The following is a 57,671-nucleotide window of genomic DNA, read 5'->3' as shown; positions in this document are numbered from 1 at the left end:
GCGCCGTGCCGATCGCCATGCCGAGGATCTCGCCGATGGCGCATCCGGTGAGGCAGTGCAGCGTGGCCTGCGCGGCCATGGACCAGCTCGCCCCGCCGTGGTGGCCGCCGTGGCCCTCGTGCCCCAGGTGCTCATCGTGCCCGTGGTGCCCGTGCTGGTCCTGCTGGGCCCCGTGGTGCTCGTGCCGTGTGTGCGTGTTGTGCTCCATGTATGCCCCCATGCTGGATGCCGGTCCCTGCGCGCAGTAGGAACCGTATACCCCCATGGGGTATTCCTCAACGAGTCACGAGTCCCGGAGTTTCTTCAGCCGCTCCACGTCCGCCGCATGCCCTTCCTTACCGCCGGGCGTCTCGATGATCAGAGGTACGCCCGCGGTGGCGGGATGGGTCATCAGGGCGCGGAAGGGGTCCTCGCCGATGTGCCCGGAGCCGATGTTCTCGTGGCGGTCCTTGTGCGCGCCGACCACGTCCTTGGAGTCGTTGGCGTGGATCAGCTTCAGCCGTCCCTCGCCGACCGTGTCGACCAGCAGGTCGAGCGTCTGGTGCATGCCGCTCGGCCCGGTCAGATCGTGGCCGGCCGCGAAGATGTGACAGGTGTCGAGACATACGCCCAGCCTGGGGTGGGCGTCGAGCGCCTCGAAGTACGGGCCGAAGTCCCAGGTGCGGGAGCAGAGCGAGGCGCCCTGCCCGGCCGTCGACTCCAGGAGGAGGAACGGGGCGTCGTCGTGGGTCAGCTCGTCCAGCAGGGGCAGCATGTGCTCACGGACCTGCGCGAGGGCGACGGAACGCTCCCGGCCGCCCGTGGCGCTGCCGGTGTGCACCACCACACCGAGAGCGCCTATCTCCCGGGCCCTGCGCAGCGAGTGCCGCAGGGACAGCACCGACTTCTCCACCGTCGCCTCGGTGTGCGAACCGAAGTTGATCAGATACGGGGCGTGGACGTACGCGGGGATCGACTCGGCGGCGCACGCGGCGCGGAAGGCCTCGTCCTGCCGGGGGTTTCCGGCGGGCGTGGCCCAGCCGCGCGGGTTGGCGACGAAGACCTGGACGGTCTCGGCCGCGAGGTCGCGTGCGTAGGACAGGCCGACGGAGTGGAGACCGCCGGCCACAGGGACATGGCCGCCGACGGGGTTGCGGAGCTGCTTGCTGGTCACACCCGTCAGGGTGTCATGGGCCGCTGAGGGCTCCGCCGGCGGATCTCGACGGGGGGTGGCGGGCGCCGGCCCGCGGCAGAGCCGCGGGCCTCGCGCTCAGCGGATCTCGACGGTGATCGTCGATCCCTTGGGTGCGGTCTCCCCGCCCTCGACCGACTGGCTCTTGACCTTGTCGCCGAACAGCCCGAGCAGTCCGCGGTCCTCGTCGACCTTGAACCCGGCGCCCTCGAGCTTCTGGTGGGCGTCGTCGACGCTGTCGCCCACCACGTCCGGGACCTCGACCATCTCGGGGCCCTTGGAGATCGTCAGCGTCACCGTGTCGCCCGCGGCGGCCTCGCGGCCCGCGGCCGGCGACTGCTCGGCCACCTGGCCCTTGTCGAACTCCGAGGTGACGCGCTTGGTGGCGATCTTCACCTTCAGACCGGAGTCCTCCAGCTCGGCGGTGGCGTCCTCGACGGACGAGCCCGTGACCTCGGGCACCTCCACCGGGCTGCCCTTGCTGACGGTGATCGCGATGGCCGAACCCGCGTGCCGCTCGGTGCCCGCCTGCGGGTCCGTACGGATCACGAAGCCCTTGACGACGTCCTCGCTGAACTCGCGGTTGACCATGCCGGCGGCGAGACCCTTGTCCTTCAGCACGTCCTTCGCCTTGAACAGGGCGAAGCCCCTCAGGTCGGGCACCTTCACGGTCTCGGGCCCGTCGGAGACGGTCAGCGTCACGGAGTCGTTCGCGCGGATCCGGGCGCCGACCGCCGGGTCTGTGCCGATGACGCTGCCGCGTTTCACGGTGTCGCTGAACGCGTGCTTGACCGACTTCACGTCGAGCCCGGCCTTCTCCAGCTGAGCCCTGGCGTCCTGCTCGCTCTTCGAGAGGACCGGCGGCACCTTGGTGAACTGGCCCGAGTTGATGTACCAGATGCCGGTGCCGAGGCCCAGCACCAGCACGACGGCGGCGACGATCGCCAGCATCCCGCGCCGGGGCCGCGCAGGTCCGCGCCGGGGCAGCGGCGGCTCGGAGGCGAACTGGGTGGTCCGCTCGAACCGGCTGGTGTGCGAGGCCACGCCGTCCGTGTCGGGTTCGTTCACCGGCAGCGGCCGGGGCACGGACAGCGAGCGCGGGATCACGCTCGTACGGTCCTCGGCGATGTCGCGGCCCACCGCGAGGGCGCCCGGCGGCACGGCGTCGAGCTGCTCGGCGGTGAGCCCCGCCCGTGCTTCGAGGACCTGGCCGAGCAGCGCCACCGCGTCGTACGGGCGCACCTCGGGGTTGCGGGCGGTCGCCGTGACGACCAGGTCGTCCAGCGCGTACGCCATGCCGGGGACCAGGCCCGACGGGGGCGGCACGTCCGCGTGCAGGTGCTGGTAGAGCACCTGGGCGGGAGAATCCCCGGAGTGCGGCTTGGCGCCGGTGAGCATCTCGTACAGGACGACGCCGCAGGCGTAGACGTCGACGCGGGTGTCGGCCGTGCCGTGCTCGATCTGCTCGGGGGCGAGGTACGACACGGTGCCGAGGACCGTGCCCGTCGTGTTCGTCACCGTGTCCACGGCCCGGACGAGGCCGAAGTCCGCCACCTTGACCCGGCCGTCGTCCCCTATGAGGACGTTCTCCGGCTTCATGTCCCGGTGCACGAATCCGGCCCGGTGCGCGGCGCCGAGCGCGGCGAGCACCGGCTCCAGGATGTCCAGCGCCGCCCGCGGCTGGAGCGCGCCCCGGTCGCGCAGCACGTCGCGCAGGGTGCAGCCGGCGACGTACTCCATCGCCAGGTAGACGTACGACCCGTCCGCTCCCTGGTCGAAGACCTGCACCACATTGGGGTGCGCGAGCCGCGCCACCGACTTGGCCTCGCGGATGAACCGTTCGACGAACGAGCCGTCGGCGGCCAGCGTCGGGTGCATCACCTTGAGCGCGAGCACGCGGTCGAGGCGGGTGTCCAGGGCCCGGTAGACCGTGGCCATCCCGCCGACCGCGATCCGCGCCTCGACGCGGTAGCGGCCGTCGAGCACCTGCCCGACAAGCGGGTCGTGAAGGGTCGTATCCACGCAGGTGAGTGTACGAGCCGCCACTGTCACGACGACCCGTTCGGCCGATACCGGGGCGGGACTGCAGCCGAGCTGTGACGCGCGGCGTACGCACGCGCGCGCCGCTCTCGCACAGGCGTCCGGTACGGGGTGGGGGTATCCGCGCGAGGGGCCGTTCCGTCAGAAGGCCGGACGCTCGGGATCCAGTCGTGCCATGCCCTCCGTGGGGGACGACGCCTCGGCGAAGTGACGGCGCGGGATGCGGCCGGCGCGGAAGGCGAGGCGTCCCGCCTCCACCGCGTGCCGCATCCCCTCCGCCATCAGCACGGGCTCCTGCGCCCGCGTCACGGCCGAGGCGAGCATCACACCCGAGCACCCCAGCTCCATGGCGAGCGCCGCGTCGGAGGCGGTCCCGGCGCCCGCGTCCAGGATGACCGGCACGCGCGCGTGCTCGGTGATCAACTGGAAGTTGTGCGGGTTGCGGATGCCGAGCCCGGAGCCGATGGGCGAGCCGAGCGGCATGATCGCGGCGCAGCCGACGTCCTCCAGCTTCCGCGCGAGCACGGGGTCGTCGTTCGTGTACGGGAGCACGGTGAACCCGTCGTCGACCAGGGTCTCCGCGGCGTCCAGCAGCTCGATCGGGTCGGGCAGCAGCGTGCGCTCGTCGGCGATGACCTCCAGTTTGACCAGGTCGGTGCCGAGCGCCTCGCGCGCGAGACGGGCGGTCAGCACGGCCTCGCCCGCGGTGAAGCAGCCCGCCGTGTTCGGCAGCACGCGAATGCCGAGCCGGTCGAGCACGGACAGGACGGAGCCGTGCACGGACGCGTCCACACGCCGCATCGCGACGGTCGTCAGCTCCGTGCCGGACGCCACGAGCGAGCGCTCCAGGACGTCGAGGCTGGGTGCCCCGCCCGTCCCCATGATCAGCCGGGACGAGAAGGACGTACCACCGAGGACCAGGGCATCGTCGGCCATCGGTCAGCCTCCCTGGACGGCGGTGAGGACTTCGACGCGGTCTCCCTCGGCCAGCGGCGTGAGCGGCCACTGCGTGCGCGGGACGACCGTTTCGTTGAGCGCGGCCGCCACCCCGGAGGGGGCGGCGGTGAGCGTGGCGACGAGCGCGTCGAGAGCGGTCCCCGCGGCGATCTGCCGCCGCACGCCGTTGACGAAGATGTTCATGCCGGCTGCTCCGTGAGGGCGGCGGCGAAGCGCCGCGGGGTGAAGGGGCGGGCCACGTCGGGAAGTTCGCCCGTGGTCAGGACGTGCGCCATGGCGTCACCGGTGACCGGGGTGAGCAGCACGCCGTTGCGGTAGTGGCCGGTGGCCAGCAGGAGGCCGTCCAGGCCGGTCGGGCCGATCAGCGGCGCGTTGTCCGGCGAGCCGGGGCGCAGCCCGGCGCGCGTCTCGGTGAGCGGCAGTTCGGTGATGCCGGGCACCAGCTCGTGCGCGTCGCGCAGCAGCTCGTACACACCGCCCGCGGTCACCGTGGTGTCCCAGCCCAGCTCCTCGCTGGTCGCGCCCACGACGAGCTCGCCGCTCTCCCGCGGCACCAGATAGACCTGGCTGCCCCGGACGACCGCACGGACCGTGCGGCTCAGGAACGGCGCGTACCGTTTCGGCACCGTCAGCCGCAGCACCTGCCCCTTCACGGGCCGCACGGGCGGCAGCACATCGTCGGGCACGCCCGCCAGACGCCCGCTCAGGCTCCCCGCGGCGAGCACCACCTGGCCCGCGGACAGTTCGGTGCCGTCCGTGGTCACGGCTCCCACGGCCCTGCCGCCTTCGACCCGCAGGCGCTCCGCCCACGTGCGGAGGAACACCACGTCGGCCCGCTCGCAGGCCGCGACCAGGGCGCCGGCGAGCCGGCGGGGGTCGATCTGGTGGTCGCCGTCGACCCGCAGGCCGCCGCGCACGCCGGGCGCGAGCATCGGCTCCAGACGGCGGCACTCACGGCCGCTCAGCCACTCCGACTCCAGCCCCGACCGGCGTTGCAGGGCGTGCAGTTCGCGCAGATGGGCGCGGTCGTCGGCGTCCAGGGCGACGGCGAGCGTGCCGCACCGGCGGTACCCCACGTCCTGGCCGCTCGCCTCGGTGAGTTCGGCGGCGAAGTCCGGATAACGGCGCGCCGAGGCCAGGTTGAGGCCCAGCAGGGTCTGCTCGCCGTAGTGCAGTTCGGTGACGGCGGCGAGCATTCCGGCCGCGACCTGCGCGGCCCCGCCGCCGGGCTCGGGGTCCACGATCGCGGTGGCCAGCCCGCGTTGCGCGGCCCGCCAGGCCGTGACCAGGCCGATGATCCCGCCCCCGATGACCAGGACGTCGGGCGTTCGTGACGACATGGGCGTCCAGCCCCTCCCTTCGCCGGCATGACCCGGATCAGGTTCGTACGGTCGGAGGCCGCCCAGCCTCCCTCTCAGCCCGGTGCGTCCGGGCTCCCGCGAGTGCTTTACGTTGGCCACCCTAGCCCTCCGTCACATGTCTCAGTAAGGGAGCCTCCGCCCATGGCCCGATCGCTCGACGGTGTCGTTCTCGCCCCTGTCGCCGACCAGGCACCGGGGCAGGTGGGCACCCGCACCCGCTTCGTCTACCACGAGCGGAACGGGGAGATCTGGGCCGAGTACGCGGGCGGCGATGTGGTACGCGGCCACCTCGTGGGTACCCGTGAGGGTGACCGTCTCGACTTCCGGTACGTACAGCTGGGGCGTACCGGCGGCACATCGTCGGGCCACTGCGTCTCCCGCGTGGTGGAGCTGCCCGACGGGCGGCTGCGCCTGGAGGAGACCTGGGAGTGGGAGTCGCAGGCGGGCAGCGGGACGAGCACGGTGGAGGAGGTCGCCCGGGTGGAGCATTCGCCGGCGGCGGACGAGCCGGTGTGGAACAGCTCACTGAGCACGTCCGCTGACTGACGAATCGTCAGGTGTCTATGGTGATCAGGTGAGCGAGCAGACGCAGGAGCGTACGAAGCGGCGGGTCGTCGTCGTGGGCGCGGGCATGGCCGGTGTCCAGACCGCGGTCGCCCTGCGCGAACAGGGTTTCACCGGCAGCGTCACCCTCATCGGCGCGGAGCCCCATCAGCCGTACGACCGGCCGCCGCTGTCCAAGGCCGTGCTGCTCGGCAAGTCCGAGGGTTCGGCCTTCGACGTCGACTTCGAGGCGCTGGACATCGAGCTCCAGCTCGGCTGCGAGGCGCTCGGCGTCCGCCCCGCCGACCACGAGCTGGACACCGAGGCGGGTCCGGTCCGGTACGACGTCCTGGTCATCGCGACCGGCGCGGAACCGATCCGGCTGCCCGGCGCCGAAGGGGTGCCCGGCGTCCATCTGCTGCGCACCCTCGACGACGCGGAACGGCTGCGTCCCGTCCTCGCCCGGCAGCACGACATCGTGGTCGTCGGGGCCGGCTGGATCGGCGCCGAGTTCGCCACGGCGGCGCGCGAGGCCGGCTGCAGGGTGACGGTCGTGGAGGCCGCCGACCGCCCTCTCGCCGGGGCGCTGCCCGCCGAAGTGGCCGCGCCGATGGCCGCCTGGTACGCGGACAGCGGGGCCGAGCTGCGCACCCACGCGCGCGTGGAGCGTGTCGAGCCTGGTGCCGTGGTGCTGGACGACGGCTCCCGGGTGCCCGCGGGCGCCGTGGTCGTCGGTGTCGGCGCCCGTCCGGCCACCGCGTGGCTCGCCGGCTCCGGCATCGAGCTGGGCGCCCATCGCGAGATCGTGGCCGACGACCACCTGCGCACCTCCCTGCCGGACGTCTACGCGGTCGGCGACTGCGCCTCCTTCCCGTCGGGCCGGTACGAGGACCGCCTCCTGGTCCACCACTGGGACAACGCCCTCCAGGGCCCGCGCACGGTCGCCGCGAACATCATCGGCGAGGCCCCCGCCGCGTACGACCCGGTCCCGTACTTCTGGTCCGAGCAGTTCGGCCGCTTCGTCCAGTACGTCGGGCACCACGCCCCCGACGACACGACCGTCTGGCGCGGCGACCCGTCCGGCACCGCGTGGACGGTCTGCTGGCTCCGCGACACCCGCCTGGTGGCCCTCCTGGCGGTGGGCCGCCCGAGGGATCTCGCCCAGGGCCGCAGGCTGATCGAGGCGGGCGCCGAGATGAGTCCGGAGCTCCTGGCGGATCCGGCCAGGCCCCTGAAGTCGGCGACCGCCTGACCGGACGGCCGCACCGGAGGCGAGCGGAGGCGCCGGGAGAGGCGCCGGGGCGGAGTTCTCGGGGCACGGCGGTCGCGCCTCGGCCTTCCGGCGGAGTGGCCGGACGCAGGGCGACACCCGGCGCGCGGCGGGTCGCCGGGGGTGCCGCAGGCGCGGGAGCCCGGGGCCGAACGGCGTGCGCGGAGCCATGGCGGAGCCGGACGGGGCGCGCGCCCGGACGGTGCCCGGGTACCGAGTGTCAGTCCGGGATGGCAGGCTTGTCCCGTGACCGAGATTGACGCAAAGATCGATGCTCTCGTCCCCGCCTGGCTCACCCTCCCCGACATCGCCGAACAGCTCGGCGTCGAGGTGACCCGCGTGCGGCAGCTGGTCAAGGAGGGCCAGCTGATCGCCGTACGCCGTGGTGAGAACCGCGCGCTGCACGTCCCCGCCGCCTTCATCGACGGGGACAAAGTGGTCAAGGGCCTTTCCGGCACCCTGACGCTGCTGCGGGACGACGGCTTCACCGACGAAGAGATGCTGGAGTGGCTCTTCACTCCCGACCCGACCCTGCCGGGTACTCCCGCGCAGGCCCTGAGCGAGAATCGCGGCACGGAGGTGAAGCGCCGCGCCCAGGCGCTCGCCGTCTGACCTGAACCGACCGTCCGGCGTACGGACCGCGGACCGCCAGCCCCTGGCCCCGTGGTCCGTACGCACCGACCACGGGGGACACACGCATGCCCGAGAACGCCGCGACCACCGCGCGCGCCCAGCTCGCCGACGCCCGTCTCTACCTCTGCACGGACGCCCGCAAGCGCCAGGGCGACCTCGCCGAGTTCCTCGACGCGGCTCTGGCGGGCGGCGTCGACATCGTGCAGCTGCGTGACAAGGGCATGGAGGCGGCCGAGGAACTGGAGCACCTCCAGGTCTTCGCGGAGGCCTGCGCCCGGCACGGCAAGCTCCTCGCGGTCAACGACCGGGCCGATGTGGCCCACGCCGCCCGTGCCGACGTGCTCCACCTGGGGCAGGGCGACCTTCCGGTCCCGGCGGCCCGCGCCGTCCTCGGCGACGACGTGCTGATAGGCCGTTCCACGCACGCCGAGTCCGAGGCTTCGGCCGCCGCCGTCCAGGAGGGCGTGGACTACTTCTGCACCGGCCCCTGCTGGCCGACGCCCACCAAGCCCGGCCGCCACGCACCCGGCCTCGACCTGGTCAGGCACACGGCGACGCTCGGCACCGACCGCCCCTGGTTCGCCATCGGCGGCATCGACCTCGGCAACCTCGACGAGGTGCTCGACGCGGGCGCCCGCCGGGTCGTCGTGGTCCGGGCGATCACCGAGGCGGACGACCCGGGCGCGGCTGCGGGGGAGTTCGCGAAGCGACTGCGCGGCGCGTAGGCGCGAGCGTCCGGCACGGCGCCGTCCGGTGTCCCGGCGCCGCGGGGACGCCGTTCTGCGTTCCGGCCGTGCCGGGGAGCCGTCCCGCGTCCCGTTCGCGGCACGGTCCGCGGGCGCTGTCCGCGGGATCTGTCCGAGGGGTGGACAAGAAGTCGACAGATCGGACATTTTGTGTCGGTCCGGTTGGGGTACCGGCGCCCCCTGGCTAACCTGCCGGTATGGCCCTCGGATCTGCCTCCACCAGGACTGATCGCGCACGCACCGTGCGCGACATGCTCGCGACCGGCAAGGCGACGTACTCGTTCGAGTTCTCCGCGCCGAAGACTCCCAAGGGCGAGCGGAACCTGTGGAACGCGCTCCGCCGGGTCGAGGCTGTCGCGCCCGACTTCGTCTCCGTGACCTACGGGGCGGGCGGCTCCACGCGTGCGGGCACCGTCAAGGAGACCCAGCAGATCGTCGTCGACACCACGCTCACCCCGGTCGCCCACCTCACCGCCGTCAACCACTCCGTCGCCGAACTGCGCAACATCATCGGCCAGTACGCCGACGCCGGGATCCGCAACATGCTCGCCGTGCGGGGCGACCCGCCGGGCGACCCCATGGGGGAGTGGGTGCCGCACCCCAAGGGCCTGACCTACGCGGCCGAACTCGTCCGGCTCATCAAGGAGTCGGGGGACTTCTGTGTAGGCGTCGCGGCCTTCCCGGAGATGCACCCGCGGTCCAGCGACTGGGACCTGGACGTCGGCCACTTCGTCGACAAGTGCCGCGCCGGCGCCGACTACGCCATCACGCAGATGTTCTTCCACCCGGAGTCGTATCTGCGACTGCGCGACCGCGTGGCCGAGGCAGGCTGCGCGACACCGGTCATCCCCGAGGTCATGCCCGTCACGAGTGTGAAGATGCTGGAGCGGCTCCCGAAGCTCAGCAACGCCGTATTCCCGGACGCCCTGAAAGAGCGGATCCTCACAGCCAAAGACGATCCGGCGGCTGTACGCTCCATTGGCATCGAGTTCGCAACGGAGTTCTGTGCGAGGCTGCTGGCCGAGGGAGTCCCCGGACTGCACTTCATTACGCTGAACAACTCCACGGCGACGCTGGAAATCTACGAGAATCTGGGTCTGCACCACCCACAGCAGGCCTAGACCGGTCGCACCCGCGTACGACACACTGCGTAGCGGCCACTGGGAGAGGGGCGTACATGGGCTGGACGGTCCTCTATTTCGCGTTCGGAGTGGTCGCGCTGTGGCTGCTCGGCGAGGTCCTGCTGCAGTACAAGGCGCGACTGCGCTACCGCCTGCTCGCCTTCGTCGGCTTCCTCGGTGTCGTCCTCGGTGTGCTGATGCCCTCGGTGGTGGTCATCGGGCTGGGCGCGGCCGCCTTCGCGGTCGGCCAGACCTACGTCACGTTGTCGTTCCGCCGCGGCTTCGCCGAGGGCTGGGCCATCAACGGCCGCTCCGGCCCTGACAGGCCCAGCAAGCGCCGTCGCGGCGAGCCGGAGTACCAGGATCCGACACTGGAGGTCTCCGACCTCGAAGCCGCCGACGGCGCGGCCTACGCGCACGGTGACGACTACGCCGGCGACGACGACGTCTTCTCGCCCAATCAGTCCGACCGGTTCGCGCCGACGGGGGCGAACGAACCCTCTGCCGCCGAGGCCACCGCCGTGTACGAGCCGCAGCCCCTGCCCGAGGACACCGGCTCCTACGGCATCTACGGCGACAACGCGTACGCCGCGGCCACCGACCAGTCCTACGGTGCCGCCCCCCAGTCCCAGGACCAGCAGGCCTACGCCTACGACTACTCGGGCTACAACCAGCAGCAGTACTCCTACGACAACGGCCAGCAGCAGTACGCCGCTTACTCCGACCCGTACATCGGCACGCAGACCTACAGCGGTGCCGGATACGACACCACCTACGGCGGGCAGCAGCAGTACCCGCAGCAGGGGTACGGCCAGGACCAGTACGCCGGCACCGGCACCTACGGCGGCGAGACCCCGGCGGGAGGAGTCTGGGTGCCCCAGCAGCGCAGCACCGACGACCCGTACGGCGGCCAACTCCCGCCCGAGCAGCCGTATCCCTACCAGGGCGACGGCAACGGCACGGGCTCCGGCAACGGGTACGACGAGCAGTACCGGTACTGACCGCGGCCGGTGCCGTCCGTCCGCACCGGCCGCCCGTCCGCACCGGCCGCCCGTCCGCACCGGCCGTCCGGACTCGGTCCCTCGTCCGATCCCGGTCCCCCGTCCGGTCACCGGGACCGCTCACTGCGACCCGCGGAACTCCGGTCCCTCCACGATCAGCCCGGCCACCAACGCCCCCGACATGCCGGCATGCGGAAGACCGCCGCCGGGGTGCGCCCAGCCGCCCGCCGCGAACAGACCCGGCATGCGCGTGGCGTTCGACGGATGCAGCAGCCGGCCGTCCGCGGCGGCGAGCGCCGGGGCAGGAACCGCGCCGCCTTCCGCGCCCGTCTCGTCCGCGATGTCCGCCGGGGTGCGAACCTCGTGCCAAAGCAGCCGCTCGCGCAGGCCGGGCAGCGCGCGCCCGGCGGCGCCGAGAACCCGCTCCACGTCCGAGTCGGACACTGAGAAGCCCGAGGGCACGGTGGCCGACAGGGTCACCGCCTCGTGCTCCGCGTCCGGGGCCGTCGCCGGGTCGTCGGGGCGCGTGACCACCACGGTGGGCGAGGCCGGCAGCCCCGGGCGCTCGCCGAACAGGCGGTCCAACTCGTCGTCACGGTCGGCCGAGTGGACCACCGTCCGGTGCGCCACCCCCTCGGGCCGCCCGCCGCGCAGCGCCAGCAACACGGTCAGCCTGCTCGGTGCCCCACTCTGCGGCGGGACCTCCCCGTCCCCCCGGACCGCCGCCTGCGGGACAAGGTCGCGCAGCACGCCGGGCGCCACACCCGTGACCACGAAGTCGGCCTCCTCCACGGCGCCGGCCGCGAGCTCCACACCCGCCGCCCGGCCGTCCTTCTCGACGATCCGTGCGACGTCCGCCCCGAAGCGGAACTCCACCTTGCGGGCGAGGCACCGCTCGTACACCGCGCGGGCCAGTTCCCTCAGGCCGCCGCGCACGTACCAGGTGCCGAAGGCGTGTTCCATGTAGGGCAGCACGGCGGCGCTCGCCGGCGCCACGCGCGGATCGAGCCCGTACGCCAGGGCGTGGCTCTCCAGCAGGGCCGCGAGGCGCGGTTCACGCAGCTCCCAGGCGCCGACCTCGGCGAGGGTGGCGGCCCGGCGGGTGCGCAGCAGCTTCTTGTGCGGCACCGAGGGATAGGGCTCCTGCTGGGCGAGCACCGGCCAGTTGGGCCACAGCGGCTCCTCCAGGAGCGGTCTGCGCGTGCGGTCCCACGCCTCGCGGGCCCGCACCAGGAAGTCGCCCCAGCGCCCGCCCGTGCCCGCCCCGAGCGCTTCGTCCAGCGCGGAGACGACTCCAGCGCGGGAGGCGTTCGGCAGGGACACCTCCGTGCCGTCCGCGAAGAGGTGCCGGGCCGAGGGGTCGACCTGGACCAGTTCGACGCACTCCTCCAGCGGCTGCTTCCCCGTCTTGACGAACAGGTCGCGGTGGACCGCGGGCAGCGGCAGCAGCGCCGGGCCGGTGTCGAACGTGAAGCCGTCGCGCTCGACGCGGCGCAGCGCGCCGCCGTACGTCGCCGTGCGCTCGTACACCACCACCCGGTGGCCCGCGACGGCCAGCCGGGCGGCCGCCGCCATCGCGCCCATCCCGGCGCCGATCACCGCAATTCGTGCCATGCCAGGGACTTTATCGGCCGCCTCCGACAGTCCCGCCCGCGGGAGCTCAGTCGGGGGGCCGCTCGACCCGCGCCGCGAGCCGTCTCTCCTCCCGCCGCTGGGCACGGCGCCGCAGGAACCGGCGGATCCGCGAGACCAGGAAGAACAGCACGACCAGTCCGGCCACGAGCAGAACGGCCGCGACGATCGCCGCCGCCAGCGGGTGGAACATCGCGAACGTGACGATCGTGCCGACCCCGAGGTCCTCGGCCAGGCTGATGACCATGTTGCTGAGGGGTTCCGGGGAGGTGTTCACCGCCATCCGGGTGCCGGCCTTGACCGTGTGGCTGGCCAGCGCCGTCGAACCGCCGATCAGACCCGCCACCACGTCCGAGAGCGAACCGCTCTGCCCCGCGAGCAGCGCGCCGATCCAGGCGCCGGCGACCGGCCGCACCACCGTGTGCACCGAGTCCCACGCCGAGTCCACGTACGGGATCTTGTCGGCGACCGCCTCGCACAGGAACAGCGCGCCCGCCACCGCGAGCACCTCGGGGCGCTGCATCGACTCGGGGACGTCGTCGGTGAGACCGGTCGCGCCGAAGACGCCCAGGAGCAGCACCACCGCGTACGCGTTGATGCCGCTGGCCCAGCCGCTGGTGAAGACCAGGGGGAGTACCGACACGGACGCGATCGTAACCAGTGGCCGACCGCACGGCCTGGGCATGAGTGCGTACGACTGAGTACACGTACTCAGTGAGTGAGATGAGTACGCGCGCGGATGGGGCCCGACCTGCGCGAACGAGAGAGTGGAGACACGGAGAGGGGCGCGGCTCCGGTACCGCCGACACGGGGCGGCGGAACGGCTCTCGCGCCCTTTGCCGCTCCTTCCGCCGACCCGGTCGGCGGGAGTGAGGCACGGGGGACCCGGGGGACGACCGGAGCGGGGCCCGACGGGGGAGTACGGCGAGGCGCCGGTCCGATCGGCCCGCGGGGGACGCGGCCGAACGAGCCGGCGCTCTCGCCTGTCCGGCTCCGCTGCGCTCCCGCCCTCAGCGGCCGCCGCTCACGCGTCCCTGGAGCAGCCGGGACAGCGCCGCGTGCACGTCGTCCAGCGAGCGCTCCGGCTGGAAGGCCTGCCAGTCCAGAGCGGCCACGAGGACCATGCCGACCAGCGCCGCCGCCGTCAGCGGGACGTCGATCTCGTCGCTGAGCTCGCCGCCCGCCACGCCCTCGCGCAGGACGTTCTCGACGACCGCCACGGCCTCCTGCCTGACCACCATCAAGGTGGACTGCCAGGCGCGGTTCGTGCGCCACAGCTCCGCCACGTACAGCTGGGTGAAGGCCGGATACCGGTCGATGAAGACGAGCCCCGCGCGGATCATCGCGTCCAGTGCGTCGACCTTGCTGCCGCCGTCGCGCGCGGTCTTCTCGGCCGCCTCCCGCAATGAGGCGGTGAGCAGGCCCACGCCGTGCCGCAGCAACTCCTCGAAGAGGACCGACTTGCTCGCGAAGTTGTAGTAGACCGTGCCCTTGGCGACCCCGGCGCGCTCGGCGATCTCGTCCACCGTGGTGGCGGAGAAGCCCTGTTCGGCGATCAGGGTGACGGCGGCCTCGTAGAGCTTCTGCCGGGTCGCCTCGCGACGGCCGCCGCCGCCCGCCGTGGTGCTGGTGCTTTCCATGGCCCCGATTGTCACAGGACCGGTGGCGGGCGTGGTCACAGGCTCAGCTCCGGGTGCAGCCGGTCGAGGGTCCACACCTGCTTGCGGCGTGCCGACAGGGCGGTGAGCGCGAGGGCGCCCGCGGTGAACGCCACCAGGACGGCGCACGCCTGCCAGACGGGACCCAGGGCCCCGCCGGTGATGAGCCTCCTGAGGGCCTCGACGACGTAACTCATCGGCAGGAAGGGATGGATCGCACTGAAGAAGCGCGGACTGGTCTGGACTGGGTACGTGCCGCCCGCCGACGTCAACTGGAGCATCAGGAGGGCGAGGACGAGGATCCGTCCCGCCGCGCCGAAGCGTGCGTTCAGCCACTGGACGAGCGCGGCGAAACACGCCGTCACGAGGAACAGGAAGCCCACCGTGCCGGCCGCGCGCGCCATCTCCAGGCCGATCGCCCAGTGCAGCACCGACATCAGGGCCGCAGTCTGGAGCACTCCCACCGCGGCCACCGGGAGCCAGCCCGCCAGCGCGACGCGCCAGGCCGAGGCCCCCACCGCGAGCGCGCGCCGGTTCAGCGGCGGGATCAGCATGTACGCGACCATCGCGCCCACCCAGAGGGACAGCGGGATGAAGTACGGAGCGAAACCGGTGCCGTAGTTGGGCGCCTTGTGCAGGTTCTGGGAGGCGAGCCGCACCGGGTCCGCCATGACCTGGGTGCGCCGGTCGCGGTCGGACCTGTCGTAGTCCGGGATCTGCTCGGCGCCGTCGTGCAGCCCGCCGGCGAGCTTGCCGGAGCCGCCGACGAGCTTGTAGATGCCCCCGTCGAGGTCGCTCGCGCCCGTCTTGAGCGCCCCCACGCCCGTGTCGAGGTCGCGTGCCCCGGCCTTCGCCGTGCCGAGTCCGGTGTGCAGCCGCTCGGCACCCTTGGCGACCTTCGCGGCACCCTCGTCGAGTTTGTTGATCTTGGAAACGGCGTCGGTCAGGTCCTCGGAGAGGTGCGGCGACCGGTCGGCGAGCGCCTGCGCCTGCTTCTCCAGGGTGGCCAGGTTCTTGTCGAGCTTGTCGAGATCGCCGTCCTGGTCGTCGATCAGCGTGTTCAGGTCGTCGGCCACCTCGGCCACGTCCGCCGCGGCCGTCTTGGCCTTCTTCAGGTCGCCGCACGCGAGGTCGGGGACGACCGGCGTCTCGCAGCGTGCCTTGTAGACGGCCTCCAGCGCGGTGGAGGCCGCATGCGCGCCCTTGGCCGCGGCCGGGGCCCGCTCCACGAGGTCGTCGAGGTTGTGGCGGATGCCGGACGCCGAGTCGGCGACGAGCCGGGCCGTGTCGCCGATCGACTTCTCGTTGTCCTTCAGGAACGGCCCCACCTTGCCGGCGACCCCGTTGACCCGGTCGGCCAGCGTCCGCGTGCCGTCCGCGACCTGCCGTGACCCGTCCTCCAGGTCGGCCGCGCCCTTGTCGAGCTTCTTCAGGCCGCCGGACAGCTTCCCGCTGCCCTTCTTGGCCTCCGCGAGACCGTCCGCGAGGTCCTTGGAGCCCTTCTTCGCCTTGCCGATCCCGCCCTTGAGCCGGTCGGCCCCGTCGGCGGCCTTCTCCGTCGCCCCGTGGATGTCCGAGAAGGAGATGAAGATCCTGTCCAGGAACGACCGTGACGCCTTGGTGGACGCGGCGGTGCGCACCTCGCTGAACACGGTCCGGGAGATCTGCCCGACGATGTAGTTGTTCGCGTCGTTGGTCCGCACCTGGAGCGCGCCCGTCTCGGGAGACGCGCCGGAGCTGGAGGCGATGCGCTCACTGAAGTCGTCCGGCATCGTCAGGGACAGGTAGTACGTGCCGTCCTCGACGCCCCGGCGGGCCTCCGCGGCGCTCACCTCGTGCCACTCGAAGGTGTCGCTGTCGCGCAGCCCCTTGGTGATGTCGTCGCCCGCCGTGACCTTCCTGCCCGCGGCCGTCGCCCCCTTGTCGTCGTTCACGAGGGCCACGGGGATGCGGTCCAGGTGGCCGTACGGGTCCCAGAACGACCACAGGTAGAGGGCTCCGTACAGGAGGGGCAGCAGGAGGAGGGCCACCAGCGCGGCCCGGGGGAGCTTGCCGCGTCCGAAGCGCCGGAGCTCAAGAGCGGCCAGTTTCGGCGAGCGCATCGGCCGTCTCCTCGTCGTCGGGGGTGTTCTTGTCGGGGGTGCCGGCGCCGGTGGCCGGGGTGTTCTGGGCGGGGCCGCCGTCCCTGGTGGCGAGGGCGGTGCCGGTGTCGGCGGTGCTGTCCGTGGGCGTGCCGGCGTCCATGGGAGTGGCGGAGTCCGTGGCGGTGGTGGCGTCCGCGTCCGCGGGCGTGGCAGCGTCCTCGGCGGCCGCACCCTGCTCGCCGTGCGGTCGGGTCGAGACGACGACGGCACCCTCAGGAGCCTCGCTGCACACGGCCACTACGGTGGTGCCCGAGTCGGCGATCGACCTCAACAGGGCCCACACCTCGGCCCGTTCGGAGTCCGAGAGCTTGAGATCGGTGTCGTCGACGCCGAGCAGGCGGGGGCGGCCGATCAGGGCCAGCGCTATCGACAGCCGCAGGGATTCGAGGCGCTCCAGGTCGCGCACGGCGGTCCGGGAGCCCTTGGGCAGCGACTCCCGGTCGAGTCCGGCGGCGGACAGCGCGGAGTCGATCCGCAGCTTCGCCCCTGCTGCCCTCCCGCCGGTCCGCGCCTGCCCGCCGGCGAGCCGCGCTCCCTTGGACCACGATCGCAGCAACCCGCGCAGGGGGCCGCCGAACCGCTGCTCCAGCAGCGCCCGTTCGCGCAGGTGCTCCCCTACGGTCAGCGCCGGGTCCAGGTCGGTGACACCGGGCACGTGCGCGAGCCCGCTCGTGCGGCGCACGGCGGCCATCTGCTGGGGCAGTCTCGACGAGCCCACGCGGGCCGTCCCCTCGGTGGGCCTCATCCGGCCCGTGAGCGCGAGCAACAGGCAGGTGCGGCCGGAGCCCGAGGGCCCCTCGATCGCGATCAGCGAGCCGGGCTCCGCGTCGACGCGGAGCCCGCCGAACACCCGGCCGCGCGGTCCTTCGAGCCCGAAGTCCTCGGCCGTGACGCCCAGTCCGTGCGGACCGTCCACAGCTTCCCCATCCCTGGAACTACTTTTGAACTGACTGGTCAGTGCAAAAAAGTACCCCGAACCTTCGATCGAAGCAAAAGCCCTGGTCAGAACGGATTGTCAGTGGCATACCTCACGATGGGTACATACGGCCACAGTGCCGTCACACAGACGACAGGAGGTTCGTCATGGCCAGCTCTTCCGCAGCCGCCGCCCGTCGGCGCCGCGCCACCGGCCCTGCCCCCTCACTGACCGGCCCGGCGAGCGACGTGCACCCCGTGCTGCGCCGGGCCACGGCCCCGCCCGCCGCCCTCGATCTGCTCGCCCAGGCCCGCGCCGGACTCGACGAGACGACCGTGCTGGAGACGCCCAACGAGCGCTATGCGACGGCCCACTTGGCCGCGCTGCGCACCGCTGCCGCCGTCCTCGCCGCACGGGGGCGCCCGGAGACCACCCCGCGGCGCAGGGCGCGCATCCGCAGCGCCTGGGAGGTACTCCCCGAGATCGCGCCCGAACTGACCGAGTGGAGCGCGCTGTTCGCCTCCGGCGCCACCCGCCGCGCCCGCGCCGAGGCCGGCATCCAGGGCGCCGCCACCACCCGCGACGCCGACGATCTGATACGCGACGTCGCGATGTTCCTGCGCCTCGTCGAGCGCATGCTCGTCCTGCAACCCGTCCTGCCCCAGCCCCGGCGGCAGAGGGAGGAGGACGGCGAGGTCCCGGACGCGGGCTGACCCGCAGGGCGGCCACGCCCCGCGCCCGGCAGGTGACGGCACCGCCCTGGTGATCCGCAGCGTGAGCCGGAGGATCGGCGACGCGCGCGGAGGCAATAGGGTGGAGACGCCTGCGACCTCCCCGCCGGGAGGGCCCCGATCGCTCCGCCGCGCAAGAGGCGGTGCCGCGCCGAGGAGTCAACTGCCGTGCCGGACCCGATGCGCCCCCGCGCTTCTCTCCGTACCGCCGTGGTCTGGGAGGTCCTCCAGGACGCCCTCGACCGCCGGGTCAAGGCCACCGGGCGGGAGTCCCTCGACGTGCTCGACACCGGTGGCGGCAGCGGCAATTTCGCGGTGCCCGTGGCCCGCCTCGGCCACCGCGTCACCGTCGTCGACCCCAGCCCGAACGCGCTGTTCGCGCTGGAGCGCCGGGCCGCCGAGGCCGGTGTCGCCGACCGGGTGCAAGGGGTCCAGGGCGACGCGCACGGCCTCTTCGACGTGGTCGGCCGCGGGGGGTACGACGCCGTGCTGTGCCACGGGGTCCTGGAGTACGTGGACGACCCCGCCGAGGGCGTGCGCAACGTGGTGGACGCGCTGCGCCCCGAGGGCGTCCTCAGCCTCCTCGCCGCGGGCCTGGGCGGAGCCGTGCTGGCCCGTGCACTCGCCGGTCACTTCAAGGAGGCCAAGCAGGCCCTCGAGGACCCGGACGGACGCTGGGGCGAGGGCGACCCCGTACCGCACCGCTTCACCGCCGAGCAGCTCACCGCGCTCGTCGAGGGCGCGGGTCTGCGGGTCGGAGCCGTGCACGGCGTGCGGGTGTTCGCGGACCTGGTGCCGGGCGTCCTGGTGGACACCGAGCCGGGTGCGCTGGAGGCCCTGCTGAAGCTGGAGGCGGCGGCCGCGGAACTCCCCGCGTTCCACTCCGTGGCCACACAGCTCCATGTGCTCGGTGAGGCGCGAGGGGCCTCCGAGAGCTGAGCGGCCTCCTGTGACGCAGCCCTGATCAGGGGCTTGGCGACAGATGGAGTACGCCACAGACCCCCCGATCGGGTGCACGGCGCCGTATGATCGAGGGAGACCGTCCGGCATGACGGACCGTTCGCTGGGGAATGCACGCCTCAGCGAATCGGGGTGTCATGGCGGGTTCCGGTTGGCGAATTGGCGTAGAGGGGCGGGTTTCACGGGGGCGATTCCCTGCCTATCCTGAAGGGGACCCCCGGGTCGCCCCGGCGACTGCACGATGAGGAGGACTCCGTGCCGCTCTCGGAGCACGAGCAGCGAATGCTCGAGCAGATGGAGCGAGCGCTGTACGCCGAAGATCCCAAGTTCGCGACAGCGCTTGAGGGAAGCGGGCTGCGTACGTACACCCGGCGACGGGTCTACCAGGCGGTCGCGGGCTTCCTGGTGGGTATCGCGCTCCTCATGGCCGGAATGGTCGCTCAGCTGATCTGGGTAAGCGTGGTCGGCTTCCTCGTCATGCTGGGGTGCGCGGTGCTTGCCGTCACCGGTTGGCGCAAGGCCCCCAAGCCGGGCGAACAGTCGGCGGCCACGGGTTCACCCGCTGCCCGCCGCCAGGGCCGACAGCGCCGCTCCATGATGGACCGCATCGAACAACGCTGGCAGCGTCGCCGCGACGAGCAGGGTCACTGACCCTCCGGGCGGACAAGCAGACATCGCGTGAGGGGGTGCCCACCGACGAGGTGGACACCCCCTCACGCACGCCCTGAACCCGGGGCGGCGGACTCCACCAGGACCGGCATTCCCACACGGCCGCCCCCGACCTGCCCACTTGCGGAAGTACGACCGAGAACTTCGCAACTCGGGACCCCGGCCTCGCGGCCCGGCGCCCCCGATTTGCGGTGTGTGGAGAGCGTGCGCCGCGCGTCCCCGGTGGCGGGCGATGCCTCGGGGGTGAGGTGCCCGGCGGACGCCGTCCGAACCTTCCTGTGCCGGTCCCGCTCGGCAGACGCCGTCGGTACCTCCCGCGTCCCGCCCCGCTCGGCGCACGCGGCGGTACTGCCCGCCCTGCCCGGCGCGGCAGACGCCGTCGGGGTACGTCCCGCGCCCCGTCCTGCTCGGCGGACGCGGCGGTACTGCCCGCCCTGCCCGGCGCGGCAGACGCCGTCGGGGTACGTCCCGCGTCCCGCCCCGCTCGGCGCACTCGACGGTACCGCGCGCCCTGCCCGGCAGACGTGCGTACTGCCTGCCCCGCCCGGCGGACGCCGTCCGCACCTTCCTGTGCCCGTCCCGCCCGGCGGACGCGGCGGTACTGCCCGCCCTGCCCGGCGCGGCAGACGCCGTCGGGGTACGTCCCGCGCCCCGCCCCGCTCGGCGCGCGCGGCGGTACCGCCCGCCCCGCCCGGCAGACGCCGTCCCGCGCCCGTGCCGCCCGCTCCACCGATCCGCCGAGGCGTTCCCGGCTCGGCGCCTCCCCATACGTGTGTGGCCCCGCTCCCGATGACGGGAGCGGGGCCACACGACGTGTTGCCGGATGTCAGCCGCTCTGACCGGAGGGACGGCCCGGCAGACGGCGCAGCACCGTTTCCCGGCGGCCCGCGAGACCGGCCCTGAGGGCCGACCACCGGGCCGAGAAGGCCCAGGCGACCTGGATCGCCGAGCGGGGCGCGAGGAGAGCGCGGAGCCGGGCCGGACGGCTCGACGAGGCGCGGAAGGCGTCAGCGATGAGGCGCGCGTCGTTCCCCAGGCCGGTCACCGGACGAGGACGGGGCGCGTACAGGACCTGCTCCACGGCCGCCGCCAGCCGGTGCACCGATTCCGAGGCCTCCTGGTCGAGGCTCCCGAGACGGACGATGCGCGCGGCCGCCTTGCGCGGGGTCTGCGAGTCGTCCGGCGCGATCCCGTAGTCCCACACCGTGTCGGTCACCTCCTGCCAGGCACCCAGCGTGAAGGCCGCCGCGTCCGCCTCCGTGCGGCCGTGTCCGCCGAGCCGCGCGGCCCGCAGGCGTAGTCGCCACACCATCGGCAGCAGCGGCACACCCAGGACCAGGAGCCCGGCCAGCGTCAGCCCGAGGATCTTGAACCACGGCCAGTTGTCCTCGTGGGACCCCACCGTCGCGAGCGACGACTCGCTCGGGCAGGCCTCCAGCTTCCGTTGCTGGGCCGAGCAGCTCTCGCTCGCCGACGGTGCGCTGGAGGGCGCCGCGGACGACGACAGCGTCGGCTTCGGGACGGCCGGAACGTCGGTGCCGGGTGTGTCCGCCTGGGTGTACTCAGGGACCGTGCCACGGTTCGGCGTCGGCTCGAAGCGGGTCCAGCCGATGCCCTCGAAGTACAGCTCGGGCCAGGCGTGTGCGTCCCGCAGCCCGACCGACATCGAGCCGTCCGCCTGCGGGGAGCCGGGTGTGAAGCCCACCGCCACGCGGGCCGGTATGCCGAGGGTCCTGGCCATCGCGGCCATCGCGAAGGAGAAGTGGACGCAGAAGCCCTCCTTGTCCTTCAGGAAGCGGGCGATCGCGGCGGACCCCGTGCCGACCTGCACCTGGGTGTCGTAGCGGAAATTGCCGCTGACGGCGAAGTAGTCCTGGAGCTTGACCGCCTGCTCGTAGTGGTTCGCCGAGCCCTCGGTGACCTGCCGGGCCGTCCTCGCCACCACGGCGGGCAGCGACTCGGGAACCCGGGTGAACTCGCGCTTCAGGGTGCCCGGGGGCTCCGGCGCGTTCGCGAGCTGCTCCGCCGTCGGCTGCACGACCAGACTCGTGACCTGATACCGCACGCCCCGGGTGTTCTGCCCGTGGTCCCCGACGAGGGTGCGGCCCACGGGCTCGTACCGCCAGCGGCCGCTGATGTCGACCTTGCTCGCGGGATACGGCATGGGCAGCCAGTCCTGCGCGTACCAGTTGGCGGCCGAGATGCGGGTCTGGATCGAGGCCCGCCGGATGTCGCTGCCCAGGCCGATCGGCGTCGGGAAGGTGTCGGGCACGTCCTCGATGTGGCGCTGGGCCGGCTTCCAGGCCGTGCCGTCGAAGTCGTCCAGGGAGACGATCCGCAGATACAGGTCCTGGGTGTCCTCGGTGTCGGTGCGGTAGGAAAGGACCTGGCGGTCCTGGTCCACGTTCAGGCTGTCGCGGAGGGAGACCAGGGGGTTGACGGCGGAGATCGTGCCGCCGCCACCGGTGCCCGTGCCCACACCGGTCCCCGCGGCGTCCAGCAGACCGCCGTCCAGGGCCGGCAGGCCGAGCGGCACCACGAGAGCGATGCCCAGCGCCACCGCGCCGATGCGGCGGCCGGTGCGGACGGGTGCGACGGCGCCGCTCGCGGAGTCCGGGCCCGGGACCCGGGGCGCCCCGCCGAAGACGCGTCCCCACTGCGAGAGCCGGTCACGGCCCTCGGCGAGCAGCAGCATCAGATAACCCGCGGCCGCCAGGACGAACCACAGCCACGCGGCCCCGCCGCCGGCGAGGCCCGCGGCGACCGAGTACAGCGCGAGCAGCGGAAGCCCTGCCGGTGCCGCGCTGCGATACGTCACGGCGAGGGCGTCGACCGCGAGCCCGATCACCAGGACGCCGCCGACCAGCATCAGCCGGATGCCGTCGGACAGCGGCGCCGGGATCGCATACCGGCTGACGTCGTCGCTGCCCGCCTGGAGCAGGTCGCCGAAGTGCTGGAAGACCTCGGGCCCCGGGACGATCCCGGCGAGGGCCTCCTGCCGGGCGAAGGCCAGGGTCAGCAGCGCCAGCGTCACTAGTGCCTGCACCGCCACGGTCAGCGGCCGGGCCAGCGGGACCCGTCGGGTCAGCGCGCCCGCCGCGGTCTGCACCGCCAGCAGGAGCGCCGCCTGGAAGATCCAGGTCGCCGGGTCGACCAGCGGCAGCAGGGCGCAGGAGGCCATCAGCGTGGCCGCGGCCGCGCACAGTGCCAGTCGCGCTCGCCCGCTCATGAGTCACCACCCCCCGCAGTACTCCCCGTCGACGCCACATGCGTGCGCTGACGGTCCGCCTCCCGCCACAGGTCGGCCAGTTGGGCGCCGCGCGGCACGGTCACCGCGGTCCAGCCCGCATCGCGCAGCATGCGCAGCCGGTCCTCACCCCTGTCCGACGGCCCGGGCGCATCGGTCGGTTCCCGCCCCCAGGACCCGCTGTCCAGCAGGAAGGCGACCGCCCCGCCGCTGCGCTGACGCATTCTGCCGAGGACGCCGGCCTGTTCCTCGTCCAGATCGCCGAGGAAGGCGATCAGCAGTCCTTCGTTCCCCCCGCGCAGCACGTCGTAGGCGCGGGACAGGCCCGTGCCGTCCGAGTGGTCGATGACCGCGAGGGTGTCCATCATCATCCCGGCCGCGTCCGCCGACTCCTGGCTGGCGCCCGCGAAACCGTCGGCGCCCTCGCCGGGCACCGAGCTGCCGGTGTCGGTCAACAGCCGCACCGAAAAGCCCCGTTCGAGCATGTGGACCAGGGTGGAGGCGGTGCCGGAGACGGCCCACTCGAAAGCCGAGTCGGGACCCGCGCCCTGGAAGGCGACACCGCGGGTGTCGAGCAGCACCGTGCAACGGGAGCGCTGGGGCTGCTCCTCACGACGGACCATCAACTCGCCGTAGCGCGCGGTCAGCCGCCAGTGCACCCGGCGCAGATCGTCGCCGTAGCGATAGCCGCGCGGGATGATGTCGTCCTCGCCCGCCAGGGCCAGCGAGCGCTGGCGTCCGTCGCCGTACCCCTTCGCCTCACCGGTCAGGCGGACCGGAGGCAGAGCCTCCACGCGCGGGATGACCGTCAGGGTGTCGTACGTCGAGAAGGAGCGGGTCAGCTCGCACATCCCGAACGGGTCCGTGAGCCGTAGTTGCAGCGGACCCAGCGGATAGCGGCCGCGAAGGTCCGAGCGCACGCGGTAGGACACCTCCCGGCGGCCCCCCGCCTCCACCCGGTCCAGGACGAACCGGGGCCGCGGCCCGAGCACGTACGGCACCCGGTCCTGGAGCATCAGCAGTCCGGTGGGCAGCCGCGAGACGTTGTCCATCCGCAGATGGACCCGGGCCTCGGAACCTGCGGGCACCCTGCCGGGGGAGAGCCGGCGGCTTCCCGCGACGCGGTAGCGGGTGCGGTACAGCACGGTGGCACACACCAGCGGGAGGACCGCGAGGAGCAGGCCGACCCGGAGCAGATCGCTCTGCCCCAGGACGTACGCGCAGATCGCGGCGGCGACGCCGGCGGCCAGGAAGGAGCGTCCGCGGGTCGTGAGCCCGGCGAGCGCCGTGCGCAGCCCGCCCTTGTCCTCCTCGGCGGCGGGCCCCGTCCCCCCTTGTGTCATCACAGCCTCCGCGGCGGCTGCTGGCCGTAGGCGGGCGCACCCCGGCCCATCGGGAAGCCGGCCTGCTGCTGGGGAGCCGCGGGCACGGGGGTGCGCTGCAGGATCTCCAGGACGACCTGCTCGGAGGTGCGGCGGTTCAACTGCGCCTGGGCCGTGGGCAGCAGGCGGTGGGCCAGGACCGCCACGGCGAGTGCCTGGATGTCGTCCGGCAGCGCGAAGTCCCGGCCGCTCAGAGCGGCGGACGCCTTCGCCGCGCGCAGCAGGTGCAGCGTGGCACGCGGCGAGGCGCCGAGTCTGAGGTCCGGGTGCGTACGCGTGGCCGCGACCAGGTCCACGGCGTACCGCCGCACCGAGTCGGCGACGTGGACGGCGCGGACCGCGTCGATCAGCTTCACGATCTCGTGCGCGTGGGCGACCGGCTGGAGGTCGTCCAGCGGGTTCACCCCGCCGTGGATGTCGAGCATCTGCAGCTCGGCGTCCGCGCTGGGGTAGCCGATGGAGACGCGGGCCATGAAGCGGTCGCGCTGGGCCTCGGGCAGCGGGTACGTGCCCTCCATCTCGACCGGGTTCTGCGTGGCCACCACCATGAAGGGGCTGGGCAGTTCGTAGGTCTGGCCGTCGATGGTGACCTGCCGCTCCTCCATCGACTCCAGGAGCGCGGACTGCGTCTTGGGCGACGCGCGGTTGATCTCGTCACCGATCACGATCTGCGCGAAGATCGCTCCGGGCTTGAACTCGAAGTCCCGGCGCTGCTGGTCCCAGATGGACACACCCGTGATGTCCGAGGGCAGCAGGTCGGGCGTGAACTGGATACGCCTGACCGAGCAGTCGATGGACCGCGCCAGCGCCTTGGCGAGCATGGTCTTGCCGACGCCCGGGACATCCTCGATGAGGAGGTGCCCCTCGGCGAGCAGTACGGTCAGCGAAAGCCGTACGACCTCAGGCTTGCCCTCGATCACTCCTTCCACCGAACTGCGGACGCGCTCCACAGTGGCGGTCAGATCCGTAAGGCTCGCTCGATCGTCATAGGTCGTCACCCGGCCCTCCTCGGCCCGTTCTCGGGCCGACGCCCTGTGCGGACCGGCCCACCCCGAAACACGGACACCACGCGTGAAAAGTTCCGCGTGACGCCACACCCGCATTCTTGTTGCCGTTACCGGTTCGTGTCACTCGCCTGTGGATAACTGGCCGCGATATGTCAGGTCTTGCGGCTCTTTGGGCGCCGGGGAAGCAGGGTGTTTCGGTGCGGAGAGCGTCCCACGAGCCGCCGGCGGACGGCGACCCGGGTCAGGACGTGGGCCGGGGCGAGGCGGAGCGAAGCCGGCGAACCGGGTCCCGGCGCGGCCGGGACCCGGACCCGTCAGGCGGGGTCGATCTCGCGCAGCAGGCCGGTCTTCACGTCGAAGACGAAGCCCCGCACGTCGTCGGTGTGCAGCAGGAACGGCGAGGTGCGCACGCGCTGCATCGACTGCCGCACGTCCTGGTCGACGTCCCGGAACGACTCGACCGCCCAGGCGGGGCGCTGGCCGACCTCCATCTCCAGGTCGTGGCGGAATTCCTCGGTGAGGGACTCCAGACCGCAGCCGGTGTGGTGGATGAGGACCACGCTGCGGGTGCCGAGGGCCCGCTGGCTGATGGTGAGGGAGCGGATCACGTCGTCGGTGACGACTCCGCCCGCGTTGCGGATGGTGTGACAGTCGCCGAGCGACAGGCCGAGTGCGGCGTGCAGGTCGAGGCGGGCGTCCATGCAGGCGACCACCGCGACGTGCAGCACCGGGCGGGCGTCCATCCCGGGGTCGGTGAAAGCGTCGGCGTAGTGATGGTTCGCGTCGACGAGGCGGTCGGTCACGGTGCCGGAAGTGGCTATGGCGCCTTCGGGCTCGGTGGGAACGGATGCAGAAGTCGTCATACCTATGACGGTACTGGTCACGTAGGGCGTGGTCCTGTTGTGAGAGTGGACAAAGAACGCCATCGTGGCTTGTTGTGACGTAACCCACACGGGCGGTGTCGGTTCGCCCGCCGGGGTGATAGGGGCGTATTTGCGGCTTCGGCGGGAGCGGGGTACGCGACGCGCACGCCGGTTGATTGACCGCGAGACACCGTGGACTAAAGTGACGCGAAGCGGGAGGCGAGGCTCTCCCTGCTGGACTTGTACCCCCGGAGACCCGGCGATTTTCCGGCGTCTCCCCGCGTGCGCGGCGCGTACGTACGGCTCGGCCTCCTCCCGCTCCCGGTCGGCTGACGCCACTCACCGGCGCCAGCAGGCCTCCCCTTCTCGAGCGGGCGGGGACCCGGCGGTGCGTACGGCCGCGCCGGACCTGAGAGGGCCCCTTGAGCCAGAGTCGACATGTCCCGGTGATGCTCCAGCGGTGCCTGGACATGCTGGCCCCGGCCCTCGGTGAGCCCGGAGCCGTCGTCGTCGACTGCACCCTGGGACTCGGCGGCCACAGCGAAGCCCTGCTCACGCAGTTCCCCGAGGCCCGCCTGGTGGCCCTGGACCGCGACAAGGAAGCCCTGCGCCTGTCCGGGGAGCGGCTCGCCCCCTTCGGCGACCGCGCCACCCTGGTGCACGCCGTCTACGACGAGCTCCCCGAGGTGCTCGACCGCCTCGGCATCCCGCGCGTGCAGGGCGTGCTGTTCGACCTCGGCGTGTCCTCCATGCAGCTCGACGAGGCGGACCGCGGGTTCGCGTACGCGCAGGACGCCCCGCTCGACATGCGCATGGACCAGACGACCGGGATGAGCGCGGCCGAGGTGCTCAACACCTATCCGCCGGGTGAGCTGGTACGGATCCTGCGGGCGTACGGCGAGGAGAAGCAGGCCAAGCGGATCGTGTCCGCGATCGTGCGCGAACGCGAGAAGGAGCCCTTCGGCAACAGCGCACGGCTCGTCGAACTGATCCGCGACGCACTGCCCCAGGCCGCCAAGCGCACCGGCGGCAACCCCGCCAAGCGCACCTTCCAGGCGCTGCGCATCGAGGTCAACGGCGAGCTGAGCGTCCTGGAGAGGGCGATCCCCGCCGCCGTGGGAGCGCTCGCCGTCGGCGGCCGTATCGCGGTTCTCTCGTACCACTCGCTGGAGGACCGGCTGGTCAAGCAGGTGTTCGCGGCCGGTGCCGCCTCCACCGCGCCGCCCGGGCTGCCGGTCGTCCCCGAGCGCTACCAGCCCCGGCTCAAGCTGCTCACCCGCGGTGCCGAACTTCCCACCGAGGAAGAGGTCGCCGAGAACCGGCGAGCGGCACCCGCGCGGCTGCGGGGGGCGCAACGCATTCGCGAGGACGCCGAGTGAGGCGCGGCGAGAGGGAGGGCGCGTGAGCCGAAAACCGGAGCTCAGGGGGCGGGCCGCCCGGCTCGCCCGACTGCTGCCCGCGGGGGCCGGCCAGGCCGCCCGCACCCCCTTCGTGCTGCTCGTCGTCGTGCTGCTCGGCGGCGGCCTCATCGGGCTCCTCGTGCTGAACTCCGCGCTCAGCGAAGGGGCGTTCCGGCTCGACGACCTCCAGAGGGACACCAAGAGCCTCACCGACGAGGAGCAGGCCCTCCAGCGGGACGTGGACGCCTACTCCGCCCCCGACGCCCTCCAGCGCCGCGCCCGTGAACTCGGCATGGTCCCCGGCGGGGACCCGGCCTTCCTCAACCCCGACGGCACCGTCAAGGGCGTCCCCGGAGGGCCCGCCCAGCAGTCCTCCGCGCGGGCCCCGATGATCCCGGCGCCCGAGGTGCTCGCACCCCAGCCCCGCCGGAGCCCGGCCTCGTCCCCGGCGTCCACCACGCAGCCGTCCGTGACCGCCCCCTCCCGCCGGGCCCCCGCCCCGTCCGCACAGTCCCCCACGACCCCCGGCAGGTGACGGAAGTGTCCGACAGGGAACCGCCGCGCCGCCGCGTACCCGGCCCCGCCAGGCCCGTACCCGGCGGCCGGCGCCGTCCGGGACCCGGCGCGCGCCCCGTACGCCGACCGGGCGCGGGGCGCCCCCAGGCCCCGAGCGTCATCCGGCTCGGCAGCCCCCGCCCCCGCCTGCGCATGGTCAGCCTCGCACTGACGCTGGTGATGGCCGCCTTCGTCGTACGGCTGCTCCAGGTGCAGGCGGTGGACGCCGGCGCCTACGCCGCGAAGGCCGAGCAGAACCGCTACGTGGGGCGCACCCTGGCCGCCGAGCGGGGCGGCATCACCGACCGCAACGGCGTCGAGCTCGCGACCAGCGTGGACGCGTACGACATCACGGCCGACCCGACGATGTTCACGCGGGAGGCGACGAAGGCCGGTGACGCGCCCGAGCAGGCCGCCGCGCTGCTCGGGCCCATCCTCAACGAGGACATGGACAGCGTCGCCAAGAAGCTGCGGACGAGGAACACCCGCTACGTCCTGCTCGCGCACCGCCAGACCCCGCAGGTGTGGAAGCAGATCAAGGACCTGAAGTCGACGCTCGGAACCAAGGCGGAGACCGACACGAACACGGTCAACGTCCTCGCCGGAGTCCTGGCCGTGCCCGCCAGCAAGCGCGTGTACCCGAACGGCGACCTCGCGGCCGGGATACTGGGCTGGGTCAACGCCGACGGCAAGGGCGGCGGCGGAATCGAGCAGGCGCTGAACAAGCAGCTCGCCGGCAAGGACGGAAAGATCCGCTACGCGCAGTCCGGCGGCAGGCAGGTGCCGACCGTGGGCGCCACCGAGACGCCCGCCGTGGCCGGCTCCGACGTCGAGCTGACCATCGACCGGGACATCCAGTGGGCCGCGCAGAACGCAATCACCGAGCAGGTGAAGAAGTCCAAGGCCGACCGCGGTTACGTGATGGTGCAGGACACCCGGACCGGTGAGATCCTCGCGATGGCGAACTCGCCCGGCTTCGACCCGAACGACCTCTCCCAGGCCAACTCGGCGGCCATGGGGAACGCGGCCCTCCAGGACGCGTTCGAGCCGGGCTCCACCGCCAAGCTCATGTCGATGGCGGCCGTCCTGGAGGAGAACGCCGCCACACCCGACACCCACGTGGTCGTGCCGAACCGGCTGCACCGCGGCGACCGGCTCTTCCAGGACGACATCGACCACTCGACCTGGTACCTGACGCTCAACGGCGTCCTCGCCAAGTCCAGCAACATCGGCACCATCCTGGCGACCGGGCAGCTGGGCAAGACGCAGAAGGAGGCCAACCGGGTCCTGTACTCGTATCTGCGCAAGTTCGGCATCGGCAGCCACACCGGGCTGGACTTCCCCGGCGAGACGGCGGGCATCCTCGCCCGCCCCGACGCCTGGTCGACCTCGCAGCAGTACACGATTCCTTTCGGCCAGGGCGTGTCGATCAACGCGATGCAGGCGGCCTCCGTCTATTCGACGATCGCCAACGGCGGCGTTCGCGTCGAACCGACCCTGGTGCGCGGCACGAAGGGACCCGACGGCCGCTTCACCCCGGCCGCCGAGCCCAAGAAGACAAGGGTCGTGAGCGAGAAGACGGCGAAGACGCTCGCCCAGATGCTGGAGTCCGTCGTGGACGACGAGCAGGGCACCGGCAACAAGGCGCGCATTCCGGGCTACCGGGTCGCGGGCAAGACGGGTACGGCCAACCGCGTGGATCCGGCCACCGGCAAGTACCACGGATACACCTCCTCGTTCGCCGGATTCGCACCCGCGGACAAGCCGCGCGTCACCGTCTACTGCGCGATCCAGAACGCCACCAGGGGCAGCTACTTCGGCGGCCAGATCTGCGGGCCCATCTACAAGCAGGTCATGGAATTCGCGCTGAAGACCCTCCAGGTTCCGCCCACCGGGGCCCAGCCCGCCCGACTGCCCGTCTCCTTCTCGCCGTGATCCAATCCGACCGCACACCCTGATCGGCCCCCACGCACAACGGACCAGGAACCAGCCCGTGACAACGATCACCCCCGCTCCCGGGAACCAGTCCCCGCCGAACCCCTCACTTCGCTCCGGCGGGGGTGCGCCCGGTACGCTCACCGCCGTGCCACATGCTGATCAGTCCCAAACCACCCAGAAGGGCGTTCCTGTGACATATCCGGGGCCGCCCCGACCGGTTCACGTCTCCGCCACACCCCTCGCGGAGCTCGCCGATCAGCTGGGGACCACCACCCCGGCGTCGACCGCGGAGGTCACCGGCATCACCCATGACTCCCGCGCCGTGCGCCCGGGAGACCTGTACGCCGCGCTGCCCGGCGCCCGTCTGCACGGCGCCGACTTCGTGCCCCAGGCCGCCGGCCTCGGTGCCGTCGCCGTGCTGACCGACCCGACCGGCGCCGAGCGCGCCGCGGCCACCGGCCTGCCGGTGCTCGTCGTCGACGACCCGCGCGGACGGATGGGCGAACTGGCGGCCACCATCTACGGCCACCCCGGGCGCGAGCTGCTCCAGATCGGGATCACCGGCACGTCCGGAAAGACCACGACGGCGTACCTCGTCGAGGGCGGTCTGAAGACGGTCCGCAGCACCGGCCTGATCGGCACGGTCGAGATGCGCATCGGCGACGAGCGCATCAAGTCCGAGCGCACCACCCCCGAAGCCACCGACCTCCAGGCGCTGTTCGCGGTGATGCGCGAGCGCGGCGTCGAGGCGGTCGCGATGGAGGTCTCCAGCCACGCGCTGGTCCTCGGGCGCGTCGACGGCTGTGTCTTCGACATCGCCGTCTTCAACAACCTGAGCCCGGAACACATGGAGTTCCACTCCGACATGGAGGACTACTTCCGGGCCAAGGCGCAGCTGTTCACGCCGAAACGCAGCAGACTCGGCGTCGTCAACCTCGACGACGAGTACGGGCGCAGGCTGGCAAAGGAGGCCACCGTCCCGGTCGTCACCTTCTCCGCCGAGGGTCACCCCGACGCCGACTGGCGCGCCGAGGACGTCGAAGTCGGGCCCATGGACTCGACTTTCACCGCCGTCGGCCCCAAGGGCGAGCGGATCACCGCCAGGTCGCCGCTCGCGGGCCCCTTCAACGTGGCGAACACCCTCGCCGCCGTCGTCGCCCTCGCCGTCGCGGGGATCGACCCGCAGGACGCCGCCGACGGCGTCGCCGCGGTGCCGGGCGTACCCGGCCGCCTGGAGCGGGTGGACGCCGGCCAGCCCTACCTCGCCGTCGTCGACTACGCCCACAAGACGGACGCGGTCGAGTCCGTCCTGCGCGCCCTGCGCAAGGTCACCACCGGTCAGCTGCACGTCGTGCTCGGCTGCGGCGGCGACCGCGACAAGACCAAGCGGATGCCGATGGGCGCGGCCGCGGCCCGGCTCGCCGACACCGCCGTACTGACCTCCGACAACCCTCGTTCCGAGGACCCCCTCGCGATCCTCGCCACGATGCTCGCGGGCGCCGCCGAGGTGCCGGCGCACGAGCGCGGCGAGGTCCAGGTCTTCGAGGACCGTGCCGCCGCCATCGCCGCCGCGGTCGCCCGCGCGCAGCCGGGCGACACCGTGCTGGTCGCGGGCAAGGGCCACGAGCAGGGCCAGGACATCGCCGGGGTGGTCCGTCCGTTCGACGACCGCCAGGTGCTTCGCGAAGCTATCCAGCAGACCCAGGGATGAACTTGTGATCGCCCTCTCTCTCGCCGAGATCGCAGCAGTCGTCGGCGGGCAGACGCACGACATACCGGATCCGTCGGTACAGGTCACCGGACCGGTCGTCAGAGACTCCCGTGAGGTGGAGTCCGGCAGCCTCTTCGTCGCCTTCGCCGGCGAGCGCGTGGACGGCCACGACTTCGCCGAGGAGGTCGTCGAGGCGGGCGCGGTCGCCGTGCTGGCGTCCCGCCCCGTCGGCGTGCCCGCGATCGTCGTCGCGGACGTCCAGGCGGCGCTCGGCGCGCTCGCCCGGCACGTCGTGGAACGCCTCGGCGCGACCCTCGTCGCCCTCACCGGCTCGGCGGGCAAGACCAGCACCAAGGACCTGATCGCCCAGGTGCTGCGGACCAAGGCGCCGACCGTCTTCACGCCCGGCTCGCTCAACAACGAGATCGGCCTGCCGCTCACCGCGCTCAGCGCCACCGAGGAGACCCGTTTCCTCGTCCTGGAGATGGGCGCCCGCGGCATCGGCCACATCAGCTACCTCGCCGGCCTGACGCCACCCAAGGTCGGCCTCGTCCTGAACGTCGGCACCGCCCACATCGGCGAGTTCGGCGGACGCGAGCAGATCGCACAGGCGAAGGGCGAACTCGTCGAGAGCCTCCCGGAGGACGGCGCGGCGATCCTCAACGCCGACGATCCCCTCGTCCGCGCCATGGCCTCCCGGACGAAGGCGCGCGTGATCCTCTTCGGTGAGTCCGACGAAGCGGACGTACGCGCCGAGAACGTCCGTCTCACGGACAGCGGACAGCCCGCCTTCAGCCTTCGCACACCCTCCGGGTGCAGTGACGTGACCATGCGCCTGTACGGTGAGCACCACGTGTCGAACGCGCTCGCCGCGGCCGCCGTCGCCCATGAGCTGGGCATGTCCGCAGACGAGATCGCCCGCGCGCTCTCCGAGGCGGACTCCCTCTCCCGCTGGCGGATGGAGGTCACCGAGCGTCCGGACGGCGTGACGGTCGTCAACGACGCCTACAACGCGAACCCCGAGTCCATGCGAGCCGCCCTGCGCGCGCTCGTGGCCATGGGCAGGGGACGTCGTACGTGGGCGGTGCTCGGCCAGATGGCCGAGCTCGGGGACGAGGCGCTCGCCGAGCACGACGCGGTCGGGCGGCTTGCCGTCCGGCTCAACGTCAGCAAGCTCGTCGCGGTCGGGGGCAGGGAAGCGTCCTGGCTGCAACTGGGCGCATATAACGAGGGTTCGTGGGGTGAGGAGTCGGTGCACGTGTCCGACGCACAGGCGGCTGTCGACCTGTTGCGCAGCGAGCTGCGCCCGGGGGACGTCGTACTCGTGAAGGCGTCCAGGTCGGTCGGGCTCGAACGGGTGGCGCAGGCGCTGCTCGACAGCGGCCTCGAGGGTGAGGTTGCCGCCCGATGATGAAGCAGATCCTGTTCGCAGGAGTCATTGGCCTGTTCCTGACGCTGGTCGGCACTCCGCTGCTGATCAAGCTCCTGGCCCGCAAGGGTTATGGCCAGTACATCCGCGACGACGGCCCGCGCGAGCACCACAGCAAGCGCGGTACGCCGACCATGGGTGGTATCGCCTTCATCCTCGCGACGATCATCGCGTACTTCCTGTCGAAGGTGATCACCGGTTACGCGCCCACGTTCTCCGGCCTGCTGGTGCTCGGCCTGATGGCGGGCATGGGCCTGGTCGGCTTCCTGGACGACTACATCAAGATCGTCAAGCGGCGCTCGCTGGGTCTGCGCGCCAAGGCGAAGATGGCCGGACAGCTGATCGTGGGCATCGCCTTCGCGGTCCTGGCCCTCCAGTTCGCCGACAACCGAGGGAACACCCCGGCCTCCACGAAGCTCTCCTTCGTCCAGGACTTCGGCTGGTCCATCGGCCCGGTGCTCTTCGTGGTCTGGGCCCTGTTCATGATCCTGGCCATGTCCAACGGCGTGAACCTGACGGACGGTCTGGACGGTCTCGCCACCGGCGCGGCGACGATGGTCTTCGGTGCCTACACCTTCATCGGCGTCTGGCAGTTCCAGGAGTCCTGCGCCAACGCCGCGACTCTCACGAACCCGGCCGCCTGCTACGAGGTGCGCGATCCGCTGGACCTCGCGGTCGTCGCCTCCGCCCTGATGGGCGCCTGCTTCGGCTTCCTGTGGTGGAACACCTCGCCGGCCAAGATCTTCATGGGTGACACCGGCTCGCTGGCCCTCGGCGGAGCGCTCGCCGGTCTGGCGATCTGCTCCCGCACGGAGCTGCTGGTCGCGCTCCTCGGCGGTCTCTTCGTCCTCATCACCATGTCGGTCGTGATCCAGGTCGGGTCCTTCCGGCTGACCGGCCGACGCGTCTTCCGCATGGCACCACTCCAGCACCACTTCGAACTCAAGGGGTGGTCCGAAGTCCTTGTGGTGGTCCGCTTCTGGATCATTCAGGGCATGTGCGTCATCGTGGGACTGGGCCTCTTCTACGCGGGATGGGCAGCCAAGAAGTGATCGACTGGCAGGGCAAGAACGTCACCGTCGCCGGGCTCGGCGTCTCCGGCATCCCGGCGGCCAAGGCGCTGCACGGCCTCGGCGCGGTCGTCACGGTCGTCAACGACGGCGACGACGAGCGCTCCCGGGCCCAGGCCGCGGAGCTGGAGGCGCTCGGTGTCACCGTGCGCCTCGGTGACGGCGCGACCCTGCCGGAAGGCACCGAACTGATCGTGACCGCACCCGGCTGGAAGCCGGACAAGCCACTGTTCGCCGCGGCCGCCGAGGCGGGCGTCCCGGTCTGGGGCGACGTCGAACTCGCCTGGCGGCTGCGCGGCCGGGACGGCAGAGAACCAGCGCCGTGGCTGGCGGTCACCGGCACCAACGGAAAGACCACCACCGTCCAGATGCTCGCCTCCATCCTGGAGGCGGCCGGACTGCGTACGGCGGCGGTCGGCAACATCGGCGTCTCGCTGCTGGACGCGGTCCTCGGCGAGGAGACGTACGACGTCCTCGCGGTGGAGCTGTCGAGCTATCAGCTGCACTGGGCGCCCTCGCTGCGCGCCCATTCGGCCGCCGTGCTGAACCTCGCGCCCGACCACCTCGACTGGCACGGCTCCATGGAGGCGTACGCCGCCGACAAGGGCCGTATCTACGAAGGCAATCGGGTCGCCTGTGTCTACAACGTCGCCGACAAGGCGACCGAGGACCTGGTGCGCGAGGCGGACGTGGAGGAGGGCTGCCGGGCGATCGGCTTCACGCTCGGCACGCCCGGGCCGTCCCAACTCGGCGTCGTGGAAGGCATCCTCGTCGACCGCGCCTTCGTCGAGGACCGGCACAAGAACGCCCAGGAGCTCGCGGAGGTGGCGGACGTCAATCCGCCCGCCCCGCACAACATCGCCAACGCCCTCGCGGCGTCGGCCCTGGCGCGCGCCTTCGGTGTGCCCGCCCGGGCGGTGCGCGACGGACTGCGCGCATTCCGCCCGGACGCGCACCGCATCGCGCACGTCGCCGACGTGGACCAGGTCGCCTACATCGACGACTCCAAGGCCACCAACACGCATGCGGCACAGGCGTCTTTGGCCGCCTACGAGTCGATCGTGTGGATCGCGGGCGGCCTCGCCAAGGGTGCGACCTTCGACGAGCTGGTCGCCAGGTCGGCGAAGCGGCTCCGGGGCGTCGTCCTGATCGGCGCGGACCGCGCACTGATCGGCGAAGCGCTCGCGCGACACGCCCCGGAAGTACCCGTCGTCGACCTCGACCGGACCGACACTGGGGCGATGCTCGCGGCGGTCCGGGAGGCCGCGCGGCTCGCCGGGCCGGGTGACACCGTTCTGCTGGCGCCGGCCTGTGCGTCCATGGACATGTTCGCCAACTACAACAAGCGCGGTGACGCTTTCGCGGAGGCGGTTCGCGAACTCGGCGCCGCGAGCGCCTGACGGCGGGTCCGGCCGACCCGGGCGCCCGGGACCCTTGGGAGCGACGCGTGACGCCATCCTGGTCGGTACCTCGTCTGCGGCTTCGGGCCGGCGGCACGGCGCCGTGGGGGCCCTTCCCGCCCTGCGGGGCGCCCTCCCGCGGCACGGGGGGTGCCGGCCGTGCCGAGTAGCCGTACGGGCCGCCCCCCGATCCAGCGCGCGCCGCGACGGCCGTCCGGCGCCCGGCCCCCGCGCGACAACCCCGTCCGCCGGTTCTACCTGCGCGCCCGCAAGGCCTGGGACCGGCCGCTCACCGCGTACTACCTGATCCTGGGCGGCAGCCTGCTGATCACCGTGCTGGGCCTGGTGATGGTCTACTCGGCCTCGCAGATCACCGCGCTGCAGCTCTCGCTGCCGGGTTCGTACTTCTTCCGCAAACAGTTCCTGGCCGCCCTGATCGGCGGTGTGCTCATGCTGGTCGCCTCGCGGATGCCGGTGAAACTGCACCGGGCGCTGGCGTACCCGATCCTGGCGGGCGCCGTCTTCCTGATGGCCCTGGTGCAGGTGCCGGGGATAGGGGTCTCGGTCAACGGCAACCAGAACTGGATCTCCGTCGGCGGCCCGTTCCAGCTCCAGCCCAGCGAGTTCGGCAAGCTCGCGCTCGTGCTGTGGGGCGCCGACCTGATCGCCCGCAAACAGGACAAGCGGCTGCTGGCCCAGTGGAAGCACATGCTGGTGCCGCTCGTGCCGGTGGCCTTCATGCTGCTCGGGCTCATCATGCTCGGCGGCGACATGGGAACCGCGATCATTCTCACGGCGATCCTCTTCGGGCTGCTGTGGCTGGCGGGAGCGCCCACCCGGCTGTTCGCCGGCGTGCTGGCCGTCGCCGCGACCATCGGTGTCATCCTCATCAAGACCAGCCCGAACCGCATGGCCAGGCTCGCGTGCATCGGCGCCACCGATCCGGGGCCGGGCGATCACTGCTGGCAGGCCGTGCACGGCATCTACGCCCTCGCCTCCGGCGGACTCTTCGGTTCCGGCCTGGGCGCCAGCGTGGAAAAATGGGGCCAACTGCCCGAAGCGCACACCGACTTCATCTTCGCCATCACCGGGGAGGAACTGGGTCTGGCGGGGACGCTGTCGGTACTCGCCCTCTTCGCGGCTCTAGGCTATGCGGGTATCCGCGTGGCCGGACGCACGGAGGACCCCTTCGTGAGGTATGCCGCGGGAGGCGTGACCACCTGGATCACGGCCCAGGCCGTGATCAACATCGGTGCGGTGCTCGGTCTGCTGCCGATCGCCGGAGTCCCGCTCCCGCTGTTCTCCTACGGGGGTTCCGCCCTGCTGCCGACCATGTTCGCCATCGGGCTGCTGATCGCCTTCGCACGCGACGAGCCCGCTGCGCGGGCGGCGCTTGCCATGCGGCAACCCCGCTTTGGTAGAAAGCGTGCTGCGGTGAGAGGCTCCGCGGGGACCGCGGGGCCTCGGAGATGGAACACGATGCGACGGCGTGCCGGCACGGCGCGTTCGTCCGGAGAGCGGTGAATTTCGGTGCATGTCGTACTCGCCGGCGGGGGGACCGCCGGCCACATCGAGCCAGCGCTCGCCCTCGCGGACGCCCTGCGCAGGCAGGACCCGACCGTGGGGATCACGGCCCTGGGCACGGAGCGCGGTCTGGAGACCCGCCTCGTACCGGAGCGCGGCTACGAACTCGCGCTGATTCCCGCCGTGCCGCTGCCACGCAAGCCCACGCCCGAGCTGATCACCGTCCCCGGGCGGCTGCGCGGCACCATCAAGGCGGCCGAGCAGATCATGGAGCGCACCAAGGCGGACGCCGTCGTCGGCTTCGGCGGGTACGTCGCCCTGCCCGGCTACCTCGCGGCCAAGCGCCTCGGCGTGCCGATCGTCATCCACGAGGCCAACGCCCGTCCCGGCCTCGCCAACAAGATCGGCTCGCGGTACGCCGCCCAGGTCGCCGTCTCCACGCCCGACAGCAAGCTCCGTGGGGCCCGCTACATCGGCATCCCGCTGCGCCGCTCCATCGCCACCCTCGACCGGGCCGCCGTGCGCCCCGAGGCCCGCGCCGCGTTCGGGCTCGACCCCAACCTGCCGACGCTGCTGGTCTCCGGCGGCTCGCAGGGCGCCCGCCGCCTCAACGAGGTCGTCCAGCAGGCGGCGCCCTACCTCCAGCAGGCGGGCATCCAGATCCTGCACGCGGTCGGCCCGAAGAACGAACTGCCGCAGGTACACCAGATGCCGGGGATGCCCCCGTACATCCCGGTACCGTACGTGGACCGGATGGACCTCGCGTACGCCGCGGCCGACATGATGCTCTGCCGCGCGGGCGCGATGACCGTCGCCGAACTCTCCGCCGTCGGGCTGCCCGCCGCGTACGTCCCGCTGCCCATCGGCAACGGCGAACAGCGGCTGAACGCCCAGCCGGTGGTCAAGGCCGGCGGCGGGCTGCTGGTCGACGACGCGGAGGTGTCGCCCCAGTGGGTGCAGCAGAACGTGCTCCCCGTGCTCGCGGACCCGCACCGGCTGTACGAGATGTCCCGCGCCGCCGGCGAATTCGGCCGCCGGGACGCCGACGACCTGCTCGTCGGCATGGTGTACGAGGCGATCGCCTCTCGCCGCCACTAGGACCGCATGAGGGAAGGCAGGGAGCGTGGCCGGACCGAGCACCGCCGAGCGCGGCGAACGGCAGAAGCAGGAATCCGGCCCGCCCCGGCCGCCCCGTGTCGGGCGGCTGCGTCGCCCTCGTAAGCTCATCATCCTTTTGGTCTCCGTGGTGTTGGCCGGGGCCGCGTCCGTCTGGGTCCTCTACGGCTCCGAGTGGCTGCGCGTGGACCGCGTGACGGTGTCGGGGACGCAGGTGCTGACGGCGGACCAGGTGCGCAAGGCGGCCGACGTTCCGGTCGGGTCCCCGCTGATTTCTGTCGAAACAGACGCGATTGCGGCACGCTTGCGGCGTGAATTGCCCCGAATTGACTCGGTTGACGTCGTCCGTTCCTGGCCGAACGGAATCGGGCTGAAAGTGACCGAGCGCACCCCCGTCCTGATTATCGAAAAAGGCACAAAATACGTCGAAGTGGACGTCAAGGGTGTGCGATTCGCGACGGTTTCCGACGCTCCGAGGGGCGTGCCCGCACTGGAATTGAAGGTCTCCCGGTCGGTCGGCCTGCGCCGCTTCGGCACCGACCGGCTGGTGCGCGAGGCGGTGCGGGCCGCGGGCGACCTCCCGGCCGCCGTCGCCCGCGACACGAGCACCGTCAAAGTCCGTTCCTATGACTCGATCCGGCTGGAGTTGAAGGGTGGCCGGACCGTCGACTGGGGCAGCGGCGAGAAGGGGCGCGCCAAAGCCAGGGCGCTCACCGCTCTCATGAAAGCCGTTCCCGGCGCCCGGCACTTCGACGTCAGCGTTCCCACCGCCCCTGCGTCATCGGGGAGTTGACGCACATCTGCGCAGGCCAGCACCCTAGTTGGGCAGCGCTACGGCTGATCACATAGGGTGAAAAGAAAAACGGGAGGTTCGGCGTGTTCGTTGAACGTGCGCCACTTGTCGACTTAGTGTCCTGTTCGGAAGAGTCCAAGGAACAGACACACTGGTAACCCTAAACTTCAGCGTTAGGGTTCGGGTCGGCGTTCGGACCGTCCCAATTCGGCATCAGCCGTCGGAGCGCGGAGCACCCGTGAGACGACGGCAACGTAATTCGAGGCGAGAGGCCTTCGACGTGGCAGCACCGCAGAACTACCTCGCAGTCATCAAGGTCATCGGTGTCGGCGGCGGTGGTGTCAATGCCATCAACCGGATGATCGAGGTCGGTCTCAAGGGTGTCGAGTTCATCGCCATCAACACCGACGCACAGGCGCTGTTGATGAGCGACGCCGACGTCAAACTCGACGTCGGCCGCGAACTCACCCGCGGACTCGGCGCCGGCGCCAACCCGGCCGTCGGCCGCAAGGCCGCCGAGGACCACCGCGAGGAGATCGAAGAGGTCCTCAAGGGGGCCGACATGGTCTTCGTGACCGCCGGTGAGGGCGGCGGCACCGGCACCGGCGGCGCACCCGTCGTGGCCAACATCGCGCGCTCGCTCGGCGCCCTGACCATCGGCGTGGTCACGCGCCCGTTCACCTTCGAGGGACGGCGCCGCGCCAACCAGGCCGAGGACGGCATCGCCGAACTCCGCGAAGAGGTCGACACCCTCATCGTCATCCCGAACGACCGACTGCTGTCCATCTCGGACCGCCAGGTCTCCGTCCTCGACGCCTTCAAGTCGGCGGACCAGGTCCTGCTCTCCGGCGTTCAGGGCATCACCGACCTCATCACCACGCCCGGTCTGATCAACCTCGACTTCGCGGACGTCAAGTCCGTCATGTCCGAGGCCGGTTCGGCACTCATGGGCATCGGCTCGGCCCGCGGCGACGACCGGGCCGTCGCGGCGGCCGAGATGGCGATCTCCTCGCCGCTCCTCGAAGCCTCCATCGACGGCGCGCGCGGCGTGCTGCTCTCCATCTCCGGCGGCTCCGACCTCGGCCTGTTCGAGATCAACGAAGCCGCCCAGCTGGTCAGCGAGGCCGCCCACCCCGAGGCCAACATCATCTTCGGTGCGGTCATCGACGACGCCCTCGGCGACGAGGTGCGGGTCACCGTCATCGCCGCCGGCTTCGACGGCGGCCAGCCCCCGGCCAAGCGGGACAACGTCCTCGGGTCGTCCACCGCGAAGCGCGAGGAGCCGGCACCGGTGCGGTCCACCGAGAGCCGCCCGTCCTTCGGTTCGCTCGGCAGCGTCACGCCGAAGGAGGCCGCTCCGGAGCCGGCCCCCGAGCCGGTCGGCGAGATCCAGGCCCCGCCGCCGGTCCCGCCGTCCCGCTCCTACGCCGACAGCCCGGCCGAAGAGCTGGACGTGCCGGACTTCCTGAAGTGATAGGGCAGCGCTCCCGAACGAGCACAGTGAGCGGCGCGCACTTCGCCTTCACCGACCGGTGGGGCGGGGTGAGCGCCGTTCCGTACGAGGAGCTCAACCTCGGCGGTGCGGTCGGCGACGACCCCGCCGCCGTGCGCTCCAACCGTGAACTGGCCGCCGAGTCACTGGGACTCGACGCGGCCCGGGTGGTCTGGATGAACCAGGTGCACGGACCGGACGTGGCCGTCGTCGACGCGCCGTGGGGGGACCGCCCCGTGCCCGAGGTCGACGCGATCGTCACCACGCGGCGCGGTCTCGCCCTCGCCGTGCTCACCGCGGACTGCACGCCCGTGCTGCTCGCCGATCCGGTGGCCAAGGTCGTGGCCGCCGCCCACGCGGGACGGCCCGGCACGGTGGCCGGAGTCGTCCCCGCGGCCGTGCGGGCCATGGTGGAACTGGGCGCCGAGGCGGGGCGGATCGTCGCCCGGACCGGACCCGCGATCTGCGGACGCTGCTACGAGGTGCCCGAGGAGATGCGCGCCGAGGTCGCCGCGATCGAGCCGGCGGCGTACGCCGAGACCAGCTGGCGCACCCCCGCGGTCGACGTGACCGCCGGAGTGCACGCGCAGTTGGAGCGGCTCGGGGTGAGCGACCGGGAGCGGTCGCCGGTGTGCACGCTCGAATCGCAGGACCACTTCTCGTATCGCCGCGACCGCACGACGGGGCGGCTCGCGGGCTATGTCTGGCTGGACTGATGGGGCATGACAGAACGTAAGGCTCAACTCGCCGCGAATCTGGCGAAAGTGGAGGAGCGCATCACGGCCGCCTGCAAGGCGGCCGGGCGGGAGCGCGAAGAAGTGACCCTGATCGTGGTCACCAAGACCTACCCCGCGAGCGATGTGCGGATCCTGTCGGAACTCGGTGTGCGTCACGTCGCCGAGAACCGCGACCAGGACGCGGCACCCAAGGCCGCGGAGTGTTCGGATCTGCCCCTCTCGTGGCATTTTGTCGGTCAGTTGCAGACCAACAAGGTGCGTTCCGTGGTCGGTTACGCACATGTCGTGCAGTCCGTCGATCGTCCCAAGCTCGTCACAGCCTTGTCGAAGGAGGCGGTGCGGGCGGAGCGCGAAGTGGGGTGCCTGATCCAGGTCGCACTGGACGCCGAGGAGGGCGGCCGGGGTGAGCGCGGAGGTGTGGGAGTCGCGGGAATCGAAGAGTTGGCCGACCTCGTCGCGGACTCCCCGGGGCTGCGACTCGACGGTCTGATGACCGTCGCGCCGCTCACCGGACCGTTCGCGGGACGTGAACAGGCGGCGTTCGAGCGGCTGATGGATTTGTCGACTGTCCTGCGCAGCGCTCATCCGGCTGCGAACATGGTCTCGGCAGGGATGAGCTCGGACCTCGAACAGGCCGTGGCGGCCGGAGCGACACATGTACGCGTCGGTACTGCGGTACTCGGAGTCCGACCCAGGCTCGGGTAACGTCGCCAAGAAGTCGGACCACAGCAGAAAATATGGTCATTTCCGCCACAGGCGGGCATAACGACCACGTGGATCGCGGGCACTTGGCAATTCGTCAGCCGATCCACCACAGAGCGGAGGACTCAGAGCATGGCCGGCGCGATGCGCAAGATGGCGGTCTACCTCGGCCTCGTGGAGGACGATGGGTACGACGGCAGGGGCTTCGACCCCGACGACGACTTCGAGCCCGAGCTCGACCCGGAGCCCGAGCGGGACCGGCGACGGCATGAACCGTCACACCAGTCACATCAGGCACACCAGTCCCAAAGGGACGATTCGGTGCGAGTGGTGCAGCCTCCGGCGCCGCGCGATCCGGTGCCCCATTCCGCTTCGCTCCCCGCGGAATCCGGGCGTCCGGCGCGAATCGCCCCCGTGGCATCCATCACACAAGAACGTCAGAGCCTGGAGAAGAACGCGCCGGTGATCATGCCCAAGGTCGTGTCCGAGCGAGAGCCGTACCGGATCACCACGCTGCACCCCCGGACCTACAACGAGGCCCGTACCATCGGGGAACACTTCCGTGAAGGCACCCCGGTGATCATGAATCTGACTGAGATGGATGACACAGACGCGAAGCGACTTGTCGACTTTGCGGCCGGTTTGGTGTTTGGTCTCCACGGCAGCATCGAGCGGGTGACGCAGAAGGTGTTCCTGTTGTCGCCTGCTAACGTCGATGTCACGGCGGAGGACAAGGCCCGCATCGCAGAGGGCGGGTTCTTCAACCAGAGCTGAGACGCAGGACCGGAAACAAAGCTGGGAAACAGGGGAGAGGGAAGCACGGATCATGAGCGTGGTCGGGCAGGTTCTCTACATCGCGCTGATGTGTTTCCTCATCGTGCTGATTTTCCGGCTTGTCATGGACTACGTCTTCCAGTTCGCCCGCTCATGGCAACCCGGCAAGGCGATGGTGGTCGTTCTGGAGGCCACCTACACTGTCACCGATCCACCGCTCAAGCTTCTGCGGCGGTTCATCCCGCCGTTGCGTCTCGGGGGCGTGGCGCTCGACCTGTCCTTCTTCGTACTGATGATCATCGTCTACATCCTGATCTCCGTCGTGAGCCGGCTGTGAACGATACGGTCTTGCCGAATGCCGACGACTACGTTGAGGTGAAGAGATGCCGTTGACCCCCGAGGACGTGCGGAACAAGCAGTTCACGACCGTCCGCCTCCGAGAAGGCTATGACGAGGACGAGGTCGATGCCTTCCTCGATGAGGTCGAAGCCGAACTGACGCGCCTGCTGCGCGAGAACGAGGACCTGCGCGCCAAGCTGGCCGCCGCCACGCGTGCCGCCGCGCAGAACCAGCAGCAGGGCATGCGCAAGCCGCCCGAGCAGCAGGACCAGCAGCAGGGTCCGCCGCAGGGCATGCGAGGTCCCGGCGCTCCTGTGCCCGCCGGCATATCGGGCCCGCCGCAGCAGCAGATGGGTGGCCCCATGGGTGGCCCGCCCCAGCTGCCGAGCGGTGCACCGCAGCTGCCCGCGGGCCCCAGTGGCCAGGGCGGTCCGCAGGGTCCCGGCCCGATGGGTCAGGGTCCGATGGGTCAGGGTCCGATGGGCCAGGGTCCGGGTCACGGCCAGATGCAGCCGCAGATGCAGCAGCAGATGGGCGGCCCGATGGGCGGTCCCATGGGTGGCCCCATGGGCGGTCACGGTCCGCAGATGCCGCAGCAGGGCCCCGGTGGCGACAGCGCCGCGCGTGTCCTCTCGCTGGCTCAGCAGACCGCCGACCAGGCGATCGCCGAGGCCCGTTCCGAGGCCAACAAGATCGTCGGTGAGGCCCGCAGCCGCGCCGAGGGTCTGGAGCGGGACGCCCGTGCCAAGGCCGACGCGCTGGAGCGGGACGCGCAGGAGAAGCACCGCGTCGCGATGGGCTCCCTGGAGTCCGCCCGCGCCACGCTGGAGCGCAAGGTCGAGGACCTGCGCGGCTTCGAGCGCGAGTACCGTACGCGACTGAAGTCCTACCTGGAGTCGCAGCTGCGCCAGCTGGAGACGCAGGCGGACGACTCGCTCGCCCCGCCGCGTACCCCGGCCGCCGCGTCCCTGCCGTCGCCGTCCGCGCCCTCGATGGCTCCGGCCGGTGCGAGTGCGCCGTCCTACGGTGGCAACCAGGGCATGGGTGGAGCGCCGGCGCCGGCCGCGCCCTCCTACGGCGGGCAGCAGCAGATGTCGCCGGCCATGACCCAGCCGATGGCTCCGGTGCGGCCGCAGGGGCCGTCGCCGATGCAGCAGGCTCCCTCGCCGATGCGTGGGTTCCTCATCGACGAGGACGACAACTGACGGCCTCCAGTACGCCTTAGGCGTCGGCAGCGTTCAGGGCGGGGCCCCCGGGATACCGGGGGCCCCGCCCTTTTGCGTCCTCCCGCGGCGGCGGGCCTGTGCTCCAGCGGGCTCCTGCGGCGGCACGGACCGCGTTCTCTCGGCCCCCTCCGCCCCTGCCCGCCCCGTGTTTCCCGGGGGCTTCCGCCCCCAGATCCCGATCGGCCTGGACGGCCTCGTCCTCTAGCACCGGACGGGCTGAATTTCAGCCCCTCCGGCGTTTGAGGAGCGGGGGCCGGTCCCGGGGACGGGCCGGAGCGGAGGGGGCGAAAGAAAAGGGCCCCGGCATCCCCGGTCCGCCGCTGGGGAAGCGGGGGCCGGGGCGCCGGGGCCGGGGGTCCGGGGCGGGTTACGCCTTGCGGAGGCGGAAGGTCAGGGACAGGGACTCGTCCGTGAACGGGGCACCGTAGGCGTCGTCGGCCTCGCCCTGGGCGAAGTCCGTGGCGAGGACCTCGTCCGCGATGAGCCCGGAGTGCTCGGAGAGCGCCGCGATGACGGCCGGGTCCGTGGACACCCACCGCAGCGCGATCCGGTCGGCCACGTCGAGTCCGCTGTTCTTGCGGGCCTCCTGGATCAGCCGGATCGCGTCACGGGCCAGGCCCGCCTGCCGCAGCTCCTCGGTGATCTCCAGATCGAGCGCGACCGTGGCACCGGAGTCGGACGCCACCGACCAGCCCTCACGGGGGGTCTCCGTGATGATGACCTCGTCCGGGGCCAGCGTCACCGTCTCCCCGTCGACCTCGACCGACGCCGTGCCCTCACGCAGGGCGAGGGAGAGCGCCGCCGCGTCCGTCCCGGCGATGGCCTTCGCCACGGCCTGGACGCCCTTGCCGAAGCGCTTGCCGAGCGCCCGGAAGTTCGCCTTGGCGGTGGTGTCCACGAGTGACCCGCCGACCTCGGAGAGCGAGGCGAGCGAGCTCACGTTCAACTCCTCGGTGATCTGGGCGTGCAGCTCGGGGTCGAGGACATCGAAGCCCGACGCGGCGACCAGGGCCCGGGACAGCGGCTGGCGGGTCTTGACGCCCGACTCCGCGCGCGTGGCGCGGCCGAGCTCCACGAGACGGCGTACGAGCACCATCTGCCGCGACATCTCGGGGTCGATCGCGGACAGGTCCGCCTCCGGCCAGGAGGACAGGTGGACGGACTCGGGGGCGCCCGGCGTGACCGGGACGACCAGGTCCTGCCAGACCCGCTCGGTGATGAACGGGGTCAGCGGGGCCATCAGCCGCGTGACCGTCTCGACGACCTCGTGCAGCGTGCGCAGCGCGGCCTTGTCGCCCTGCCAGAAGCGGCGGCGCGAGCGGCGCACGTACCAGTTGGACAGGTCGTCGACGAACGCCGAGAGCAGCTTTCCGGCGCGCTGCGTGTCGTACGCCTCCAGCGCCTGCGTCACCTGGTCGGTGAGCGCGTGGAGTTCGGAGAGCAGCCAGCGGTCGAGCACCGGGCGCTCCGCCGGGGCCGGATCGGCCTCACTGGGCGCCCAGTCGGAGGTGCGGGCGTACAGGGCCTGGAAGGCGACGGTGTTCCAGTACGTGAGGAGCGTCTTGCGGACGACCTCCTGGATGGTGCCGTGGCCCACGCGACGGGCCGCCCACGGGGAGCCGCCGGCCGCCATGAACCAGCGCACCGCGTCCGCGCCGTGCTGGTCCATCAGCGGGATCGGCTGGAGGATGTTGCCCAGGTGCTTGGACATCTTGCGGCCGTCCTCGGCCAGGATGTGGCCCAGGCAGACGACGTTCTCGTACGACGACTTGTCGAAGACGAGGGTGCCGACGGCCATCAGCGTGTAGAACCAGCCGCGGGTCTGGTCGATGGCCTCGGAGATGAACTGCGCCGGGTAGCGGCTCTCGAACAGCTCCTTGTTCTTGTACGGGTAGCCCCACTGCGCGAACGGCATCGAACCCGAGTCGTACCAGGCGTCGATGACCTCGGGGACGCGGGTCGCCGTGCTGCCGCAGCCGTCCTGCGGGCAGGCGAAGGTGACCGCGTCGATGTACGGCCGGTGCGGGTCCAGGGCGGACTGGTCGGTGCCCGTCAGCTCGGTGAGCTCCGCGCGGGAGCCGACACAGGTGAGGTGGCCCTCCTCGCAGCGCCACAGCGGGAGCGGGGTGCCCCAGTAGCGGCTGCGGGACAGCGCCCAGTCGATGTTGTTGTTCAGCCAGTCGCCGAAGCGGCCGTGCTTGACCGACTCCGGGAACCAGTTGGTCTTCTCGTTCTCCTCGAGGAGACGGTCCTTGACCGCCGTGGTGCGGATGTACCAGGACGGCTGCGCGTAGTAGAGCAGCGCGGTGTGGCAGCGCCAGCAGTGCGGGTAGCTGTGCTCGTACGGGATGTGCTTGAACAGCAGGCCGCGGGCGCCGAGGTCCTCGGTGAGCTTCTCGTCGGCCTTCTTGAAGAAGACGCCGCCGACCATCGGGACGTCTTCCTCGAAGGTGCCGTCGGGGCGCACCGGGTTGACCACGGGCAGGCCGTAGGCGCGGCACACCTTGAGGTCGTCCTCGCCGAAGGCGGGGGACTGGTGGACCAGACCCGTGCCGTCCTCGGTGGTCACGTATTCGGCGTTCACCACGAAGTGCGCCGGAGCCGGGAACTCCACCAGTTCGAACGGTCGTTGGTAGTTCCAGCGCTCCATCTCGGTGCCCGTGAAGGACTCGCCGGTGGTCCGCCAGCCCTCGCCGAGGGCCTTCTCGACCAGCGGTTCGGCGACGACGAGCTGCTCCTCGCCGTTCGTGGCGACGACATAGGTGACGTCGGGATGCGCGGCGACGGCGGTGTTGGAGACGAGCGTCCAGGGGGTCGTCGTCCACACCAGGAGCGCGGCCCGGCCGGCCAGCGGACCGGAGGTGAGCGGGAAACGGACGTACACGGACGGGTCGACGACCGTCTCGTAGCCCTGCGCCAGCTCGTGGTCCGACAGGCCGGTGCCGCAGCGCGGGCACCAGGGGGCGACGCGGTGGTCCTGGACCAGCAGCCCCTTGTTGAAGATCTCCTTGAGCGACCACCAGACCGACTCGATGTACTCGGGGTCCATCGTGACGTAGGCGTCGTCCAGGTCGACCCAGTACCCCATGCGGGTCGTCAGGTCGGAGAAGGCGTCGGTGTGGCGCAGCACGGACTCGCGGCACCTGGCGTTGAACTCGGCGATGCCGTACGCCTCGATGTCCTTCTTGCCGCTGAAGCCGAGCTCCTTCTCGACCGCCAGCTCCACCGGCAGGCCGTGGCAGTCCCAGCCGGCCTTGCGGGCCACGTGGTAGCCGCGCATGGTGCGGAAGCGGGGGAAGACGTCCTTGAAGACGCGCGCCTCGATGTGGTGGGCGCCAGGCATGCCGTTGGCGGTGGGCGGGCCCTCGTAGAACACCCACTCGGGGCGGCCCTCGGACTGCTCAAGGCTCTTGGCGAAGATCTTCTGCTCGCGCCAGAAGTCGAGCACGGCGTGCTCGAGGGCGGGCAGGTCGACCTGGGCGGGCACCTGGCGGTACTGCGTCGGTTTCATCGGCGAGCTTCCTCCGGCGGACGTTCTGCCTTCCGTCGGAGGGACGAGAGCCTGTTCTGCTACGGACGCCGTGTGCGGCGCGCTCCCGCGGTACCACCCTCCTTGGCTCCCCGGAGCGCCGTTCGCACCAGTGAGCCCCCTCATTGGGGTCGCGATACCGGGTCTACTGGCCCCTGCGGGGGTGTTCTTCCGGCGGCTCCGGGGTGATCTTCACGTCGCGCTGACCCCCGGGCTTCCACCGTCCCCGGGTCGCTCCTGGCCGCGTACGCCGCTACTCGTCCCCATCCACGCTTCTCGCTCCGCCCAGTGTACGGCGCCGCGGGGACAGCGGCCGACCGGTTTACGGGGTGTCCGGGCGGCCCGCGCGGTGACCCGAATGGCGAGGCGGGACCGTCCGGATCCTGGGACGCGGGGCCCGGCGGATTACCCGCCGGGGAGCTGGGCACAACGCAGGCAGGCTTGCCGCGCGGGACCCGCGGGGCGGACGAATCGATGGCGTGCCCCGTTGCCGCGGGCCGGAAGTCGATTTATCGTCCCAGCACGATTCGCGAGCAAGATCACAGTATGTGAAGGGGCCGCGGCCATGGTGGCGAAGAAGACCGCCGTACAGCAGTCGGCGTCCGGCAGGTCCACGGTTCTGGCGGCCAAGGACGTGGGTGGGAAGAAGAGCGCCACGGGGGCACCCGTGTCCCACGAGGCCCGGCCCGTGGAGACGGTCTCCGGGGCGCGGCCCGGATCGAAGCCCGCGGTCGGCGGGACCGCTCCCGGGAAGGCGGACGGCAAGAAGGTGGCCACCAAGAAGGCGGACGGCAAGAAGGCGGCGTCCGGGAAGAAGGCGGCCAAGAAGGCGGTGACCGGCGGAAAGGCGGCCGCGAAGAAGGCGGACGCCCGGGAGCCGGGAGCCGGGAAGGCGGCAAAGGAGACTTCCGTGGCGTCGGCGAAGGCCCCGGAGGAGCCGGAGGCCGGCGCCGCGGCGGAGGGCGGCGCCGCGAAGAAGACCCGTGCGAAGGGCGCCACGGCCAGGAAGAGCAGCGGTACGGCGAAGAAGAGCACACGCACGGCGAAGAAGGCGGTCGCTTCCGCGGCCGAGGGCGCGGCCCATGCCGCGAAGACGACGGGAGCCACGACAGTGGTTGCGAAGAAGACTCCTGGCACGGCCACGGCGGCGAAGAATCCCACGGCCGTCCCCAAGGCGCGGGTCGGCGCGGTGGAGCCCGACGAGCTCGCGGTGCGCCCCGGTGAGGACCCCTGGACCTCCGAGGAGGTCGAGGAGGCCCGCGCGGAGCTCCAGTCGGAGGCGCTGCGGCTGAGCACCGAGATCTCGTCGTCCGAGGAGGCGCTCGCGGGACTGATGCGCGACTCCGGCGACGGCGCCGGGGACGACCAGGCGGACACGGGCACGAAGAACATCACCCGCGAGCACGAGATGGCCCTCGCGGCCAACGCACGCGAGATGCTGGAGCAGACCGAGCGGGCCCTGGAGCGCCTGGAGACGGGGACGTACGGGCTCTGCGAGAGCTGCGGCAGTCCGATCGGCAAGGCCCGGATGCAGGCCTTCCCGCGGGCCACCCTGTGCGTCGAGTGCAAGCAGAAGCAGGAACGCCGGTACTGAACCGCGTGGGAGTGCTCCTGAGCACGTGGGTCGCGCAGGGCGTGCCGTACTCTCGTCCTCAGTCAGGAACCTAGGTCGAGGGACTCACTCACGTGGCAGAGGCGGAGCGCATCATCGGTACGCCGGACATCCCAGGGGCGGCGGGGGCCGAGCCGGAGCAGTCCGACGAGAAGGCGGCGTCGGGCGACCGGTCCGGTTCCGGCGAGCAGGTGCCGGCCGAGCGGTCCGCCCAGGATGCCGGGCGGCCCTCCCCCAACGCCTCGGACGCCGGCGCGGACGGGGCACCGTCCGCGGACGGGCGGCCCAGCGGCAGGCGCCGGATCGCCGTGCTCTTCACGGTCGCCGTGCTCGCGTACGCCCTCGACCTCGTCAGCAAGATGATCGTCGTCGCGAAGCTGGAGCACCACGACTCGATCGAGATCATCGGGGACTGGCTGAAGTTCGAGGCGATCCGCAACGCGGGCGCGGCCTTCGGCTTCGGCGAGGCGTTCACGGTGATCTTCACGGTGATCGCCGCGGCCGTGATCGTGGTCATCGCCCGGCTCGCGCGCAAGCTCTACAGCCTGCCCTGGGCGATCGCGCTGGGCCTGCTGCTCGGCGGCGCGCTCGGCAACCTGACCGACCGGATCTTCCGCTCGCCGGGGGTCTTCGAGGGCGCGGTCGTGGACTTCATCGCCCCCAAGCACTTCGCGGTCTTCAACCTCGCCGACTCGGCGATCGTGTGCGGCGGCATCCTGATCGTGCTGCTGTCCTTCCGCGGACTCGACCCGGACGGCACGGTCCACAAGGACTGACGCGCGGCGCTCTCCCCATCGTCCGGACGCTCCGAAGGCGGGCGGGCCGGGCCCCGGGCGGCGGCCTTCCCCCGGCGCCGGGGCACCCCGCAAGGGCACTGATGTTCGGCCTGTGGTCAGGGGGTGTCCGAGCCTTCCGGCATACTCGACGGGTGAGCACGCTTCCCGAGATCCGTACCCTGCCCGTACCCGACGGCCTGGAGGGCGAGCGCGTCGACGCCGCCATCTCCCGCATGTTCGGCTTCTCCCGTACGAAGGCCGCCGAGCTGGCCGCCGCGGGGAAGGTCGCGGTGGACGGCTCCGTGGTCGGCAAGTCCGAGCGCGTGCGCGGCGGCGCCTGGCTCGAGGTCGAGATGCCGCAGGCGCCGGCGCCCGTGCAGATCGTGGCCGAGCCGGTCGAGGGCATGGAGATCGTGCACGACGACGACGACGTGGTCGTGATCGTCAAGCCGGTCGGCGTGGCCGCGCACCCCAGCCCCGGCTGGTCGGGCCCGACCGTGATCGGCGGTCTCGCGGCCGCCGGGTACCGCATCTCGACCTCCGGCGCCTCGGAGCGGCAGGGCATCGTGCACCGCCTCGACGTGGGCACCTCGGGCCTGATGGTGGTCGCCAAGTCGGAGTACGCGTACACGTCGCTGAAGCGCCAGTTCAAGGAGCGCACGGTCGACAAGCGCTACCACACACTCGTCCAGGGCCACCCGGACCCGACCAGCGGCACCATCGACGCCCCCATCGGACGCCACCCGAACCACGACTACAAGTGGGCGGTCACGGCCGAGGGCAAGCCCTCGGTCACGCACTACGACCTGGTCGAGGCGTTCCGCGCGGCCTCGCTGCTCGACGTCAAGCTGGAGACGGGGCGCACCCACCAGATCCGCGTCCACATGGCAGCCCACCGCCACCCGTGCGTCGGCGACCTGACCTACGGTGCGGACCCGACGCTCGCCAAGCGGCTCGGCCTCACCCGGCAGTGGCTGCACGCGGTGCGGCTCGGCTTCGAGCACCCCGGGGACGGCCAGTGGGTGGAGTTCGCCAGCGACTACCCCGACGACCTCCAGAACGCGCTCGACAAGGTCCGCGAGGAGAGCTACGCGTGAGCACCGAGTACGTGGTGCGGGTCGCCGAGGACCCCGCCGACCGCGAGGCCTGCTTCGCGGTGCGCAAGGAGGTCTTCGTCGGCGAGCAGGGCGTACCCGAGGACATCGAGTACGACGCCTACGACGCCACGGCGCTGCACGTGGTGGCCGTCCGCGCGGACGGCACGGCGCTCGGCACCGGTCGGCTGCTGTACGGCGAGGCGGCGGCCGCGAAGACCGGCGGCGACCTCACCGTCGGCTCGCTGGGGCGGCTCGCCGTGACCCGCGAGGCACGTGGCCTCGGCGTCGGTGCCGCGCTCGTGGTCACCATCGAGGACGCCGCACGCGTGCGTGGACTGGCCGCGGTAGACCTGCACGCGCAGACCCACGCCCTGGGGTTCTACGAACGGCTGGGGTACGTGGCGTACGGGGCGGAGTTCCCGGACGCCGGCATCGCGCACCGGGCGATGCGCAAGGTCCTGTAGCAGGGGATCGTCCCGAGGGCGTGGCAGGCTTGGGGTCTGCTTGTCCTTGATCTCCTAGAGCTGCCGGAGCGCTGACCGTGGATCAGTTGGCCCTGCTGTTCGTCATGCTGCTCGGGGCCGTGGTGAGCGTCCCGGTGGGCGACCGGTTGGGGCTGCCCGCGCCGGTGCTGATGACCCTCCTCGGGATCGCGCTGGCCCTTCCGGACTTCGTCCCCAACGTGGACATCCCACCGGACCTGATCCTGCCCGCGCTGTTGCCGCCCCTGCTCTACGCGGCGGTGCGGCGCACCTCGTGGCGACAGTTCGCCGCCAACAAGCGCCCGATCTTCCTGCTCGCCGTCGCGCTGGTGTTCGTGACCACCCTGGCCGTGGCCGCCGTCGCCCACGCGATCGTGCCGGGGCTGCCGCTCGCCGCCGCGGTGGCGCTCGGCGCGCTGGTGGCGCCGCCCGACCCGGTCGCGGCGACCGCCGTGGCGGGCCAGCTCGGGCTGCCGCGCCGCCTGGTGTCGATCCTGGAGGGGGAGGGCCTCTTCAACGACGTGACGGCCATCGTGCTCTACCACGTCGCCATCGCGGCCGCGGTGAGCGGCACCTTCTCACCCTGGGCGGCGGGACTCGACCTCGTGCTGTCCGCGGTCGTCGCGGTCGCCGTCGGAGTGGCGCTGGGGTGGGCCGCGAACAAGCTGATGTCCCTGCTCGGCGACGCCACCCTGCAGATCGGCCTGACGCTGCTCGTGCCGTACGTGTCGTACGTCCTGGCCGAGGAGCTCCACGGTTCCGGGGTGCTGGCGGTGCTCACCACCGCGCTGTTCCTGGCCGAGTACGCGCTCGACGCCGACGACGTCATGACCCGGCTGACCGGATCGACCGTCTGGGACGTGGTGGACACGCTCGTGACGGGCGTCGCGTTCGGGCTCATCGGGCTCGAACTGCACAATGCCATCAGGACGGCGGCGGGACGCTGGGGCGAGATGCTCGGCTGGTCCGCCACGACCGTCGCCGTCGTCGTGCTCGTACGGCTGGTCTGGCTGCTGCCCGCGACCTGGCTGACCAAGCGACTGCACGCCAAGCGTGACTACGACGAGGAGATCCCGACGTCGTGGCGGGAGACCGTCGTGATGTGGTGGGCCGGAATGCGGGGCGTCGCCTCCGTGGCCCTGGCGCTGGCGATCCCGCTGGAGATGGACGACGGGTCGCCCTTTCCCGACCGCGACGAGATCGTGTTCATCGCCTTCGGGGTGATCATGGCGACGCTCGTGCTCCAGGGGCTCACCCTGCCGTGGCTGGTGAGGAAGCTCGGGGTGCGGGCCGACGAGGACGTCGAGAAGGCCTTCGAGAAGGAGCTTGCGATCCGTGCCGCGAAGGCCGCGAAGACGCGGCTGCGGGAGATCGAGGACGTGGAGGAGCTGCCCGAGGAAGTCTCCGAGCAGCTGCTGCGGCGGGCCCACGACATCGGGGTGCGGATCAGCCCCGACATGGGGGACGAGGAGCGCCGCGAGGGGTACGAGCAGCGGGCACGGCGGTTGAAGCGGATGCGGCGGATCCAGGCGGAGATGCTGAGTGCGGCGCGGCACGAGGTGCTGGCCGCGCGCAGTGAGCCCGGGGCGGATCCCGAGGTCGTCGACCGCGTGCTTCGGCATCTGGACGTGCGCAGCCTGCGGTGACGGTCCCCCGGGGCTGCGGGGGGCTTCACGGGGGTGTGTGCTTCTCCTCGGCCTGCGGGGTGCGCTCCGGCCGCGGGACCTGCCCGGCCCGCGGCCGGGTTCGTCTCCCGCCCGCGCACCACCCGTCACCCTCCGCCGGGCGGCTGGACTCTCCCGTGGGTGCGCGCGCCGTCTACGGCCTCGGTGACGTGTCGGGACAGTGCCTCGGCGATGCGGCGATGCGGCGATGCGGCGATGCGGCGATGCGGCGATGCGGCGATGCGGCGATGCGGCGATGCGGCGGGGCGTCGGCTGCCTCGGCGATGTGGCGGGGCCATGAGGCCTCGGGGCAGGTCTAGCCGCGGCCTGTGCCTGTGCGTGGGGGTTCGAAGGGGCGGGTCGCGGCACCGTCCTGGGCGCGGCGCGGGCCCCGCAGCGTCCTGCCGGGAGACGGCGCCGCGTCCGCCGTGTTGACGCGGGGGAGCGCGTAGGGGTGGTCCTCGGTCAGCCAGCGGATCATCCGCTCGCGGACCGTGACCCGCACCGTCCATATGTCGTCCGCGTCCTTGGCCGTGACCAGGGCGCGCACCTGCATGGTGTTGGGGGTGGAGTCCGTGACGGCGAGACCGTAGTCGCGTCCGTCCCAGGCCGGGCACTCGCGCAGGATGTCGCGCAGCTTCTCGCGCATGGCCTCCACCGGCGCCGAGTGGTCGACGTGGAAGAAGACGATGCCGGTCATCTGGGCGCTGCCGCGCGACCAGTTCTCGAACGGCTTCGAGGTGAAGTACGAGACGGGCATCGTGATCCGGCGCTCGTCCCAGGTCCGCACCGTCAGAAAGGTCAGGGTGATCTCGTCGACGGTGCCCCACTCGCCGTCCACCACGACCGTGTCGCCGAGGCGCACCATGTCGCCGAAGGCGATCTGCAGCCCGGCGAAGAGATTCGAGAGCGTGGACTGTGCGGCGACACCGGCGACGATGCCGAGGACGCCGGCCGAGGCGAGCAGCGAGGCGCCGGCCGCCCGCATCGCGGGGAAGGTGAGCAGCATCGCGGCGACCGCGACCACGCCGACGATCGCGGAGACCACCCGCTGGATCAGCGTCACCTGGGTGCGCACCCGGCGGACCCGGGCGGGGTCGCGGTGCGCGGTCGCGTATCGGGTGTACGAGGTCTCCACGACGGCGGCGGCGATGCGCACGACCAGCCAGGCCGTGGAGCCGATGAGGGTCAGTGTCAGGATCCGGCCGATGCCGACGGAGTGTTCCTCCAGCAGCATGGCCTCCGCGTAGGACCCTCTGAGCATGGCGGTGCACAGGACGAGTTGGAAGGGGACACGGCCGCGACGGAGCAGCCCCCACAGCGGGGTCTCGTGATGCCGGCCGTCCGCGCGTCGCAGCAGCCGGTCCACGGCCCACCCGACGAGCAGCGTGAGCACGACCGAGCCGCCGACGACGATCACCGGGCGCAGTACGTTCTCCATGCCCCCGACCGTAACCGGCCCACCGCGGTCCAAACCTGGAGCCCGAAGCCGTTCGTACCCGGGCCCGCGCGGCGTCGTCGGTCCAGGCTGGCACCATGGAGCCCATGAACGTCATGCTCTTTCACTCCACCTACGGGCTGCGGCCGGCGGTGCGCGCCGCGGCGGACCGGCTGCGTGCCGCGGGGCACGAGGTGTGGACGCCCGACCTCTTCGAGGGCCGCACCTTCGACACCGTGGAGGAGGGAATGGCCTTCAACGAGGAGATCGGCAAGGACGAGCTCCTCAAGCGCGCCGTGCTCGCCGCCGCGCCCTACTCCGAGCGAGGCCTGGTGTACGGGGGCTTCTCCCTCGGCGCGTCGATCGCGCAGACCCTCGCCCTGGGTGACGAGAAGGCCCGGGGACTGCTGCTCCTGCACGGCACTTCGGACATCGCGGAGAGCGCCTCGGTGGACGAGCTGCCGGTCCAGCTGCACGTCGCCGAGCCGGACCAGTTCGAGACGGACGACTGGCTGAGCGCCTGGTACCTGCAGATGCGCCGAGCCGGCGCCGACGTCGAGGTCTACCGGTACGCCGGCGCCGGCCATCTGTACACCGACCCGGACCTGCCGGACTACGACGCCGAGGCGGCCGAGGCCACCTGGAAGGTGGCGCTCGGCTTCCTCGACAGCCTGTAGAGCGGCGCCGGGAGCTGGTCCGGCGGCCTCCCGGGGAGTTCCCGGGGCAGCGCGGAGAACTCCGTCGGCCCGGAGAGCTCCGTCGGCCCGCGGAGCTCTCCGGACGGCGCCGTCGTCACGGCGTCACACCGGGTCGTACGTCCGCTCCACCTTCTGCGTACCGCTGCGCGTGCGGTACGAACGGACCCAGGACGCGGTCGCGTTCGGGTCCGTGCGGTCGGAGAGCACGTAGTAGTCCATCTGCGCGCGGGCACTCGTGATGTCCAGGACGCCGAAGCCGTGGCGGTCGGTGTCGACCCAGTGCACGTGCCGGTTGGCCGCGCGGATGAGCGGCGACGCCACTGCAGAGACGGTGCCTTCCGGGACCTTGACGATGTCGTCGAGGTTGTCCGAGGAGACCGAGGTGACCACGAACTCGGTGGCGGCGGAGGCGGACAGCGGGTACGTACCCGCGTCGACCGGCACGTCGTTGGCCCAGGCCATGTGGATGTCGCCGGTGAGGAAGACGGTGTTGCGGATCGCCTGGGAACGCAGGTGCGCGAGCAGTTCGCGGCGGTCGTCCGTGTATCCGTCCCACTGGTCGGTGTTGAGGGCGATGCCCTCCTGCGGCAGCCCGAGCAGCTTGGCGAGCGGCTTGAGCAGATCGGCGGGGAGCGACCCCACCGCGAACGGCGAGATCATCACCGAGTTGCCGACCAGGCGCCAGGTGGTGTCCGAGGCCTTCAGCCCCGACTTCAGCCAGTCGAGCTGGGCCCGGCCGGTGAGCGTACGGTCCGGGTCGTCCACCGAGCCGCTGGCCGTGGAGGCCTGCTGCGAGCGGAAGGAACGCAGGTCCAGCAGTGAGAGGTCGGCGAGCTTGCCGAAGCGCAGCCGGCGGTAGGTGGTGCCCTCGACGGCGGGGCGCACCGGCATCCACTCGAAGTAGGCCTGCTTCGCGGCGGCCTGACGGGCCGGCCAGGTGCCCTCGGCGCCCTCGGTGTGGTTCACGGCGCCGCCCGACCAGGCGTTGTCGGCGAACTCGTGGTCGTCCCAGATCGCGACGACCGGCGCCTTGTGGTGCAGGGCCTGGAGGTCCGGGTCCGTCTTGTAACGGCCGTGCCGGGTGCGGTAGTCGGCGAGGGTGAGGATCTCGTTCGCGGGGGCGTGCGGCCGGACGACCTTGCCGCGCGCCGCGTACTCGCCCGACTTGTACTCGTAGATGTAGTCGCCGAGGTGCAGCCAGGCGTCCAGGTCGCCGCGGGCGGCCAGGTGGCGGTACGGGGAGAAGTAGCCCGCCTCCCAGTTGGCGCAGGACACCACGCCGAAGCGCAGCCCGGCCACAGAGGCGTCGGCGGCGGGCGCGGTACGGGTGCGGGCGGCGGGGGAGTCGGTGCCGCCGGCGGAGAAGCGGAACCAGTAGTCGGTGGCGGGTTCCAGACCGCGGATGTCCGCCTTGACCGTGTGGTCCGAGGCAGTCGTCGCGGTGGTCGTGCCCTTGGCGACGATCGTGCCGAACGCCTTGTCCTTGGCGACGGTCCAGCTGACCTCGGTGTCCGGGCCGAGCCCGGAACCGGGTATCGCCTCCGGGGTGGGCGTCACGCGGGTCCACAGCAGGATGCCGTCGGGCAGCGGGTCGCCGGAGGCGACGCCGTGCAGGAAGGCGGGCGCCTCGACGGCGGCCCGGGCGGGCAGGGCGGCCGCCAGCGGGGCGGCGAGGACGGCGGTGGCGGCAGCGGCCTTGACGACCGTGCGGCGGCGCGGGGCGCGGGAGTCGAGGGCGCCCGAGGAGTCGGATGATCTGAAGCGACTGGTCACGAGCGATCAGGTTACCGATCGGTACAAGCCAAGAGCGGGCGAACTGGCAAAAGTTCGCCCGCTCTTCGAGAGCCGGTCGTTCAACGCACCCGTGAGGGGCGGCCGGTGGCCGCGGTCCCGGCCTTGGCGCGGGCACCGGAGCCGGTGACTCAGGCCTTGAGTGCCGCGTCGATCGCCGTGGTGAACTCGGCGGTCGTCATCGGCGCGTTCTTGCCGTCGGAGCCGGTGAGCTTCTTGCCGTCCATCACCAGGCTCGGCGTGCCGTCGACGCCGTCCTTGTTGGTGTTGAAGGTCTGCGACATCGCGAGCGCCCAGGAGTCGTAGGTGCCGTCCTTGACGGCCTT

The 57,671-nt window shown here is 71.8% G+C and carries 50 protein-coding genes and 1 riboswitch (2 of these 51 cut by a window edge); of the genes, 31 read left to right on the top strand and 19 right to left on the bottom strand.

Annotated features, from left to right (window positions below):
* The 6 genes from H305_RS0127260 to thiO form a co-directional block, all read right to left on the bottom strand.
* Window positions 1–208, bottom strand: the beginning of a protein-coding gene (locus H305_RS0127260) for a DUF4396 domain-containing protein (RefSeq protein ID WP_037765469.1). 344 nt of this gene lie to the left of the window's left edge; only the first 208 of its 552 coding nucleotides appear in the window; its start codon is at window positions 206–208; the stop codon falls past the left edge of the window.
* Between the two features lie 75 nt (window positions 209–283).
* Window positions 284–1,153, bottom strand: coding sequence for a deoxyribonuclease IV (locus H305_RS0127255; RefSeq protein ID WP_028803221.1), 870 nt, complete (start codon window positions 1,151–1,153; stop codon window positions 284–286).
* Window positions 1,154–1,249: 96 nt separating this feature from the next.
* On the bottom strand, window positions 1,250–3,193 hold the full coding sequence (gene pknB / locus H305_RS0127250) for a Stk1 family PASTA domain-containing Ser/Thr kinase (protein WP_028803220.1): 1,944 nt from the start codon (window positions 3,191–3,193) through the stop codon (window positions 1,250–1,252).
* A 159-nt stretch (window positions 3,194–3,352) separates the two neighbouring features.
* Complete coding sequence (locus tag H305_RS0127245; protein WP_028803219.1) at window positions 3,353–4,147, bottom strand: thiazole synthase; 795 nt, start codon at window positions 4,145–4,147, stop codon at window positions 3,353–3,355.
* Between the two features lie 3 nt (window positions 4,148–4,150).
* Complete coding sequence (thiS, locus tag H305_RS0127240; protein WP_028803218.1) at window positions 4,151–4,351, bottom strand: sulfur carrier protein ThiS; 201 nt, start codon at window positions 4,349–4,351, stop codon at window positions 4,151–4,153.
* Entirely contained in the window at window positions 4,348–5,508 is a 1,161-nt protein-coding gene (gene thiO, locus H305_RS0127235; protein ID WP_028803217.1) for a glycine oxidase ThiO, read from the bottom strand. Before thiO ends, thiS begins: the two co-directional genes overlap by 4 nt.
* Window positions 5,506–5,618, bottom strand: a riboswitch (TPP riboswitch). (Overlaps the previous gene by 3 nt.)
* A 52-nt stretch (window positions 5,619–5,670) precedes the next feature.
* Between thiO and H305_RS47185 the strand changes: the two genes are divergently transcribed.
* The 6 genes from H305_RS47185 to H305_RS0127205 all read left to right on the top strand — a co-directional run bounded on the left by H305_RS47185 (window position 5,671) and on the right by H305_RS0127205 (window position 10,843).
* The gene (locus H305_RS47185; RefSeq protein ID WP_051371004.1) at window positions 5,671–6,075 is read left to right on the top strand and encodes a hypothetical protein; all 405 of its coding nucleotides are present in this window, start codon (window positions 5,671–5,673) and stop codon (window positions 6,073–6,075) included.
* A gap of 28 nt (window positions 6,076–6,103) precedes the next feature.
* Complete coding sequence (locus H305_RS0127225) at window positions 6,104–7,324, top strand: NAD(P)/FAD-dependent oxidoreductase (RefSeq protein WP_028803216.1); 1,221 nt, start codon at window positions 6,104–6,106, stop codon at window positions 7,322–7,324.
* Window positions 7,325–7,588: 264 nt separating this feature from the next.
* The gene (locus tag H305_RS0127220; protein ID WP_028803215.1) at window positions 7,589–7,954 is read left to right on the top strand and encodes an Rv2175c family DNA-binding protein; all 366 of its coding nucleotides are present in this window, start codon (window positions 7,589–7,591) and stop codon (window positions 7,952–7,954) included.
* An 86-nt stretch (window positions 7,955–8,040) separates the two neighbouring features.
* Window positions 8,041–8,700 (top strand): thiamine phosphate synthase, encoded by a 660-nt coding sequence (gene thiE / locus H305_RS0127215; RefSeq protein WP_028803214.1) that lies wholly within the window; start codon window positions 8,041–8,043, stop codon window positions 8,698–8,700.
* 218 nt (window positions 8,701–8,918) lie between these two features.
* Window positions 8,919–9,842: a methylenetetrahydrofolate reductase [NAD(P)H] gene (metF, locus tag H305_RS0127210; RefSeq protein ID WP_051371002.1), complete on the top strand. Its 924-nt coding sequence runs from the start codon at window positions 8,919–8,921 to the stop codon at window positions 9,840–9,842.
* A 56-nt stretch (window positions 9,843–9,898) separates the two neighbouring features.
* Window positions 9,899–10,843, top strand: coding sequence for a membrane protein (locus H305_RS0127205; RefSeq protein ID WP_028803212.1), 945 nt, complete (start codon window positions 9,899–9,901; stop codon window positions 10,841–10,843).
* Window positions 10,844–10,963: 120 nt separating this feature from the next.
* Here H305_RS0127205 and H305_RS0127200 read toward each other — a convergent pair whose 3' ends face one another.
* From H305_RS0127200 to H305_RS0127180, 5 genes are all read right to left on the bottom strand, one after another.
* Window positions 10,964–12,457, bottom strand: coding sequence for a phytoene desaturase family protein (locus tag H305_RS0127200; RefSeq protein ID WP_028803211.1), 1,494 nt, complete (start codon window positions 12,455–12,457; stop codon window positions 10,964–10,966).
* A 46-nt stretch (window positions 12,458–12,503) separates the two neighbouring features.
* On the bottom strand, window positions 12,504–13,118 hold the full coding sequence (locus H305_RS0127195) for a DUF4126 domain-containing protein (protein ID WP_028803210.1): 615 nt from the start codon (window positions 13,116–13,118) through the stop codon (window positions 12,504–12,506).
* 367 nt (window positions 13,119–13,485) lie between these two features.
* Complete coding sequence (locus H305_RS0127190) at window positions 13,486–14,115, bottom strand: TetR/AcrR family transcriptional regulator (RefSeq protein ID WP_028803209.1); 630 nt, start codon at window positions 14,113–14,115, stop codon at window positions 13,486–13,488.
* Window positions 14,116–14,150: 35 nt separating this feature from the next.
* Window positions 14,151–16,235 (bottom strand): YhgE/Pip family protein, encoded by a 2,085-nt coding sequence (locus tag H305_RS0127185; RefSeq protein WP_028803208.1) that lies wholly within the window; start codon window positions 16,233–16,235, stop codon window positions 14,151–14,153.
* The gene (locus tag H305_RS0127180) at window positions 16,207–17,193 is read right to left on the bottom strand and encodes an ATP-binding cassette domain-containing protein (protein ID WP_028803207.1); all 987 of its coding nucleotides are present in this window, start codon (window positions 17,191–17,193) and stop codon (window positions 16,207–16,209) included. Before H305_RS0127180 ends, H305_RS0127185 begins: the two co-directional genes overlap by 29 nt.
* 167 nt (window positions 17,194–17,360) lie before the next feature.
* Between H305_RS0127180 and H305_RS0127175 the strand changes: the two genes are divergently transcribed.
* The 3 genes from H305_RS0127175 (at window position 17,361) to H305_RS0127165 (ending at window position 19,535) form a co-directional block, all read left to right on the top strand.
* Complete coding sequence (locus tag H305_RS0127175; protein ID WP_028803206.1) at window positions 17,361–17,906, top strand: SAV_6107 family HEPN domain-containing protein; 546 nt, start codon at window positions 17,361–17,363, stop codon at window positions 17,904–17,906.
* 186 nt (window positions 17,907–18,092) lie between these two features.
* Window positions 18,093–18,863 (top strand): methyltransferase, encoded by a 771-nt coding sequence (locus tag H305_RS0127170; RefSeq protein ID WP_028803205.1) that lies wholly within the window; start codon window positions 18,093–18,095, stop codon window positions 18,861–18,863.
* A gap of 276 nt (window positions 18,864–19,139) precedes the next feature.
* Window positions 19,140–19,535, top strand: coding sequence for a DUF3040 domain-containing protein (locus H305_RS0127165; RefSeq protein WP_028803204.1), 396 nt, complete (start codon window positions 19,140–19,142; stop codon window positions 19,533–19,535).
* 844 nt (window positions 19,536–20,379) lie between these two features.
* Here H305_RS0127165 and H305_RS47180 read toward each other — a convergent pair.
* The 4 genes from H305_RS47180 to H305_RS0127145 form a co-directional block, all read right to left on the bottom strand.
* A complete protein-coding gene (locus H305_RS47180) occupies window positions 20,380–22,782 on the bottom strand; it encodes a transglutaminase TgpA family protein (protein ID WP_037765464.1) in 2,403 nt (800 codons plus the stop codon).
* Window positions 22,779–24,143 (bottom strand): DUF58 domain-containing protein, encoded by a 1,365-nt coding sequence (locus tag H305_RS0127155; protein ID WP_028803203.1) that lies wholly within the window; start codon window positions 24,141–24,143, stop codon window positions 22,779–22,781. Before H305_RS0127155 ends, H305_RS47180 begins: the two co-directional genes overlap by 4 nt.
* On the bottom strand, window positions 24,143–25,180 hold the full coding sequence (locus H305_RS0127150) for an AAA family ATPase (RefSeq protein WP_028803202.1): 1,038 nt from the start codon (window positions 25,178–25,180) through the stop codon (window positions 24,143–24,145). The genes H305_RS0127155 and H305_RS0127150 overlap by 1 nt, the downstream gene beginning before the upstream one ends.
* Window positions 25,181–25,503: 323 nt before the next feature.
* The gene (locus H305_RS0127145; RefSeq protein WP_028803201.1) at window positions 25,504–26,052 is read right to left on the bottom strand and encodes a beta-class carbonic anhydrase; all 549 of its coding nucleotides are present in this window, start codon (window positions 26,050–26,052) and stop codon (window positions 25,504–25,506) included.
* Window positions 26,053–26,474: 422 nt separating this feature from the next.
* Between H305_RS0127145 and rsmH the strand changes: the two genes are divergently transcribed.
* From rsmH to H305_RS0127065, 16 genes are all read left to right on the top strand, one after another.
* Window positions 26,475–27,431 (top strand): 16S rRNA (cytosine(1402)-N(4))-methyltransferase RsmH, encoded by a 957-nt coding sequence (gene rsmH, locus H305_RS0127140; RefSeq protein WP_078629269.1) that lies wholly within the window; start codon window positions 26,475–26,477, stop codon window positions 27,429–27,431.
* Between the two features lie 22 nt (window positions 27,432–27,453).
* The gene (locus H305_RS0127135) at window positions 27,454–27,987 is read left to right on the top strand and encodes an alpha-ketoglutarate decarboxylase (protein WP_028803199.1); all 534 of its coding nucleotides are present in this window, start codon (window positions 27,454–27,456) and stop codon (window positions 27,985–27,987) included.
* Window positions 27,988–27,992: 5 nt separating this feature from the next.
* Complete coding sequence (locus tag H305_RS0127130; RefSeq protein ID WP_324608121.1) at window positions 27,993–29,942, top strand: penicillin-binding protein 2; 1,950 nt, start codon at window positions 27,993–27,995, stop codon at window positions 29,940–29,942.
* Between the two features lie 193 nt (window positions 29,943–30,135).
* Complete coding sequence (locus tag H305_RS0127125) at window positions 30,136–31,656, top strand: UDP-N-acetylmuramoyl-L-alanyl-D-glutamate--2,6-diaminopimelate ligase (RefSeq protein WP_028803197.1); 1,521 nt, start codon at window positions 30,136–30,138, stop codon at window positions 31,654–31,656.
* Between the two features lie 4 nt (window positions 31,657–31,660).
* Entirely contained in the window at window positions 31,661–33,067 is a 1,407-nt protein-coding gene (locus H305_RS0127120; RefSeq protein WP_028803196.1) for a UDP-N-acetylmuramoyl-tripeptide--D-alanyl-D-alanine ligase, read from the top strand.
* Window positions 33,064–34,137, top strand: a complete 1,074-nt coding sequence (gene mraY, locus H305_RS0127115; RefSeq protein ID WP_028803195.1) for a phospho-N-acetylmuramoyl-pentapeptide-transferase — start codon at window positions 33,064–33,066, stop codon at window positions 34,135–34,137. The genes H305_RS0127120 and mraY overlap by 4 nt, the downstream gene beginning before the upstream one ends.
* A complete protein-coding gene (murD, locus tag H305_RS0127110; protein ID WP_028803194.1) occupies window positions 34,119–35,555 on the top strand; it encodes a UDP-N-acetylmuramoyl-L-alanine--D-glutamate ligase in 1,437 nt (478 codons plus the stop codon). The genes mraY and murD overlap by 19 nt, the downstream gene beginning before the upstream one ends.
* A 159-nt stretch (window positions 35,556–35,714) precedes the next feature.
* The gene (gene ftsW, locus H305_RS0127105; protein WP_028803193.1) at window positions 35,715–37,079 is read left to right on the top strand and encodes a putative lipid II flippase FtsW; all 1,365 of its coding nucleotides are present in this window, start codon (window positions 35,715–35,717) and stop codon (window positions 37,077–37,079) included.
* 6 nt (window positions 37,080–37,085) lie between these two features.
* Complete coding sequence (gene murG / locus H305_RS0127100; RefSeq protein WP_028803192.1) at window positions 37,086–38,177, top strand: undecaprenyldiphospho-muramoylpentapeptide beta-N-acetylglucosaminyltransferase; 1,092 nt, start codon at window positions 37,086–37,088, stop codon at window positions 38,175–38,177.
* A gap of 25 nt (window positions 38,178–38,202) precedes the next feature.
* On the top strand, window positions 38,203–38,988 hold the full coding sequence (locus tag H305_RS0127095) for a cell division protein FtsQ/DivIB (RefSeq protein WP_028803191.1): 786 nt from the start codon (window positions 38,203–38,205) through the stop codon (window positions 38,986–38,988).
* Window positions 38,989–39,268: 280 nt separating this feature from the next.
* Window positions 39,269–40,462: a cell division protein FtsZ gene (gene ftsZ / locus H305_RS0127090; RefSeq protein ID WP_028803190.1), complete on the top strand. Its 1,194-nt coding sequence runs from the start codon at window positions 39,269–39,271 to the stop codon at window positions 40,460–40,462.
* Window positions 40,459–41,196, top strand: a complete 738-nt coding sequence (gene pgeF, locus H305_RS0127085; RefSeq protein ID WP_028803189.1) for a peptidoglycan editing factor PgeF — start codon at window positions 40,459–40,461, stop codon at window positions 41,194–41,196. The genes ftsZ and pgeF overlap by 4 nt, the downstream gene beginning before the upstream one ends.
* Window positions 41,197–41,202: 6 nt before the next feature.
* The gene (locus H305_RS0127080) at window positions 41,203–41,922 is read left to right on the top strand and encodes a YggS family pyridoxal phosphate-dependent enzyme (protein WP_028803188.1); all 720 of its coding nucleotides are present in this window, start codon (window positions 41,203–41,205) and stop codon (window positions 41,920–41,922) included.
* Between the two features lie 129 nt (window positions 41,923–42,051).
* A complete protein-coding gene (locus H305_RS0127075) occupies window positions 42,052–42,693 on the top strand; it encodes a cell division protein SepF (protein WP_028803187.1) in 642 nt (213 codons plus the stop codon).
* Between the two features lie 52 nt (window positions 42,694–42,745).
* Window positions 42,746–43,030: a YggT family protein gene (locus H305_RS0127070; protein ID WP_028803186.1), complete on the top strand. Its 285-nt coding sequence runs from the start codon at window positions 42,746–42,748 to the stop codon at window positions 43,028–43,030.
* Window positions 43,031–43,076: 46 nt separating this feature from the next.
* Window positions 43,077–44,237 (top strand): DivIVA domain-containing protein, encoded by a 1,161-nt coding sequence (locus tag H305_RS0127065; protein WP_028803185.1) that lies wholly within the window; start codon window positions 43,077–43,079, stop codon window positions 44,235–44,237.
* 388 nt (window positions 44,238–44,625) lie between these two features.
* Here the strand turns inward: H305_RS0127065 and ileS are convergent, their stop codons facing one another.
* Window positions 44,626–47,769 (bottom strand): isoleucine--tRNA ligase, encoded by a 3,144-nt coding sequence (gene ileS, locus H305_RS0127060; protein ID WP_028803184.1) that lies wholly within the window; start codon window positions 47,767–47,769, stop codon window positions 44,626–44,628.
* A 583-nt stretch (window positions 47,770–48,352) separates the two neighbouring features.
* Between ileS and H305_RS0127055 the strand changes: the two genes are divergently transcribed.
* From H305_RS0127055 to H305_RS0127035, 5 genes are all read left to right on the top strand, one after another.
* Complete coding sequence (locus H305_RS0127055) at window positions 48,353–49,381, top strand: TraR/DksA family transcriptional regulator (RefSeq protein ID WP_028803183.1); 1,029 nt, start codon at window positions 48,353–48,355, stop codon at window positions 49,379–49,381.
* 92 nt (window positions 49,382–49,473) lie between these two features.
* Entirely contained in the window at window positions 49,474–50,175 is a 702-nt protein-coding gene (gene lspA / locus H305_RS0127050; RefSeq protein ID WP_028803182.1) for a signal peptidase II, read from the top strand.
* A 152-nt stretch (window positions 50,176–50,327) separates the two neighbouring features.
* On the top strand, window positions 50,328–51,272 hold the full coding sequence (locus H305_RS0127045) for an RluA family pseudouridine synthase (RefSeq protein WP_028803181.1): 945 nt from the start codon (window positions 50,328–50,330) through the stop codon (window positions 51,270–51,272).
* Window positions 51,269–51,736: a GNAT family N-acetyltransferase gene (locus H305_RS0127040; RefSeq protein WP_028803180.1), complete on the top strand. Its 468-nt coding sequence runs from the start codon at window positions 51,269–51,271 to the stop codon at window positions 51,734–51,736. The genes H305_RS0127045 and H305_RS0127040 overlap by 4 nt, the downstream gene beginning before the upstream one ends.
* 77 nt (window positions 51,737–51,813) lie before the next feature.
* Window positions 51,814–53,400, top strand: a complete 1,587-nt coding sequence (locus tag H305_RS0127035) for a Na+/H+ antiporter (protein ID WP_028803179.1) — start codon at window positions 51,814–51,816, stop codon at window positions 53,398–53,400.
* 334 nt (window positions 53,401–53,734) lie between these two features.
* Here the strand turns inward: H305_RS0127035 and H305_RS0127030 are convergent, their stop codons facing one another.
* Entirely contained in the window at window positions 53,735–54,859 is a 1,125-nt protein-coding gene (locus H305_RS0127030; protein WP_028803178.1) for a mechanosensitive ion channel family protein, read from the bottom strand.
* A 104-nt stretch (window positions 54,860–54,963) separates the two neighbouring features.
* Here H305_RS0127030 and H305_RS0127025 point away from each other — a divergent pair, with 104 nt between their 5' ends.
* Window positions 54,964–55,533, top strand: coding sequence for a dienelactone hydrolase family protein (locus tag H305_RS0127025; RefSeq protein ID WP_028803177.1), 570 nt, complete (start codon window positions 54,964–54,966; stop codon window positions 55,531–55,533).
* Window positions 55,534–55,656: 123 nt separating this feature from the next.
* Here the strand turns inward: H305_RS0127025 and H305_RS0127020 are convergent, their stop codons facing one another.
* Together H305_RS0127020 and H305_RS0127015 are read right to left on the bottom strand one after the other, a co-directional pair.
* Entirely contained in the window at window positions 55,657–57,327 is a 1,671-nt protein-coding gene (locus H305_RS0127020) for an alkaline phosphatase D family protein (RefSeq protein ID WP_028803176.1), read from the bottom strand.
* Between the two features lie 149 nt (window positions 57,328–57,476).
* Window positions 57,477–57,671: the 3' portion of a thioredoxin domain-containing protein gene (locus H305_RS0127015; protein ID WP_028803175.1), read on the bottom strand. 654 nt of this gene lie beyond the right edge of the window; 195 of the gene's 849 nt are visible here — the last part of the coding sequence; its start codon lies beyond the right edge, outside the window — the gene reads right to left on this strand; its stop codon occupies window positions 57,477–57,479.

The sequence above is a fragment of the Streptomyces sp. 142MFCol3.1 genome (assembly GCF_000424945.1).
Taxonomy (GTDB): Bacteria; Actinomycetota; Actinomycetes; order Streptomycetales; family Streptomycetaceae; genus Streptomyces; species Streptomyces siamensis.
The sequence above is the reverse complement of the archived record's forward strand: the minus strand, read 5'-3'. Positions and strand labels throughout refer to the sequence as shown.

Excerpts from the sequence above, each read along its gene's own strand:
- H305_RS0127080 (WP_028803188.1), top strand. The coding sequence starts at position 41,203 with ATGACAGAACGTAAGGCTCAACTCGCCGCGAATCTGGCGAAAGTGGAG.
- H305_RS47185 (WP_051371004.1), top strand. The coding sequence starts at position 5,671 with ATGGCCCGATCGCTCGACGGTGTCGTTCTCGCCCCTGTCGCCGACCAG.
- H305_RS0127190 (WP_028803209.1), bottom strand. The coding sequence starts at position 14,115 with ATGGAAAGCACCAGCACCACGGCGGGCGGCGGCGGCCGTCGCGAGGCG.
- H305_RS0127075 (WP_028803187.1), top strand. The coding sequence starts at position 42,052 with ATGGCCGGCGCGATGCGCAAGATGGCGGTCTACCTCGGCCTCGTGGAG.
- metF (WP_051371002.1), top strand. The coding sequence starts at position 8,919 with ATGGCCCTCGGATCTGCCTCCACCAGGACTGATCGCGCACGCACCGTG.
- mraY (WP_028803195.1), top strand. The coding sequence starts at position 33,064 with ATGATGAAGCAGATCCTGTTCGCAGGAGTCATTGGCCTGTTCCTGACG.
- H305_RS0127055 (WP_028803183.1), top strand. The coding sequence starts at position 48,353 with ATGGTGGCGAAGAAGACCGCCGTACAGCAGTCGGCGTCCGGCAGGTCC.
- H305_RS0127205 (WP_028803212.1), top strand. The coding sequence starts at position 9,899 with ATGGGCTGGACGGTCCTCTATTTCGCGTTCGGAGTGGTCGCGCTGTGG.
- H305_RS0127245 (WP_028803219.1), bottom strand. The coding sequence starts at position 4,147 with ATGGCCGACGATGCCCTGGTCCTCGGTGGTACGTCCTTCTCGTCCCGG.
- H305_RS0127175 (WP_028803206.1), top strand. The coding sequence starts at position 17,361 with ATGGCCAGCTCTTCCGCAGCCGCCGCCCGTCGGCGCCGCGCCACCGGC.
- thiE (WP_028803214.1), top strand. The coding sequence starts at position 8,041 with ATGCCCGAGAACGCCGCGACCACCGCGCGCGCCCAGCTCGCCGACGCC.
- thiO (WP_028803217.1), bottom strand. The coding sequence starts at position 5,508 with ATGTCGTCACGAACGCCCGACGTCCTGGTCATCGGGGGCGGGATCATC.
- murD (WP_028803194.1), top strand. The coding sequence starts at position 34,119 with ATGGGCAGCCAAGAAGTGATCGACTGGCAGGGCAAGAACGTCACCGTC.
- H305_RS0127185 (WP_028803208.1), bottom strand. The coding sequence starts at position 16,235 with ATGCGCTCGCCGAAACTGGCCGCTCTTGAGCTCCGGCGCTTCGGACGC.
- ileS (WP_028803184.1), bottom strand. The coding sequence starts at position 47,769 with ATGAAACCGACGCAGTACCGCCAGGTGCCCGCCCAGGTCGACCTGCCC.
- H305_RS0127155 (WP_028803203.1), bottom strand. The coding sequence starts at position 24,143 with ATGACACAAGGGGGGACGGGGCCCGCCGCCGAGGAGGACAAGGGCGGG.
- H305_RS47180 (WP_037765464.1), bottom strand. The coding sequence starts at position 22,782 with ATGAGCGGGCGAGCGCGACTGGCACTGTGCGCGGCCGCGGCCACGCTG.
- H305_RS0127025 (WP_028803177.1), top strand. The coding sequence starts at position 54,964 with ATGAACGTCATGCTCTTTCACTCCACCTACGGGCTGCGGCCGGCGGTG.
- H305_RS0127065 (WP_028803185.1), top strand. The coding sequence starts at position 43,077 with ATGCCGTTGACCCCCGAGGACGTGCGGAACAAGCAGTTCACGACCGTC.
- H305_RS0127200 (WP_028803211.1), bottom strand. The coding sequence starts at position 12,457 with ATGGCACGAATTGCGGTGATCGGCGCCGGGATGGGCGCGATGGCGGCG.
- thiS (WP_028803218.1), bottom strand. The coding sequence starts at position 4,351 with ATGAACATCTTCGTCAACGGCGTGCGGCGGCAGATCGCCGCGGGGACC.
- H305_RS0127030 (WP_028803178.1), bottom strand. The coding sequence starts at position 54,859 with ATGGAGAACGTACTGCGCCCGGTGATCGTCGTCGGCGGCTCGGTCGTG.
- H305_RS0127145 (WP_028803201.1), bottom strand. The coding sequence starts at position 26,052 with ATGACGACTTCTGCATCCGTTCCCACCGAGCCCGAAGGCGCCATAGCC.
- H305_RS0127070 (WP_028803186.1), top strand. The coding sequence starts at position 42,746 with ATGAGCGTGGTCGGGCAGGTTCTCTACATCGCGCTGATGTGTTTCCTC.